The organism is Nocardioides szechwanensis (genome assembly GCF_900103935.1).
GTDB lineage: Bacteria > Actinomycetota > Actinomycetes > Propionibacteriales > Nocardioidaceae > Nocardioides > Nocardioides szechwanensis.
The window spans coordinates 1-55,603 of record NZ_FNIC01000003.1 but is presented as its reverse complement, the minus strand read 5'-3'; the positions used below and the strand labels follow the sequence as shown (position 1 = coordinate 55,603).

Below are 55,603 nucleotides of genomic sequence, written 5' to 3'. Positions count from 1 at the left end.
GTTAGCCTCCTTCGTCCGCCTGCACCAGGGACGCGCGCGAGTGGCCAGCCTCGAGGAGATGCTGCTGCTCGGCGTCTGCGTGGCGAGCTCGGGTGGCTTGGTCGCGACGGTCAACCTCTTCGCGCACTGGGTGCCGCGCACCGTACCGGCGGGCGCGACCCTGCTGGCGCTGGTCGTGATGGCGTATGCCCGCGCCTCGTGGCGGCGGTTCAACGAGTTCGACGACGAGCGTTTTTCTGACGACGGCTCGACCCGCGTGCTGGTGGTGGGGGCAGGCGAAGCCGGCCGCGAGCTGATCAGCTCGATGCTGCGCGACCCCCAGCGTGCGTGGCGGCCCGTCGCGATCCTCGACGACGACCACCGCAAGCGGCACCTGCGCATCCGCCAGATCCCGGTCGTCGGTACCACCGAACGCCTCGCCGAGAAGGCGGTCGAACACCGCGTCGGCACCGTAGTCCTGGCGCTGCCCAGCGCATCTTCGGCGACGATCAACCGGCTCCGCCTCGCGGCGCTCGACGCCAACCTCGCGGTGAAAGTGCTGCCGGCCAGCACCCAGCTGCTCAGCGAACACGTGGGCATCCGCGACCTGCGCGACATCAACCTGACCGACGTCCTCGGTCGCAACCAGCTCGACACCGACATCGGGTCGATCGCGAAGTACCTCACCGGGCGCAGGGTCCTGGTGACGGGCGCCGGCGGCTCGATCGGGTCCGAGCTGTGCCGCCAGATCCACCGCTTCGCGCCGGCGGAGCTGATGATGCTCGACCGCGACGAGTCGGCGCTCCACGCACTTCAGCTGTCGATCCACGGGCGCGCCCTGCTCGACTCCGACGAGGTGATCCTGTGTGACATCCGCGACCGGGCGGCGGTCAACAGCATTTTTGCCGCACGTCGGCCCGACGTGGTCTTCCACGCGGCGGCACTGAAGCACCTGCCGATGCTCGAGCAGTATCCCGCGGAGGCGGTCAAGACCAACATCGTCGGGACCGCCAACGTGCTGGACGCGGCGGACCTGGTCGGCGTCGACCGTTTCGTGAACATCTCCACCGACAAGGCCGCAAATCCGTGCAGCGTCCTGGGATACTCCAAGCGGATCTCGGAGTGCCTGACCGCCACGAAGGCTCAGGATGCGCAAGGTGCATTCCTCTCAGTGCGCTTCGGCAACGTGCTCGGCAGCCGCGGTTCTGTGCTCACGTCGTTCGCGAAGCAGATCGCGGACGGCGGGCCGGTCACGGTCACGGACCCCGACGTGACCCGCTACTTCATGACGATCGAGGAGGCCTGCCAGCTGGTCATCCAGGCGGCGGCCATCGGTGGCCCCGGTGAGGCTCTCGTGCTGGACATGGGCGAGCCCGTCCGCATCGTCGACGTGGCGCACCAGCTGATCGACCAGTCCGGCACGCGCGTAGAGATCGAGTTCACAGGACTTCGCGAGGGCGAGAAGATGCACGAGGAGCTTTTCGGCGACGACGAGCCGCAGGACATCCGGCCGGTGCACCAGCTGGTGTCACACGTGCCTGTGCCCCTCATGTCGCTCGACTGTGTCGCTGCTCTACCCGTGACCGGTTCTGTCGACACGGTTCGAGCCGCGATGGCCCAGCTGTGCCGATCGGCTCAGGTCCCCGGGTCCGCCGCTGGGTTCCAGCCGGCCAAGTAGTCGTCCAGCGCGACCATCGCGTCGACCGACTCGAACCCCGTCGCGCGGATCTTGTCGAGAGACATGGTGCTGCTCGCCGGACGCGGTGAGAGTGACTTGCCCGCGGCGTACTCCGCGGTGGTGATCGGGCGTACGTCGGTCGCGGAACGCCCGGCCAGCTCGAAGACGGCGCCGGCGATCTCCGCCCAGGACATCGCCGGCCCACTGTTGCTGAGGTTGTAGGTGCCGAAGGGTGCGGCGACGTCGAGCAGGTGCCTGGTCGCGCGGGTCAGCTCAGAGGTGAACGTGAGCCGCCCGACCTGGTCGGAGACCACGTCGGGGGACACGCCCTGGTCGGCCAGCCGCTTCATGGTGCGCACGAAGTTGTTGCCCCGGCCGATGACCCAGGACGTGCGCAGCACGTAGTGGCGAGCCGCGGTGCCGACGGCCAGGTCGCCTGCTGCCTTCGACTGTGCGTAGACGCCCAGCGGTGAGACCGGCTCGTCCTCCGTGTGGTCCGGGACGGTCCCGTCGAAGACGTACTCCGACGAGTAGTGCACCAGCGTGAAGCCGTGCTCGTCCGACAGCCGCGCGAGCGTGGCCGGCGCGGTCGCGTTGGCTGCCCACGCAGTACGGCGTCCGTCGGGCGTCTCGGCGGCGTCGACGGCCGTGTAGGCGGCCGCGTTGAGGACGAGGCCGTAGTCCTGCCACGGCCACGCGGCGACCGCGTCGGCGTCGGTCAGGTCGAGCTCGGCGACGTCGACCAGGTCGGCACCGGGGAAGACCGGCTGAAGGGCGCGTCCGAGCTGCCCGAGCGCGCCGATGATCAGGGTCTTCTTCGGCGCCATTGGGGTGACGGCGTCAAGCTTGGGGTTGGCCAGGTCCTTCTCCGAGATCTCGCATTCGTCGAGCGGGATCGGCCACGGGATGCCCAGGGTCTCGTCGCCGAGGTGCAGCGCCGGATAGGCCGTGCCGGGGCGCCAGTGGTCGTTGACGAGGTAGGTGTAGGCGACGCCGTCCTCGAGGGTCTGATAGCTGTTGCCGACGCCGCGGGGCACGAAGACCGCCACGGACGGGTCGATCTCCACGTGGAACGTCGTGCCGAACGACTTGCCTTCGCGCATGTCGACCCAGGCCGCGAAGATCCTGCCGTTGGCGACCGAGACGAACTTGTCCCACGGCTCCGTGTGGATGCCGCGCGTCGCCCCGCGGGCGGCGTTGAAGGAGATGTTGTTCTGCACCGGCCCGAAGTCCGGCAGCCCGAGGGCGACCATCTTCTCGCGTTGCCAGTTCTCCTTGAACCAGCCACGGGCGTCCTCGCGGACGTCGAGGCGGACTACGAGCAGCCCCGGGATCGGGGTCGTCTCGACCGTGAGGTCGCTCACGAGGCCCCCGTGACAGCGTGGCGTGGTTTCGAGGCTCGCTTCGCTCGCACCTCAACCACCGTTGAGAGTGAGTTCGACGGTGGTTGAGGTGCGACGAGCGCTAGCGAGGAGCCTCGAAACCACCCCACGCGGACGCGGTCATCCACAGGCGAGCATCGACGTACTCGCGCGCTGCCGTCGTACGTCGCATCGTTCGGGGCATGCCTCACGCCTACATCGTGCGCTGCAGCGACGGGAGCTACTACGTCGGCAGCACGTGGGACCTCGACACCCGCCTCTGGCAGCACAACAACGACGGGGGAGCGGCGTACACGCGGTGCCGCCAACCGGTCGTGCTGGTGTGGAACGCGGAGTTCGACTCGATCGCGGAGGCGTTCGCTTTCGAGAAGCGGGTGCAGGGATGGAGCCGGGCGAAGAGGGAGGCGCTGATCCGTGGGGACTTCGACGCGTTGCCGGAACTGTCGCGCCGGCCATCGGCGCGTCGAAAGCGCGGTGATCCGTCCTGAGGGTGGTTTCGAGGCTCGCTTCGCTCGCACCTCAACCACCGTTGGGAGAGCTCGCTTCGCTCGCACCTCAACCACCGTTGGGAGAGCTCGCTTCGCTCGCACCTCAACCACCGTCACGCCTGGCCCTTGGCGGCGTACGACGCCTCGGTGGCCTGCTTGTGGGGGCGCCACCAGTCCTCGTGGGCCTGGTACCAGGCGATGGTGCGGGCGAGGCCCGCCTCGAAGTCGGGGTAGGTGGGGCGCCAGCCGAGCTCTTCGCGGAGCTTGGAGGAGTCGATCGCGTAACGCAGGTCGTGGCCGGCGCGGTCGGTGACGAGGTCGTAGTCGTCGGCGGGGCGGCCGAAGTGCTCGAGGATGCGGCCGACCACGTCGAGGTTGTTGCGCTCGCCATCGGCGCCGATCAGGTAGGTCTCGCCGATCCGGCCCTGCTGGAGGATCAGCCAGACCGCCGACGAGTGGTCCTCTGCGTGGATCCAGTCGCGCACATTGGTGCCCGTGCCGTAGACCTTCGGGCGGTCGCCGTCGATCACGTTGGTGATCTGGCGTGGGATGAACTTCTCGACGTGCTGCCACGGGCCGTAGTTGTTGGAGCAGTTGCTGATCGTCGCCACCACGCCGAAGCTGCGCACCCACGCGCGCACCAGGTGGTCGGAGCCGGCCTTGGCGGCGGAGTAGGGGCTGCTCGGGTTGTACGGCGTCGCCTCGGTGAACCGCTGCGGGTCGTCGAGCTCCAGGTCGCCGTAGACCTCGTCGGTGGAGATGTGGTGCAGCCGGGTGCCGTGGCGCCGGGCCGCCTCCAGGATCTGGAACGTGCCGACGATGTTGGTCTGGATGAACGGACCTGGCTCGGTCAGCGAGTTGTCGTTGTGGGACTCCGCCGCGAAGTGCACGACCGCGTCACTCGCCGCTACCAACCCGTCAACCAGCGCGCCGTCTGCGACGTCGCCCACGACCAGCGACACCCGGTCACTGGGGAGACCCTCGAGCGACTCCCGCGACGCGGCGTACGTCAGCTTGTCGAGCACCGTGATCCGCACGGCGGTCTCGCGCACGAGATGATGGACGAAGTTGGAGCCGATGAACCCGGCCCCGCCGGTCACTAGTACATGTTCCACGGCTTCACCCTAGGCTCCGGCCATGCGCGGAATCATCCTGGCCGGCGGCACCGGCTCCCGTCTGCACCCGATCACGCACGCGGTGAGCAAGCAGCTGATGCCGATCTACGACAAGCCGATGATCTACTACCCGCTCTCCACGCTGATGCTCGCCGGCATCCGCGAGGTCCTCGTGATCACCACCCCGCACGAGTCGGAGCAGTTCCGCCGGCTGTTGGGTGACGGGTCCCAGTTCGGGATCGACATCAGCTACGCCGTGCAGCCGTCGCCGGACGGGCTGGCCCAGGCGTTCGTGATCGGCGAGAAGCACATCGGTGGTGAGACCGCCGGCCTGGTGCTGGGCGACAACATCTTCCACGGCGCAGGTCTGGGCACCCGGCTGCGGCGCTTCGCAGACATCGATGGCGCTGCCGTCTTCGGCTACCGCGTCGCCGACCCGACGTCCTACGGCGTGGTGGAGTTCGACGATGAGGGCCGGGCGTTGTCGCTCGAGGAGAAGCCGGAGCGCCCGCGGAGCCACTACGCCGTCCCGGGGCTCTACTTCTATGACAACGGCGTCGTGGAGATGGCGAAGCACCTCGAGCCGTCGGCGCGCGGCGAGCTCGAGATCACCGACCTCAACCGGCTCTACCTCGAGCAGGGACGCCTCCAGGTCGAGGTGCTGCCTCGAGGCTCCGCCTGGCTGGACACCGGGACCTTCGACGACATGAACGACGCCAGCAACTTCGTGCGGGCGATCGAGAAGCGCCAGGACACCAAGATCGGTGCGCCCGAGGAGGTGGCCTGGCGGATGGGCTTCATCGACGACGACGGTCTCGCCGGTCTCGCCGAGGGTTTGGCGAAGAGCGGGTACGGCGCCTACCTGACGCGGCTCCTCGAGGAGTCGCATCAATGACGCACGGCCATCCGCAACCTGATGGTTGACAAAGGGGAGCAACGGTCTTAGCGTTTTCGTCAACCAATCGGTTGAGGAGGATGTGATGGCGGACCAGCTGTCGCGGGTGTTCCAGGCGCTCGGCGACCCGACCCGGCGCGACCTCGTCGCGCGGCTTGCGGTCGCCGACGCCACGGTCGGCGAGCTCGCGGCGCCGTACGACGTCAGCCTGCAGGCGATCTCCAAGCACCTGAAGGTGCTGGAGGAGGCCGGTCTCGTCAGCCGCAGCCGCGACGCGCAACGGCGTCCGGTGCACCTCGAAGCGGAGGTGTTCGACCTGATGACGAAGTGGATCGAGCGATACCGCCAGGAGGCCGAGGAGCGGTTCAGCCGCCTCGACGCGCTGCTGGCCCGAGAGGACGAGTCCGAAGGAGAAGCACCATGAGTGCCACCACCGGCAGCACAACCACCAAGCAGACCACGATCGAGGCCGACCCGGAGGTCCCCACGATCACGATGACCCGCGAGTTCGACGCACCGCCCGAGCGGGTGTTCCAGGCCTGGGTCGACCCGGAGCTGTTCGTGCAGTGGATCGGGCCGCGCAGCATCGACACCCGGATCGAGCACTGGGACGCGCGCACCGGCGGCAGCTGGAGCTACACCGCCGAGCGCGAGGACCTGCACGAGACGTTCTTCGGGTCCTTCCACGAGGTGCGGTCGCCCGAACGCCTCGTGCAGACGTTCACCTGGGGTGGCGAGCCCGACTCGGTCTCGCTCGAGACACTGAGGTTCGAGCCGCTCGAGGGCGGCCGCACCCGGATCGTCGGCGTCAGCGTCGTCGAGTCGATGGAGTTGCGCGACCTGATCCTGTCCAGCGGCATGGAGGTCGGCGTCAACGAGGGTTACGAGAAGCTCGACGAGCTGCTCGCCCGCGGCTGAGGGGGTTTCGAGGCTCGCTGCGCTCGCGCCTCAACCACCGTGGGGGGCGGCCGATATCCTGCCCGGCATGAAGGTTCTCGTCACCGGCGGCGCCGGCTACATCGGTTCGACCACGGCCAAGGCGCTCGAGCAGGCCGGGCACACCCCGATCATCCTCGACTCGCTGCTCAACGGCCCGCTCGTCTTCGTGCGCGACCGGGCGTTCTACGAGGGCGACATCGCTGACCGCGAGCTGCTCCGGCGGATCGTCGCCGAGCACCCCGACCTCGACGCCACCATCCACATGGCTGCACGGATCGTCGTACCGGAGTCGGTGGAGCAGCCCTACATGTATTACCGCGACAACGTCGCGAAGTCGCTGGAGCTCTTCGACGAGCTCGCGGCCCTCGGCAAGAACCGCGTGCTCTTCTCGTCCTCGGCGTCGCTCTACGCGACCAAGGACGACTTCGAGGTGACCGAGCAGGACCCGCTCGACCCCCAGTCGCCCTACGCCCGCACCAAGCGGATGATGGAGCAGGTCCTCGAGGACATGGCGGCCGCCACCGACCTGCGCGCGATCATCCTGCGCTACTTCAACCCGATCGGCTCCGACCCCGACCTCGAGTCCGGCATCTACGCCAAGGAGCCGTCGCACGTGCTCGGCCAGCTGGTCATGGCCGCCCGCGGCCAGAAGGACGCCTTCACGATCACCGGCGTCGAGCACCCCACCCGCGACGGCACCGGCATCCGCGACTACATCCACGTCTGGGACCTCGCCCGCGCCCACGTGCGCGCGATCGAGCAGTTCGACGACGTGATCGCCTCGGTCGGCTCGACCAGCACGGTCATCAACATCGGCACCGGTGAGGGGGTCACCGTCCGTGAGCTGGTCGCGTCCTTCGAGCGGGTCTTCGGCAGCGGCGTCCCGCTCGCCGAGGCGCCGCCACGGCCCGGCGACGCCGTCGGTGCCTTCGCCAACGCCGACAAGTCCGCGCAGCTCCTCGGCTGGAGCACGGAGCTGAGCCTCGACGACGCGATCGCCTCCGCGCTGGCCTGGGGCGAGAAGCGCCAGGAGATCCTGGGCTACGAGTGAGGCCTCGTACGGCGGCCGCGGTGGCCGTGGCCCTCGCGCTGACGCTGCCCGTGGGGGCGGCGGCCGGCGTCGAGGCGCGACCGGACGCCGGTTCCGCGCGGGCGCAGCCGCTCGCGGGACGGGTCGTGGTGATCGACCCGGGTCACCAGCTCGGCAACCACAACTTCCCGCGCCAGATCAACCGGCTGGTGCCCGCGGGCGGGTTCCGCAAGGCCTGCAACACCACGGGCACCGCGACCAACGGAGGCTTCTCCGAGGCCACGTTCGCCTGGCGGGTCGCTCGCCGGCTCCAGGCGCGTCTGGTCTTCCTCGGCGCGAAGGTCGTGCTCACGCGGACCAGCAACCGCCAGGACCGCTGGGGGCCGTGCGTCGACACCCGGGGCCGGGCCGGCAACAAGGTCGACGCCGACCTCAAGCTCAGCATCCACGGCGACGGCACGTACGCCTCCGGGGCTCGTGGCTTCCACGTGATCGCTCCCACCGACCGGCGCCGCTGGACCCACGACATCTTCCGGTCCTCCCGTGCATTGGCTGTGACCGTCCGGCGGGCGCTGCGAGAGGCCGGCTTCCCGGCCGCCAACTACATCGCCGGTGGCGACGGCCTCGACTTCCGTTCCGACCTCGGCACTCTCAACCTCTCCGACGTGCCGACCGTGATGGTCGAGCTCGGCAACATGCGCAGCCGTCGCGACGCGCGCCGGATGACCAGCACCGCCGGCCAGTCCGACTACGCCGACGGCCTCAGGCGGGCCGTGCTGCGCTACCTGACGCGCTGAGGTCGGCGGCCAGCTCTGCCGTCAGCTCGGCCCGATCCAGCCCGAATGCGGCTATCGCCTCGTCGAGGTCGGTGCGTCGCCCGGTGTCGTTGAGCTCGCGGGCGAGTACCAGAGCAGCGCTGGTCACGTCTGCACGCACGCGACGAAGCTCCTCGAAGTGGCCGATCGAGACCACGGCGGCGTCGGTGACAGACATGGTCCGTTCGCTGTGTGTCCCGGCGAAGTCCTTCATGCCCCAAACTGTACGGAAGTCCGCGCGTCGTAGGTTGGCTGAACTCGGCGGCCCGGCGCCGGCTGGCCTTTCCGGGGGATGGTTGGATTCGACTATGCCTCTCGACCCCGCCACCAAAGGCCTCCTCGACTTCATCGCCGGCAGCGGATACCCGCCCATGCATGAGGGAACGCCGGAGTCCGCACGCAAGGCGCTGCGGGCGATGTCGGTGGACCTGGTGCGGCCCGAGGACGTCGTCCCCGTCGGGGCTGTGGAGGCCACCACCGTCGCCGGGATGGATGCGCGCGTCTATCGCCCCGACGGCGACGTGCCGTGGCCCACGATGCTCTACCTGCACGGCGGCGGGTTCGTGATCGGCGACCTCGACACCCACGACCAGATCTGCCGCCGGATCTGCGCGGGCGCGTCGTGCGTGGTCGTATCGGTGGCCTACCGGCTCGCGCCGGAGGCGCCGTTCCCGGCGGCGGTCGAGGACGCGTCGGCCGCGCTGGTGTGGGTCGCCGAGCGGCTCGCTGATCTCGGCGGCAACGACCTCCTCGCGGTGGGCGGCGACAGCGCCGGGGGCAACCTGGCCGCCGTCGTGGCCCAGCAGCACCGCGACCTGGTCGGTGCTCAGGTGCTGATCTATCCCGCGACCCACCCGCTCGGCGACTACGTCTCGCGCGCCGACAACGCCGAGGGCTACCTGCTCGAGGCGGCCACGATGGACTGGTTCTTCACCCACTACGGGCCCACCGACCCCGATGACCCGCGGGTGGCGCCGCTGCTGGGCGACCTCACCGGGCTGGCGCCGGCCGTGGTGGTCACCGCCGAGTTCGACCCGTTGCGCGACGAGGGCGAGGCGTACGCCGACGCGCTGGCCGCCGCGGGGGTCCCGGTCGACCAAACCCGGTACGACGGGCTCATCCACGGCTTCATCGACATGGCCGCGATGAGCCCCGCGGCGGCCGCCGCCCTCGACGACCTGGTCCGTCGGATCGGTGCTCTGGTCCACCCCTGACCCGCAGCGGTTCCGGGCGATCTGGATGTCAGGTGAGTGGATTGACATCCACTTGGCCGAGGAGGACGATCGTAGGCGTGACGAAGCCGCGCGACAGCACGTTCCCGATGCGCTTCAAGCGACCCCAGACGAAGGAGGCGCTGAAGCGACTGGCTGCTGCCCAGGGCACGTCGATGACTGAGGTGGCGGAGCGTGCCATCGAGCACGAGGTCGCCTTGCTGGGGGCGGACATGGAGCGCCGCCTCACCGAAGCGCTGGAGGTCGTTCGCACCTACAACCAGGCGGGTCAGGGCGACGTCGAGGACTGGATCGACGCCGTTGCGGTTGGTGAGGAGTCGGGGCTCGACCCGATGCGTGATGTAGCGAACACCGCAGGAGTCGCTGCCCGCACCCAGGACGAGTCGACGCTGGACGACCCGTTCGGAGTGCTGGCCGCCTTCGCGCGGCGCTGAGGATGCCGGGACCGAGCTGGGGCGAGGACTCGCCCCAGGACGAGACACGGATTGCGTCGAACATCAAGGTCGTCCTGCGGGATGTGGTGACCAACGCGGCGCGGCGAGAATCCCCGACCATCGACCTTGCCAAGCACTGGCACCGGGACATCTATCGAGGGACGTCGTCGCCGCCGAAGCCTTCCTATCTTGGTGCTCTCCGAGGGAGCTCCGACCCGGACCTTCGCGACTACCAGGTTCATCTCGTCAGCACGAGGGGCCGCATCCTGGCCTCCGGAGCCCCGCCCGAGCAGGTCGCTGCCGAGCTCGCGACGTTCGAAAGGTCGATGCAGGCATCCGTGGTCAGCCTCGACGCCGCCATCCCGGTTGGGACCAGCCCGGTCGACACCAGGCAGGTCCTCGGCGTCGTCGAGCTCGCCGCCGTTGCCCACGGTGAATGGGTCCGCATCCACCCCTTCGCCAACGGCAACGGACGGACCGCGCGCACCTGGGCGAACTGGGTCGCTGTCCGATACGGCCTGCCGCCGTTCGTGCGGATCAAGCCACGCCCCGACGGGCTCCTGTACGGGCAGGCAGCGCACCTGAGCATGGGCGCGCCACCGGCAACCGGGCCAGACCACACGCTCACTGTCCAGGTCTTCTTAGATCTCCTTCGACAGCGTCCCTAGCGGTCAAGCGGAGCGAGCCTCGAGACCATCCGCAGTGGACGCCGGGCTAGGGTCGCGACGTGCTCCGCACCGCTCACTGGGACGACTGGTCCCTCGACGACCTGCTCGCCGCCAAGGGCGACACCCGGGTGAGCCTCGTCGTACCGGCCCGCAACGAGGCCGCCACCGTCGGCGACGTGGTGACCCGGGTCCGCGAGGCCCTGGTCGAGACCGTGGCGCTGCTCGACGAGATCGTCGTGATCGACAGCGACTCCACCGACGCGACGTACGCGGTGGCGGTCGACGCCGGGGCCGTGGTGCACCGCTCCGCGGAGATCCGGCCCGACCTCGGCACCCGCCCCGGCAAGGGTGAGGCGATGTGGAAGTCGTTGTTCGTCACGAGCGGCGAGGTGCTGGTGTTCATGGACGCCGACCTCCTCGACTGGGACACGCACTTCGTGCCCGGGCTGCTCGGGCCGCTGCTGACCGACCCGGGAGTCGCGCTGGTGAAGGGCTTCTACGAGCGGCCGATGCTCGACGGCCCGACCTCCGATCGCCAGGGTGGCCCGCTCGACGGCGGTCGCGTGACCGAGCTGGTCGCGCGCCCCGTGATCGCGCTCGACTACCCCGAGCTGGCCGGGCTGGTGCAGCCGCTCGCGGGGGAGTGGGCCGTGCGCCGCTCGCTGTTCGAGACCCTGTCGGTGCCCACGGGGTACGCCGTCGAGCTGGCCGCGCTGATCGACACCCTGGCCGCGCGCGGCCCGGACGCGATCGCGCAGGTCGACCTCGGCCGCCGCTCGCACGCACACCAGGCGCTGCTCGACCTCGGCGCGATGGCGACCCAGATCCTGGCCGCCGTCCACGCCCGCCAGGGTCGGCCGGTGCCTGAGGCGGTCCAGCTGCGTCAGTACCGCTCCGGGGGCGGCTCCATCACTCCTGTCGAGCGATCGGTGCCGCTCGGCGAGCGGCCGCCGGCGGTGAGCGCATGAGCCTGCGTCTCGGGCGGCACGAGTTCGCCGACGACGCGACGCTGATGATGGCGATCGTCAACCGCACCCCCGACTCCTTCTACGACCAGGGCGCGACCTGGGCGGAGGACAAGGCGTTCGAGCGCGTCTCGCTCGTCGTCGCGCAGGGCGCCGAGATGGTCGACATCGGCGGCATCAAGGCCGCGCCCGGCGTGGAGATCGGCGCCGCCGAGGAGAAGGAGCGCGTCGTCGACTTCGTGGCTCGAGTCCGCGAGGCGTTTCCGCAGCTGGTGATCTCCGTCGACACCTGGCGCGCCGAGGTCGGCGGTGCGGTGTGTGAGGCCGGCGCCGACGTGCTCAACGACGCGTGGGGCGGCGCCGACCCCGAGCTGGTCGACGTCGCCGCGCAGCACGGCGCCGCGATTATCTGCACGCACACCGGTGGAGCGACGCCGCGCACGCGGCCCTACCGGGTGGAGTACGACGACGTCGTTCGGTCCGCGATCGACGACACCGTCGCCTACGCCGAGCGCGCCCTGGCCGCCGGGGTCGCGCAGGAGTCGATCGTCATCGACCCCGCCCACGACTTCGGCAAGAACACCTTCCACTCCCTGGAGCTCACGCGCCGGCTCGACGAGATGGTCGCCACCGGCTGGCCGGTGCTGGTGTCGCTGTCCAACAAGGACTTCGTCGGCGAGACCCTCGGGCTGCCCGTCGGCGAGCGGCTGACCGGCACCCTCGCCGCCACTGCCGTCTGCGCGCTGGCCGGTGCGCGCATCTACCGCGTGCACGAGGTCGTCGAGACCCGGCAGACCGTCGACATGGTCTGGACGATCGCCGGGCGCCGCCCGCCGCAGCGCGCGATCCGGGGCCTCCAGTGACCCGGGTCGTGCTCGTGCCAGGCGCGCTCGCGCTGCTGCCGTCGTACGGCGGGCTGGAGGATCCGGTCGCCGACCTGCGGGCCGCGTGCCTCGACGCCGTGCGCTGGCTGGGCGCTGACCCGCGGGTCGTGGCTGGAGCGCAGGGCGCCACGGTGGCGACGTACCTGGCGACCGAGGTTTCGAGGCTCCCTTCGAGGCTCGCAAGCTCGCACCTCAGGACAAGCGCTTCGCTCGCACCTCAACCATCGTCGGACGGCGTGCTCTTCGTGGCCAACGGCAGCGCGAAGCGCACCGAGAAGGCGCCGGGCCACCTGGACGATCGTGCCATGGCCTTCGACGACGCCCTACGCGCTGCCCTGCTGGCCGGCGACCTCGGAGACCTCGACGAGGAGCTCGCACGCGAGCTGTGGGCCGACGTGGACAGCCTGGTCCGGCTCGGCCAGGAGATCGACGTCGACCCGGCCTCGGTGCAGGTGGACTATGACGACGACCCGTACGGCGTGCAGTACTGGGTGATGCGTATGGAAGGCAGGTGGCGATGAGGGTGCTGATCGGTCCCGAGGTCAGCCTCGAGGAGCTCTACGCGCCCCCGCGCACGCCGTGGCTGCGCGTCAACATGATCAGCACGCTCGACGGTGCCGCGAGCGGGTCCTCGGGCAAGAGCGGCTCGATCAACAACGCCGTCGACAAGCGGGTCTTCGACACCCTGCGTGGTCTCGCTGATGCCATCGTGGTGGGCGCCGGCACCGCGCGCACCGAGGGCTACGGGCCGGTCGACAGGCCGATCGTCCTGGTGAGCCGGCGCGCCGACGTGCCGGAGAGGCTGCGGAACGCGCCACCCGGCTCGGTGCTCATGGCGACGACCGCCAGTGCTGAGCACCTCGACGAGGCCCGCGGCCTGCTCGGCGCCGACCAGGTGCTCACGCTCGGCGCCGACGAGGTCGACCTGTGTGCCCTGAAGGAAGAGCTGGCCGGGCGCGGGCTGGTCGACCTGCTCTCCGAGGGCGGCCCGTCGCTGCTGGGCGCCATGCTCGCCCAAGGAGTCGTCGACGAGCTCACCGCGACCGTCGTACCCCGCCTGGTCGGTGGTGACCACCCCCGGATCGTGGCCGGACCGCCGGTCGACGTACCGCTCTCGCTCCAGTCGCTGCTCGAGGAGGACGGGACGCTCCTCGGGCGCTGGTGGGTCCTCCCGGCTGCTCAGGAGAGGGGTCCACGTGGACCCCTCTCCTGAGCAGCCGCGCACCCCCGTACGCTCCGGCGCGTGAACGAGGAGCTGCAAGTACGCCGCACCGACGGCGTCGTCGAGGTCACCTTCAACCGTCCACAGCGGCACAACGCCTTCACCCGTGACATGTACGCCGGGATGCGCGAGCTGTGCGAGGAGCTGCGCGCCGACACCTCGGTCCGGGTCCTGGTGCTGCGCGGCGAGGGTGGCCGGGCGTTCGCGGCCGGCAACGAGATCTCCGACTTCCTCGAGGCCGACGCCGTGGCCTACGAGGACTGGATCCGCGAGCTGCTCGAGATGCTCCACGCCCTGCCCCAGGTCACGGTGGCCGCGGTGTCAGGCGTGTGTGTGGGTGGTGGCCTCGCCGTGGCGACCCACTGCGACCTGCGGATCGCGACCGCCGGGAGCCGGTTCGGCTACCCGATCGCGCGCACGCTCGGCAACGCCCTCGCGGGCTCGATCGTCTACCGCTGCGCCTCCGTCTTCGGGGAGTCGCTGACCCGGGAGATGCTGCTCGCGTCGCGCCTGGTCGACGCCGAGCGCGCGTACGCCGTCGGCGCGGTCATGTCGGTCGTCGCGGACGTCGAGGAGCTCGACACGGAGCTGAACACCCTGGTCGAGGGTCTGCTCGCCCTGTCACCGGTCACCGTCCGAGCCACGAAGCACCAGCTGCTCGACCGCTCCCGCCGCCTCGAGGCGAGCCCCGACAACGACGCCGAGATGCTGCGCGAGGTCTACACCGGACCCGACTTCGCTGAGGGTGTGCGGGCCTTCCTCGCCAAGGAGAAGCCGGCCTTCGGGCGCCCCTGAGGGAATGCCACGGCCCCGGGGCCTGTTGGGGCGAGACATGATCTCGGACGACTCACGACGCGTGTCCGTCCTCCTGGGAGTGCTCTTCGGACTGGCCGGCATGGGCTCCTCGTCGGCGGCGATCGCGCTGCCGCTGCTCGGCTCCGACCTCGGCGTCGGGGTGGGTGACGCGACCTGGACGATCACCCTCTACGTGCTGATGCTCGCCGTCACCACCGCCGTCTACGGCCGGGTGTCCGACCTGGTCGGCGTGCGCCTCCCGCTGCTGGTCGGCATCGGCCTGATGACCGCAGGGGCGCTCGTCGCGGCGTTCGCGCCGACGTTCGAGGTGCTCCTCCTGGGGCGGGTCCTCCAGGGTGCGGGGGCCGCCGCGGTCCCGACGCTGGGCGTCGCCGTCCTCAGCAAGCGGTACGACGGAGAGGTGCGCGGCGTCGCGCTGGGCCGACTGGCCGGCATGGCCGCGGCCATCAGCTGTCTGGGCCCGCTCGCCGGTGGCCTGCTGGAGCACGCGTTCGGCTGGCGGGCGGTGATGGCGCTGCCGATCCTCGGGGTGGCCGTGATCCCGTTCCTGTGGCGCGCGCTGAGCCCCGACGGCTCCGGTGCCAGCCTCGACGTCCTCGGCGCCGTCCTCGTCGCCGCGACCGCCGCCGGCCTGGTCCTGCTGGTGCAGTCGCCGGCCACGGGCCTGGTCATCGCGGTGCTCGGCGGGGCGTTGCTCGTCCTCGGTGTCCCTGCGGTCACCTGGCGCGTGCGCAGCAGGCCCCACGGCTTCCTCCCGCTCTCGGTGGTCCGCGACGGCACGGTGGTCCGCAGCTCGCTCGCGGCCGCGGCCGTCCCGGCGGCGTGGTTCGCGCACCTGGTCGCCGTGCCCGCCGTACTGGTCCACGAGGGCTGGGAGGCCTGGCAGGTCGGGCTCCTGCTGGTGCCGAGCGCCGTGCTGGCGATGGTCATGCCCCGCACCGCCGGCCTGCTCCTCACCCGGATCGGCTCCGCGTCCTCGCTCGGTCTCGCCGGGATCGTCGCCACGCTCGCCCTGCTGCTGGCCGCGCTGGGCACCTGGCTGGTCTCGCCGGCTGTCCTGGTCGTCGCGGTCGCGCTCGTGACGGTCTCGTTCGGTCTCGGCCAGCCGGCCCTGATCGCGACGGTCGGGGAGTCGGTCGCCCTCGACGTGCGCGGTGTGGCCCTCGGCGTGGCCACCCTGCTGTTCCTGGTCGGCGGCTCGGTCGGCTCGGCCGTGGTCGGCGGCCTCGGCGAGGTGATCGGGATCCCGGCGTCCCTCGCCGTCCTGGCCGCGGTACCGGTGCTCGGCCTGGTGGCACTGGTCCCCGAGGTCAGGCGCGTGCCCGAGCCCGTCTGAGCCACCCATCTGCCACAGTGACGCCATGCAGGTGGGAATGACGTTGCCGGTCATGGAGCCGGACCTCTGGCCGTCAGGTTCAGGGGCGCAGGGTGCCGACACGCTCGAGGCGTGGGCCCGCGCCACCGACGACGGCCCGTTCGCGTCGCTGTGCTTCGGCGAGCGGATGGCCTTCGACAACCCGGAGACGCTCACGCTCCTCGGCGCCGTCGCGGCGTGGACGTCGCGGGTCCGCGTCGTGACTACGGTGATCGTGCCGCAGCTCCACGACCCGGTCTGGCTCGCGAAGGCGCTCGCCACCGGCGACCAGCTCACCCGGGGTCGACTGACCGTCGGGTTCGGGGTCGGTGGCCGCGAGGAGGACTACCGCGCGGCCGGCGCCGACCTCGCGACCCAGACCATGCGCGGCATGGCCGAGCGGGTGGGGGTCATGAAGCGGGTCTGGTCGGGTGAGGACGTCACCGGCGCCACCCTCCCGGTCGGGCCGCCGCCGCTCCAGCCCGGTGGCCCGGAGCTCCTCGTCGGCACCATGGGTCCCAAGACGATCCGCAGTGCCTCGGCCTGGGCCGACGGCCTGGCCGGCATCACCCTCGACCTCGACACCGACGCGGTCGCCGGACTCTTCGACCAGGCGCGTACGGCGTGGGCCGACGCCGGCAAGCCCGCGCCGCGGCTCACCACCTCGTTCTGGTTCGCCCTCGACGACGGCGACGGCTCGGCCCGCAGCCAGGTGCACCGCCACCTGCGCCACTACATGAACTGGCTACCGGTCGGCCTGGTCGACGCCATGGCCCCCACCACCGGCTTCGCCGGCACCGAGAGCGACCTCCGCGACACGTTGAAGCGCTTCGAGGACACCGGCGCCGACGAGGTGCACCTCATCCCCACCGGCTCCGACGTCTCCCAGGTCCACCGCGTAGCCGACCTGGTGGAGTGACTTCGTCACTCCATTGGGAGTACTCGCTTCGCTCGTACTCCCGCTACTTGAGGGCTGCGGCCAGGGCGCTGATCTGGTCGAGCGGGGCATCGTACCCGGGGAAGTAGGCGCAGACCCGCTCGGCGACGTCACCGAAGCGACGTTTCATCTCGGCGGCGCACTCCTCCGGCGTGCCGCGTACGGCGAGGGTCTCGAGCATGCGGTCGTCGACCAGGGCCATCATCGAGGCGAAGTCGCCGACCTTGGACAGGGCGTTGAGCTCCGGCTGCACGTCGGCCCAGCCCTCGGCCTCCAGCACGGGCAGGTAGGCCGGAGTGGAGCCGTAGAAGGCCAGCAGCCCGCGCACCCCGAGCGCGGCGGCCTCCTGCTCCTCGGGCGTCCGGCCCATCGCGCAGATGGCCTGGGGGAAGATCTGGAAGTCCGCGCGCGTGCGGCCCGAGCGTGACAGGCCCTCGTCGACGGCCGGCAGCGTGCGCTCGCGGAAGTGCCGGTAGCTGTGGAACGGCATCACCAGCAGCCCGTCGGCCACCTCGGCGGCGGTCCGGGTCATCACCGGGCCGAGAGCGCCGAGCAGCACCGGCGGGAGGCCGTACGGGTTGGGCCCGGGCACGAACGTCGGGGGCATCAGCGTGTGCTGCGTGTGCTCGCCGCGGAAGTCGAGGCGGGTCCCGTCCTGCCACGAGGTCAGGATCGCCTTCACCGCCAGCACGATCTCGCGCATCCGGGCCGCGGGCGGGCTCCAGGTCGCGCCGTACCGCTTCTCGATGTGCGGCTTGATCTGCGAGCCCAGCCCGAGCCGGAAGTGGCCCTTGGACAGTAACTGCAGGTCGTATGCCGCGTTGGCCAGGTGCATGGGGCTGCGTGGCATGGCAATGGCCACGTTCGTCATCAGGTCCAGTGTGATCCGATCCGTCGCGGCCGTTTCGGCCGCCGAGACCAAGGGCAGGAAGACGTCATGCGGACCTTCGAACGTGAACAGGCCGGCGATCCCGGTCGTCGCGAGCGCACGGGCTCGCTCAGACGCCTGGTCGGGGCGGGCATCGAGCTGGATGTCGAGGAGCACGGACCACAACGTAGGGGATCGCGACGCCAACGGCGGCGGGTTCTGGCGGTCGGGATGGTCGCCCTCCTGCTGCCGATGACGGCTCCGCTGAGCCAGGCGTCGCCGGGCGCGCCGGACCCCGACCGGACCGGAGCCCCCGGCCCCACCTCGAGCAGGACGGCCGGTCTCGACGTCAGCACCACCACGCGCCGGGCGGCCGGCTTCGCGATCGACACCTCCAACCGGGCCGCGGTGGCCAAGGCCTTCCGGACCCGGCTGCGGCCCAACCTGTCGGTGCCGTCGGGCTGGACCGGGTCGCTGCGCGGCTGCCGCGCGGGCAAGACGTCCGCCCGGGCCCAGCGCGCGACCATGGAGTCGCTCAACTTCGCGCGGGCCCTGAACGGCCTGTCGCGGGTCTCCTGGTCGGCCAAGCTCTCCGCCCGTGCCCAGTACGCCGCCCTGATCATGGCCGCCAACCGCAACCTGACCCACTACCCGCCCCAGAGGTGGAAGTGCTGGTCCGAGGTGGGCAGCGACGCGGCGGCGCGCTCCAACCTGTCGATCGACTTCCCCCGGCTGACCGCGGGCGGCGCCGTGATGCAGTACCTCGACGACTGGGGCTCGCCCAACACCGTGGTCGGCCACCGGCGCTGGATCCTCTTCCCGTTCGCCGAGTCCTTCGGCAACGCACTGACCAAGACCACCAACGCGATGTTCGTCGTCGGGCCCCTCGACACCGCCAACCCCAACCCCGCGTGGGTGAGGTGGCCGAGCGCCGGCTGGTTCCCCAGCCAGGCGGAGCCCATGGGCCGCTGGTCGCTGAGCTCGGGTGACCCCCACGCCGACTTCCGCTCGGCGAAGATCAGCGTCCGTCGCAACGGCAGTCCGGTGCGGACCAAGAAGTACACCGTCCATGACGGCTACGCCATGCCCACCCTGGTGTGGGAGGTCTACGGCCTCCGGAGGTCCGGCAAGTACGTCGTGACCGTCACCGGCATCAAGGGCGCGGCTGCCCCGAAGGTCCGCTACCCGGTCAAGCTGTTCACGCCCTGACCCCGCGTTCAGGCGCTGGCTCGCCGCACCAAGGTCGGCGGGAAGATGACGCGCATGGCGCGGGCGGTGCGGTCGCCCTCGATCTGCTGGAGCAGCAGCCGGGTGGCCTGCTCGGCCATCTCGGCGATCGGGTTGCGCACGGTGGTGAGCGGCGGGTCGGTGCGCTCGGCGACGCCGAGGTCGTCGTAGCCGACCAGGGCGATGTCGTCGGGCACCTTGCGCCCGGCGGCGGCCAGCACGCGCAGCGCGCCCGCGGCCATCAGGTCGGAGGCGGCCACGATGCCGTCGATGTCGGGGTGACGCTCCAGCAGCGCGTACGCCGCCCGCTCGCCGCCGTCCTCGGTGAAGTCTCCGTGCTCGACAGCGTCGTCGGCGAGCCCGGCGGCCCGGAGCGCGGCGTGCCAGCCGTCGAGACGGTCGGCGCCGGCGCTCATGTCGTCGGGCCCGGCGATGGTGGCGATCCTGCGGCAGCCACGGTCGATGAGGACCTGGGTCGCGTCGCGCCCACCGGCGAAGTTGTCGGTGTCGACGTAGGCCACCTTGTCGGCGCTGGTCCACGGCCGCCCGACGAACGCGCACGGCAGGTCGAGCGCGGCCAGGTGGTCGGCCAGGCTGTCGCTGCGGTGGTGGGAGACGACGAGCGCCCCGTCTATGTGCCGGTTGCGTAGGTAGCGCAGCATCCGCGCCTCTTCCTCGCCCGGACGCGTCAGCAGCAGCACCAGCTGCAGGTCGCGTTCCGCGAGCACCCGGGTCACACCGCGCAGCGTGCGCGCGAAGAAGGGGTCGGAGAACACCCGCTCGTCGGGCTCGGGGACGACCAGCCCCACCGAGTCGGTGCGTCGGGTCACCAGGCTGCGGGCCGCCGGGTTGGGGGAGTAGCCGAGCGTGCGGACAGCCTGGTCGACGGCCGCCTGCGACTGCACGCTGACCCGGTTGCCGCCGTTGATGGCGCGTGAGGCCGTGGCCCGGGACACGCCCGCCAGGCGCGCCACCTCGTCCAGGGTCGGTGAGCCACCCGGTCCTGTGATGCCGCGCCCTCCGTCCATCCGGCTCACGCTAGTGGCCTATCCCTCTGGATCGCGAAGACGCCCGGAGGCCGCGACCTCGGCGTAGTAGAGAGCACTCGACTTCGACGTCCGCACCTGCGTGTCGTAGTCAACGTGCACGATGCCGAAGCGCTTGTCGTAGCCGTAGGCCCACTCGTAGTTGTCGAGCAGCGACCACTGGAAGAACCCACGTACGTCGACCCCGTCGGCGATGGCTGCGTGCACGGCCCGCAGGTGGTCGGCGATGTAGGTGCGCCGTTCGGGGTCGTGCACCGACCCGTCCTCCTCGACGCGGTCGTCGTAGGCCGCGCCGTTCTCCGTCACGTACATCGGGGGCACGTCGTAGTCGGCGTCGAGGCGGGTGAGCAGGCGGGTGAGTCCCTCGGGCTGCACCTCCCAGCCCATGGCGGTCAGGGGCAGCCCGCGACTCGGGAACGTGACGTCCTCGCAGCCCACGAACGGCGTGCTGGTCGCGCGCTCGGCGTGGCTGCCGTCGACGCCGGTGGTCACCGGCTGCGGGTGTCCGGACACCGCGTCGCCCTTGTAGTAGTTGACGCCCAGCACGTCGATGGGCGTGCTGATGAGCGCCAGGTCGCCGTCGTGCACGACGCTGGGCCAGGGCTTGCCCTGCCAGGTCAGGTCGGCGGTGTCCGCCACCAGGTCGGCGGGGTAGCTGCCCTTGAAGAGCGGGTCCAGGAAGACCCGGTTGTGCAGCGCGTCGATCCGCCGGGCGGCATCGCGGTCGACCTCGTCGTCCGGGTCGTGGGCGTCGGCGACGGTGAGGTTCAGGGTGATGCCGAGGTCGGCGGTGGCGCCACGGCGGCGGAGCTCGTCGATCACCAGGCCGTGCCCGAGCAACAGGTGGTGCGCGGCGACCAGCCCGGCCACGCCCTCCTGCCGGCCCGGCGCGTGCTGCCCCCCGGTGTAGCCGAGGAACGCGGAGCACCACGGCTCGTTGAGCGTGGTCACGACCGGGACGCGGTCACCGATGGCGTCGTGGAGCGACAGGGCGTACTCCGCGAAGCGGTAGGCGGTGTCGCGGTTGGTCCAGCCACCGGCGTCCTCGAGCGTCTGCGGGAGGTCCCAGTGGTAGAGCGTCAGCCACGGCCGGATGTCGTGGGCGAGCAGCTCGTCGACCAGCCGGGAGTAGAAGTCGACGCCCTGGGCGTTGACCGGCCCGGCGTCCGGGCGGACCCGTGGCCACGACGCCGAGAAGCGGTAGCTGCGCAGGTTGAGGGACTTCATCAGCGCGACGTCCTGCGGCATCCGGTGGTAGTGGTCGCAGGCCACGTCGCCGGTGTCGCCGTTGACGACCGCGCCGGGCACTCGGGCGAAGGTGTCCCAGATGGAGGGGGTGCGGCCGTCCTCGCCGGCGGCGCCCTCGATCTGGTACGACGCAGTGGCCGCCCCCCACAGGAAGTCGGGCGGGAACCGGAGCTCGTCGGCGGAGGTCCCGAGCGGGCGGGTGTCGAGTTGGTGCGTCATCCCTTGACTGCTCCTTGCATGATGCCGGCGACCAGCTGTCGGCCGGTGAGGACGAACAGGATCAGCAGCGGGATGGTGGACAGGACCGCGGCGCAGAGCACCAGGGCGTAGTCCACGTAGTAGCCGCTCTGGAGCTGTTGGAGTGCGATCTGCACGGTGGGGTTGGTGGACGGCATCACGATCATCGGCCAGAAGAAGTCGGTCCAGACGGTCATGAAGGTGAAGAGCCAGAGGATGGCCGCGGCCGGCCGGGCGGCGGGGATGGCGACGTTGCGGAAGATCCCGAACATCGTGCAGCCGTCGACGCGGGCCGCCTCGATGAGCTCGTCGGGGATCGCGTCGACGAGGTACTGGCGCATGAAGAACACACCGAAGGCCGTGACCAGGGTGGGCACGATGATCGCCCACACCGTCCCGGTCCAGCCGAGCTTGGCCATCTGGATGAACAGGGGGATGACACCGAGCTGGGTGGGGATGGCGAGCGTGGCGACCACGAAGACCATCAGCGCGTTGCTGCCACGGAAGCGCAGCTTGGCGAAGGCGTAGCCGGCCAGGGTGCAGAAGAACACCACGGACGTCGCGCACACCGTGGACACCAGCAGGCTGTTGCCCAGTGCCTTCCAGAACTCGACGGTGTCGAAGACCCGTTGCGCGTTGCTGAAGAACTCGCCCCCGGGGATGAAGGGCGGGACCCGCTGGGTCACGACGGACTTGTCGTGGGAGCCGACGATCAGCGACCAGTAGAGCGGGGCCGCGGAGCCGAGCACGAAGGCCGTGAGCAGGCCGTAGACCAGGAAGCCCGGGCGCCGGTTCATGACTTCCCACCTCCGCCGATCCGTCGGCTGAGCAACAGGTTGACCAACGCGAACATCACGATGAAGAGGAACAGCAGCCAGGCCACGGCCGAGGCCATGCCGAGGTTGCGCAGGCGCCAGCCGAGCTCCCACAGGTAGAGGGTCACGGTCTGCCACTGCCGGTCGGAGCCGCCGAGGCCGACGTTGTCGAAGAGGCGGGCCTCGGTGAAGATCTGCAGGCCGCCGATGGTCGAGGTGATGATCACGAAGATGACGGTGGGCCGGATCATCGGGATGGTGATCGAGCGGAACTGGCGTACCTTGCCGGCGCCGTCGAGGGCGGCCGACTCGTAGAGGTCGCGAGGCACGGCCTGCATGGCGGCGAGCAGGATCAGCGCGTTGTAGCCGGTCCAGCGCCAGTTGACCATCGACGCGATCGCGATGTGGCTGGCCAGCGTGTCGACGTGCCATGCGACGGGGTCGATGCCGATCACGCCGATCGCGGAGTTGATGAGGCCGTAGCGGTCACCGAACAGGTTGCCGAAGATCAGGGTCACGGCGGCGGGGGCGACCACGAACGGGACCAGGATGCTCATCCGCCAGAACGTGCGCGCGCGCAGCTGGGTGTCGAGCAGTCCGGCGATGATCAGGGCCAGGATCACCTGGGGCACCGAGGACAGCAGGAAGATGCTGACCGTGTTGCGCAGTGCCCGCCAGAAGTAGCGGTCCTCGAAGACCGCGCGGTAGTTGTCGAGGCCGACGAACTCCCCCTTGCCGCCGATCAGACTCCACTCGTGCACCGAGACGTAGCCGGTGTAGATGAGCGGGAACATGCCGATGACGAGGAAGAGCAGGAAGAACGGCGAGATGTAGAGGTACGGCGAGAACCGTACGTCGATCCGAGAGAGCCGCTGCCGCCAGGTCAGTCCCGGTGGAACCGGGGTGGTGGCCTGGGGCAGCGGCTCTTCCGACCGCGCCGGCCCGGCCGGAGAGGTCGAGGAGGGGACCTCTCCGGCGGGCGCGGTCGGCGGGTGCGAGCTCATCGGCGTTGGTCAGCCGATCCGCTCGACATCAGCGGTGAAGGAGTCCCACGCCTCGTCCGGCGTCTCCTGGCCCTCGTCGACCCGGAGGATCGCCGCCTGGAACGCCGCGATGATGTCGGCGTACTTGGGACCCTTGTAGGGCTGCACGGTCACAGCCTGGGCCCGGTTGGAGAGGATCTCACCGGTGGGTGCGTCGTTGAAGAAGGCATTCGTCGCCTCCAGCAGCGCGGGGTCGCTGAGCGCCTCGACCTGGCTCGGGAAGGTGTTCTTGGCCTCGAACGCCTTGATCTGCTGCTCGGGAGCCGTCAGCCAGTTGGCGAGCGCCTTGGCCTCGTCGGGGTGCTCCGACTGCGCCGGAACGGTCAGGAACGAGCCGCCCCAGTTGCCGCCACCGCCGGGGAACGCGTCCGCGATGTCCCAGCCGGTGACTCCGGCCGCGTTGCCCTCGATGATGCCGAGCATCCAGCCGGGGCACGCCATCGTGGCGAAGCCGTCGTTCTGGAAGGCGGCGACCCAGTCGTTGGACCACTGGTCGAGGTTGGTGGCCAGACCGGCGGCCTGCATGGAGGTCACCGTGTCGAACACCTCCTTGACCTCGGGGTTGGTCGTGGCGACCACCTCGTTGTCAGCCGTCTCGAACGGGAACTCGAGCTGGTTGATCATGGCCTGGCTGGTGCCCTTGGACGAGTCGTACCACGCCGTGTCCGGGAGCTTCTTGATGAACTCCTGGCCGGTGGCGAAGTAGGTGTCCCAGTCGGCGAACAGCGGCGCGACCTCGGCCCGGTCGGTCGGGAGACCGGCCTTCTCGAACAGGTCGGCGCGGTAGCAGATGCCCTCCGGGCCGATGTCTGTGCCGTAGCCGATCAGCTTGCCGTCGGCACTGGTGCCGGCGGCCTGCTTCCAGTCCAGCCAGCGGCCGTCGACCTCGGAGTCGCTGAGGTCGGTGAACGCGTCGGCCTCTTCGAGGATGGCCGGCATGCCGTCACCCTCGATCGCCTCGATGTCGGAGAGGCCCGAACCCGCGGCGAGCTTGGTGTAGAGGTTGTCGCGGTGCTCCTCCCAGGTGCCGAGCTTCTTCTGGACGACCTTGATGTCGGGGTTGAGGTCCATGTACTCCTCGAGGAGGTCCTCGTACCCGAACTCGTTGAAAGTGGCGACCGTCAAGGTGATCTTGCCGTCCTCGGAGCCTTCGTCGTCCCCGCCGCACGCGGCGAGGCCGAGGCTGAGGACTACGGCGCCGGTCGCGGCGAGGGCGATGCCCTTGCGCCGCGAGGCACCGCTCATGAGCCGATGAAGGACCCTGCTTCGGGGCCCGCTGGGTGAAGTTTGCACGAGTAACGCTCCTGCCGTTGTGCTGGGACTGACGGGTCGGGGTGACCCAAGACGTGGGTGCGCCCCTCCGTGACTTGCCATGAGAGCGCTTCCACAGGTCGTACGGCTTCAACTTGGCACCTGTCACACAGTGTGGCAACAATCTGCCTGGACCCTGCCTAATTAATGAGGGCATTTCAGTGAGAGCGCTTCCACTAGACGCCTGTCAGAGCACAGGATTAGGGTGTGCCCACACCCGGTCGGCGAGAGGGATAGAACCATGGCCTCGGTCAGCTACGTCCACGCGGAACGACTTTTCCCCGGCGCCGCCACCCCAGCCGTCGACGACTTCAGCCTCGACATCGACGACGGCGAGCTGATGGTGCTCGTCGGCCCCTCGGGCTGCGGCAAGTCCACCTCGCTGCGGATGCTGGCGGGCCTCGAGGAGGTCACCGCCGGGACGATCAAGATCGGCGAGCGCGACGTCAGCCGGATCCCGCCCAAGGACCGCGACATCGCCATGGTCTTCCAGAACTACGCGCTCTACCCCCACATGAACGTCGGCGACAACATGGCCTTCGCCCTGAAGATGGCCGGCGTCGACAAGGCCGAGCGCAAGCGCCGGGTCCGCGAGGCGGCCAAGCTGCTGGACCTCGAGGACTACCTCGAGCGCAAGCCCAAGGCCCTCTCCGGCGGGCAGCGCCAGCGGGTGGCGATGGGCCGCGCGATCGTGCGCCAGCCGCAGGTCTTCTGCATGGACGAGCCGCTGTCCAACCTCGACGCCAAGCTGCGGGTCTCGACCCGCACCCAGATCTCGGCGCTCCAGCAGCGCCTGGGCATCACCACCGTCTACGTCACCCACGACCAGGTCGAGGCCATGACCATGGGCGACCGGGTGGCCGTCATGAAGGACGGCATCCTCCAGCAGGTCGACACCCCGCTGGCGCTCTACGACAAGCCCGCCAACGTGTTCGTCGCCGGCTTCATCGGCTCACCGGCCATGAACCTGCTAGATGCGACGATCTCCGCCGACGGCTCGGCGGTCGTCGACGGCTTCAGCCTCCCGATCGACCGTGCGGTCGCCGCCCAGGCGACCGACGGGATCACGCTCGGGGTGCGCCCGGAGTCGTGGCACCTGGCCGGCGAGGGCGAGGACGGCTACCCGATCAAGGTGGCCGTGGTCGAGGAGCTCGGCGCCGACGCCTTCCTCTACGGCACGCCCGCCACCGACGTCCCGGCCGACCTGCTGCGCCAGATCGTCGTACGGGTCGACGCGCGGCTCAACCTCACCAAGGGGTCGGTGGTCCGGTTGACCACCTCGCCCGACAAGGTGCACATCTTCGACAAGGCCACCGGGGCCAGGCTCTCCGCCTAGGTGCCACTTCCACGGTGGTTGGTGCGAGTCAAGCGAGCCGCGAGACCCCTGTGACCTGGGGGTGGTTTCGAGGCTCCTCGCTGGCGCTCGTCGCGCCTCAACCACCGTTGCGGGGGCGGGCTACTGCTTGGGCTTACGCGCTCGGCTCGCGATCGCCGCGACTTCGTCGCGGGAATCTCTCGCCTCGCAGAAGCCGAACCAATAGGCCGCCCCTCTGTCAGAGGTAGCGGACTCGTTCCGGCGGGCGGCCTACTGCTTCGGCTTACGCGCTCGGCTCGCGATCTTCGCGCGCTCGTGCGCGTCGAGGATCAGCTTGCGGATGCGCACCGAGTCGGGGGTGACCTCGACGCACTCGTCCTCGCGGCAGAACTCCAGGCACTGCTCGAGCGAGAGCTTGCGCGGCGGGATCAGCTTCTCGAAGTTGTCGGAGGTCGCGGACCGGATGTTGGTCTGCTGCTTCTCCTTGGTGATGTTGACGTCCATGTCGTCGGCGCGGGAGTTCTCGCCGATGATCATGCCCTCGTAGACCTCGGTGGTGGGCTCGACGAACATCACGCCGCGCTCCTGCAGCGACGTCATGGCGTACGCCGTGGCGGCACCCTTGCGGTCGGCGACGAGCGAGCCGTTGTTGCGCGAGCGGATCTCGCCGGCCCACGGCTCGTACTTCTCGAAGATGTGGTGCGCGATGCCGGTGCCGCGGGTGTCGGTCAGGAACTCGGTGCGGAAGCCGATCAGGCCGCGCGCCGGGACCAGGAACTCCATGCGGACCCAGCCGGTGCCGTGGTTGGTCATCGACTCCATGCGGCCCTTGCGGGTGGCGAGCAGCTCGGTGATCGTGCCGAGGTACTCCTCGGGGGCGTCGATGGTCAGGCGCTCGACGGGCTCGTGCACCTTGCCGTCGATGTCGCGGGTGACCACCTGCGGCTTGCCGACAGTCAGCTCGAAGCCCTCGCGGCGCATCTGTTCGACAAGGATCGCCAGCGCCAGCTCGCCGCGGCCCTGGACCTCCCACGCGTCGGGGCGCTCGGTCGGGAGGATCTTGAGCGACACGTTGCCGACCAGCTCCTGGTCGAGGCGGTCCTTGACCAGGCGGGCCGTGACCTTGCCGCCCTTGGTGCGACCCACCAGGGGGGAGGTGTTGGTGCCGATCGTCATCGAGATCGCGGGCTCGTCGACGTGGATCAGCGGCAGGGCGACGGGGTTCTCGGGGTCGGCGAGGGTCTCGCCGATGGTGATCTCCGGGATGCCGGCGATGGCGACGATGTCGCCGGGGCCGGCCTCGGGGCCGGGCTTGCGCTCGAGGCCCTCGGTGACGAGGAGCTCGGTGATCTTGACGGTCTTGACGTCGCCGTTGCGGCGCATCCAGGCGACGTTCTGGCCCTTCTTGAGGTGACCCTCGTGGATGCGGACCAGGGCGAGACGGCCCAGGAAGGGCGAGGCGTCGAGGTTGGTAACGTGGGCCTGAAGCGGCGCGCCCTCGGTGTACTGCGGCGCGGGGATCGTGTCGATGATGGTCTTGAACAGCGGCTCGAGGTCCTTGCCTTCGGGCATGGTGCCGTTCTCGGGACGCGCGAGCGCAGCGATGCCGACCTTGCCCGAGGCGTAGACCACCGGGAAGTCGAGCGCGTCCTGGCTGTGGGTGTCGTCGAGCAGGTCCATGAACAGCTCGTAGGTCTCGTCGACGACCTCGTCGATGCGGGCGTCGGGGCGGTCGACCTTGTTGACGACCAGGACGACCGGCATGTTGGCGTTGAGCGCCTTGCGCAGCACGAACCGGGTCTGCGGCAGCGGGCCCTCCGAGGCGTCGACCAGGAGCACGATGCCGTCGACCATCGACAGACCGCGCTCGACCTCGCCACCGAAGTCGGCGTGGCCGGGGGTGTCGATGATGTTGATCGTCATGCCGTCGGGGGCGGACGCGCCGGTGTAGTGGATCGCGGTGTTCTTCGCGAGGATCGTGATGCCCTTCTCGCGCTCCAGGTCGCCGGAGTCCATGACCCGGTCGGCCACGCTCTCGGCCTGGTGCTCCGTGAAAGCCCCGGCCTGGCGCAGCATCGCGTCGACGAGCGTGGTCTTGCCGTGGTCGACGTGCGCGACAATCGCGACGTTGCGCAGGTTGGCGGTCTTCTTCTCAGACATGGGGCTAGACGACTCTTCCAGTGGAGGTTCAAGGGGCCCGATGGGCCTCGTGGAGTCTACGCGGGACTAGACACTTCCCACGATTCCAGCGCAGGCCAGCGGACCTGTCGTAGCCTGCGCCCGTGGGGGGAACCACAGCACGTCTGCTCTGCCTTGCCCTGGCGGCCGCCGGGTTCTCCGTCATGCCCGGACCCGCCGAGCCCGCCGTCGCGGCGAGCGTCCAGCGGACCGCCGCCACGCAGCCGATCGCGATCGGCGTCAACTCCTACGGCATGTCGTACGTCGGGTTCGCTACGGGCGGCGCGCTGGCCCGCTTCAACGCCGAGGGCAAGAAGCTCTCACCGCTGGTGCTCGACCAGCAGGGACCGGTGACCGCGATCTCGGTCGCGCCCGACGACCGGGTCTGGGTCTACTACGGGACCAGCGTGAGTGCCTTCGAGCCCGGTGGCCGGCTGCACCGCCACTTCGACGTCGCCGAGCCCGGCAGCTGCGCCGGGAACGCCCACGACCCGAGCCGCTACGGCGGCCTGGTGGTCACCGCGACCACCGTCTACGTCGCCAGCCGCTGCGACAACACCCTCGAGGCCTACTCCAAGTTCGGCCTCCGGCGGGCCCGGGTCGCCCTGCCCAGCGGCGGCTACCCGCGCGGCGTCGCCTGGATGCCGCCGCAGGGCAACCCGAAGCTCCCCGCGCGGCTGTTCGTCGCCATGCCCAAGCGCGGTGAGCTGCTCACCTACAACGCCGAGACGCTGCGCGCCGCCTCCCGCCCGTCGGCCCGGCACCAGGTCGAGCGTCCCGACCGGGGCTCCAAGCCGGAGCCGAGCGGCGTGACCGCCGACAGGTACGGCATCGTCGCGATCACCGACGCCGCCAACCACGCCGTCAACATCTACAACGCCAACTCCGGCATGTCCCGCTTCCGGGTCCTGGGCCACCCGCCGCGGGCGGGCAAGTTCGCCGGCGCCCTGGACCGCGCCACCGCCATGGCCCAGCACGAGCAGGACGGCGGCGGTCTGTCGGGCAACCTGTTCATCGCCGATACCGGCAACGGCCGGGCCCAGCGCTGGGACATCGGTGGCGGCTACACCTACTGGGCGGAGTCGGTCTCGGCCCCCCGGCCCCGTGACTCCGACAACCCCGGCGATCCGGGGGACCCGGGCGATCCGGGTGACCCGGGCGATCCGGGTGACCCGGGCGATCCGGGTGACCCGGACGACCCGGGCGACCCCGGTGACCCGGGCGGGCCGGGGAGCCCGTGGGATCCGGACCCCGACGACCCCGGTGACCCGGGCGGCCCGGGCGGTCCCGGCGACCCGGGCGATCCTGACGAGGACGCGGCGCCGGTCAACACGACCCGGCCCACGGTCGACGGGGTGGCCGCGAGCGGGCGGACGGTCTCCTGCGCCACCGGCACCTGGCAGGGCGAGCCGAGCGGCTACGCCTTCCGCTGGCTGCGCGACGGCGTACCGATCCCGGGCACCACCGCCTCGACGTACGTCGTCACCGCCGCCGACCTCGGCACCGAGCTGTCCTGCCGGGTGACGGCCAGCAACGCCATCGGCGCCACGGCCGCGACCAGCGACCCGGTCTTCGTCGGCGACCCGGTGGCGCCGGTCAACGTCACCCCACCGGTCATCTCCGGAGTGCTCCAGGTCGGCCGGACCCTGACCTGCAGCTCCGGCACCTGGTCGGGCGCCCCGACGTACTCCTACCTCTGGCTGCGCGGTGGCGTCGTGGTCGGCAGCTCCCCGACGTACGCCACGGTGTCGGGCGACTCGGGACGCACCCTCACCTGCACCGTGATCGCGTCGACCGCCGCCGGCTCGCAGTTCGCGACCAGCGCGCCCGTGCGCATCGCCTGACGGCCTGGGTCGGACCCGGGTGTCCGGCTGTCATCGCGTGACTGCGATCGACTTTCGCCCCCCTTGATCCGGTGACCTTCGCCTCCTGTGCCGGAGGGTCGCGCGGCCTAGCGTGAGGTGGTTCGCACGGGAGGTGGCGTGATGCCGCAGTTCATGATCAACAGTGACGCGTTCGCCTGGCAGATGGAGGCCGACGCCGCGCTCAGGTCCACGGTGGTCAGCATCGTCATGCTCGACCGGTCGCCGGACTGGGACGTGCTGGTCGAGAGGTTCGAGCGCATCTGCGTGGAGGTCCCGATGTTCCGGCAGCGGGTGGTGGAGACACTGCCGCCTGCGCCACCCCACTGGGAGCGGGACCCCGACTTCGACCTCGGCTACCACCTCCGTCGGGTGACCGCACCGGCACCGGGGACCTTCGCGACCGTCCTGGAGATGGCGCGGCTCGCGGAGATGGGGGAGTTCGACCGGGCGCGGCCGCTGTGGGAGACCACCCTGGTGGACGGTCTCGCCGACGGCGCAGCCGCGCTGGTCTGCAAGCTGCACCACTCGCTGAGCGACGGGATCGGCGCCGTCCAGGTCTCGATGATCCTCTTCGACCTCGCGCGTGAGCCGGGCGACGGAGAGCCGCAGACCGGCACGTCCGACGACGCGGAGCCGGATGCCCGGGGGAGGCTCGACCCGTTCAAGCTGTCGGCGCGCTACGACGTGGGTCTCGTCGGCAAGGCGGCTCAGCTCGCGGTCCGCACGGCGCCGGCGGCCCTGCTGAAGGCGGTACGACGCCCCGTGGCAAGCACCAGGACGGCTGCGGGGATGGCGGCCTCGGTCTACCGGATGGTCCGCCCGATCAACCAGTGCGGCTCCCCGATCATGACGGAGCGTCGGCTGATCCGGCACCTGGACACGCACGAGGTGTCCTTGCCGGCGCTGAAGGCAGCCGGTCGGCTGGCGGGTGGCACGCTCAACGACGCGTTCCTGGCTGGCGTCGCCGCCGGGCTCCGCAGGTACCACAGCCACCACGGTGTGGAGGTGGGCGACCTGCACATGACCATGCCCATGAGCATCCGGCGCGAGGACGACCCGGTCGGTGGCAACCGGCTGACGCTGATGCGCTTCGACCTCCCCGTGGGCCTCGTCGACCCAGCCGAGCGGATCGCCCAGATCCACGAGCTGGTCGCCGCCGTGCGCTCGGAGCCGTCCCTGCCCTACACCCAGGCCATCGCAGGTGGGCTCATCCGGCTGCCCCGGTGGTACCTCGCGAGCGTGCTCCGGCATGTGGACTTCCTGGCCAGCGACGTCCCCGGGATCCCGGTGCCGGTCTACCTCGGCGGGGCCCGCGTCACGATGCAGTACCCCTTCGGACCGACCATCGGCGCCGGGGTCAACGTCACCCTCATGTCGTACGTCGACACGTGTGCGCTGGGCATCAATGTCGATGTCGGCGCGATCCCCGACTACGACGTGTTCCACGACTGCCTGGTCGCCGGCTTCGAGGAGGTCCTGGCGCTGGCCGAGGCCGGCTGACCGGGTCAGGCGAGCGCGCGGTCCAGGGCGGCGGCGACGTGGAGGGTGGTGCAGGGGAAGAGCGGCAGGTCGGAGTCGGCCTGGTGGACCAGCAGCTCGAGCTCGGTGCAGCCCAGGACCAGTCCGGCGGCGCCGGCGTCCCAGAGCTCGTCGATCAGCGCGACGACGGTGCGCCGTGAGCTGTCGAGCACCTTCCCGTGCACGAGCTCGTCGTAGATGATCCGGTTGACCTCCGCGTGGTGGCGGGCGTCAGGCACGTGTACGTCGAGGCCGTGGCCCGAGAGCCGGTCGGTGAAGAAGCTGCGCGACATCGCGAAGGTCGTACCGATGAAGCCGACCGAGCTGACCTGCTGCGCCCGGCACGCCTCGGCGACGACGTCGGCGAGGTGGAGCAGCGGGATGTCGACGGCCCCCTCGACCTGGTCGGCGACGCGGTGGAACGTCGTGGTGCACAGCATCAGGAAGTCGGCGCCCGCGCGCTCGATGCCGCGGGCCGCGTCGACGAGGATCGTGGCGACGTCGTCCCAGCGTTCCTGCTCCTGGAGGGCGGTGACCTCCGCGAAGTCGACGGAGGTCAGCACCGTCCGCGCCGAGCTCAGCCCGCCGAGGCGCGCCTCGACGCCGAGGTTGAGGCCTTCGTAGTAGGCGGCGCTGCTCTCCCAGCTCATACCGCCGATGAGTCCGATGGTCTGCACCCGCGCAGTCTGCCACCGGCGACGGGCCGGAGAACAGAAGGACCCGCTCGGAGCGCGTCCCCCGGGGCGCCGAGCGGGTCAACTTCTTACGGGCTGGTCCCGCAATCCCCCCAGATTTGCGGTGTCCTGCCGATGTCCACAACGTTACGAGCAGGGCACCCACGGGCGGGGTACGCGACAGCCACCGCTCGCCCAGGGTTGGGTAACAGGTCTGGTACGCCCGGTCACAGACAGCTCTCAGTCGTGGACGCGGTGCACCTTGTGCTGGGCCGCCTGGGCGCGCGGCCGGATCACCAGCTCGTCGATGTTGACGTGGACGGGCCGGGTGACCATCCAGCCGATGGCGTCGGCGACGTCCTCGGCGGTGAGCGGCTCGGCGACGCCGGCGTAGACGGCCTCCGCGCGCTCCTGGTCGCCCTCGAAGCGCACCAACGCGAACTCGTCGGTGCGAACCATCCCGGGCGCGATCTCGCAGACCCGCACCGGCTGGTCCCACAGCTCGAGCCGCAGGGTCTCGGTGACCACCTTGGTGCCGTGCTTGGCCGCCGTGTAGCCGGCACCGCCCTCGTAGGCGGTCCTCCCGGCGGTCGACCCGACGTTGAGGATCACCCCCGCCCCCGAGGCGACCAGGGCGGGCAGCAGCGCGCGGGTGACCTGCATCAGCCCGATCACGTTGACCTCGTACATCCGCCGCCAGTCGTCGGCGTCTCCCTGCGCCACCGGCGCCGCTCCGAAGGCGCCACCCGCGTTGTTGACGAGTACGTCGAGCCGGTCGCCCACCGTCTCGGCCAGCGCGGCCACCGACTCCTTCGAGGTGACGTCGCACACGACCGCCGTACCCCCGATCTCGGAGGCGAGCGCCTCGATCCGGTCGGTGCGGCGGGCCGCGCAGTAGACGTGGAACCCCTGGGCGGCGAGGGTGCGGGCGGTCGCGGCACCGATGCCGCTGCTGGCGCCGGTGACGACGGCGGTTCGAGGACTGCTCATCGGACCATTCTGGCCGCCCCCTTCCGCCGGTGGCAGACTCGCCCCGTGCTCCTGACTCTCGTGCCCCGTCTCGCTGGGGTGCTCGGCGGGCTGCTCCTCGTGATCCGCCACCTGGGCGGGGTCGACCAGCTGCGCTGGCCCGGCCTGGTCCTGCTGACCGTCGCGCTGGCCGGGGGAGGCGCCGCACTGGTCAGCAGCAGCGCCGGTTGGCTCCGGGTGATCGTGGCCGTGGCGTTCCCGGCGCTGGTCTGGTCGGTGGTCGAGGTGCTCCACGACTCCGGCGGCGACTCCCTGGTGGACGCGCTCGTCGGCGCGGTCGTGGCGCTCGCCTGCGTGGTCGCCCTGGTGCGCCCGGGCCGCGCCCGACACCACGCCGGCTCGCACGCTGCCTAGACGTGGGGGACCGGCGGGAATCAGCGGGGCCGTGAGGTGGTTCGGTTGACGGGGAGCCCTGTTCCCGGGAACCGAAGAGACGTGAGGAGCGAGATGCAGCCGATCCGGCGCCTGGCCATGGTCAGCCTGCACACCTCGCCTCTGGACCAGCCCGGTACCGGCGACGCGGGCGGGATGAACGTCTACGTCATCGAGCTCGCGAAGCGGCTCGCCCAGCGGGGCATCGAGGTCGACATCTTCACCCGCGCCACCGACTCGACGCTGGCGCCGCTGGTCGAGGCCACCGACGGCGTGAGCGTGCGGCACATCCACGCCGGCCCGTTCGAGGGACTGACCAAGGAGGAGCTGCCCGGCCAGCTCTGCGTCTTCGCCCGCGAGGTCCTGCGTGCCGAGGCCGCCCAGCCGCTAGGCCACTACGACGCCGTGCACTCCCACTACTGGCTCTCCGGCCAGGTCGGTGCGCTCGCGCGCGACCGCTGGGGCGTCCCCCTGGTGCACTCGATGCACACGATGGCGAAGGTCAAGAACGACGCTCTCGCGGCCGGCGACAAGCCCGAGCCGGTCGCCCGGATCATCGGCGAGGAGCAGGTCGTCGAGGCCGCCGACATGCTGATCGCCAACACCGACCTCGAGGCCAAGCAGCTGATCAACCTGTACGACGCCGAGCCCGGCCGGGTCGAGGTGGTCCACCCCGGTGTCGACCTGTCCGTCTTCCGGCCGGTCGACCGCGCGGTGGCCCGTGCCGAGCTGGGCCTGCCCCTGGACGCACACGTGCTCCTCTTCGCGGGCCGGATCCAGCCGCTCAAGGCGCCCGACGTGCTGCTGCGCGCGGTCGACGTCCTGCTGCGGCGCGACCCCTCGCTGCGCTCGCGGCTGGTCGTCCCGATCGTCGGAGGCCCGTCCGGGAGCGGTCTCGACCGGCCCGAGTCGCTGGCCGCCCTGGCCCACGAGCTCGGCATCGCCGACGTGGTGCGCTTCGTCCCGCCGGTCTCCCAGGCCACGCTCGCCCGCTGGTACGCCGCGGCCACGCTGGTCGCCGTCCCGTCCTACAACGAGTCGTTCGGGCTGGTCGCCGCCGAGGCGCAGGCGACCGCCACGCCCGTGGTCGCCGCCGCGGTGGGCGGTCTGACCACCATCGTGCGCGACGGCCACAGCGGCTTCCTCGTCGACGGGCACCAGCCCGAGGCCTGGGCGCACACGCTCGGGCGGGTCATCGCCGACCCCGCCCTGCTCACCCGGCTCCAGTCCGGGGCCCTCGAGCAGGCCCGGCAGTTCTCGTGGGAGGCGACCGCCGCGCAGACGCTGGCCGTCTACCAGCGCGCGCGCAGCCTCATGCGAGAGTCGGTGGCGTGACCGCCTCGCCTGCTGACGTCGTACGCCACTACCTGGGCGACAACGACGTGGAGTTCACCGAGCCCTCCGAGGGCGTCTTCTCGCTCTCCCTGCCCGGTGAGAAGAAGCTCCAGACCGCGGTGCGTCTCGACGTCGGACCGCACGCCCTCGGCATCCACGCGTTCGTGTGCCGCAGGCCCGACGAGAACTTCGAGCGGGTCTACCGCTGGCTGCTCGAGCGCAACCTGAAGATGTACGCCGTGGCGTTCGCCGTCGACCGGCTCGGCGACATCTACCTCGACGCGCGGCTGCCGCTCTCGGCGGTGTCGCCCGCCGAGCTCGACCGGCTGCTCGGCTCGGTGCTGTCCTACGCGGACGAGTCGTTCAACCAGATCCTGGAGCTCGGCTTCGCCACCTCGATCCGCAAGGAGTGGGAGTGGCGCAAGCTGCGCGGCGAGCCCACCCACAACCTCGACGCGTTCCGCGGGTGGCTCGAGGCGGAGGACTCAGCCCGCGACGAGGACGGCGCCGAGCGCGAGTAGCGCCGGCACCGCCTGCACGAACAGGATCCGGCTGCTGACCGTCGCCGCGCCGTAGACACCGGCGACGACGACGCAGGCGAGGAAGAACACCTTCACGTCGGTCTGCTCGCTGACCAGGCCCCAGACCAGGCCGGCGACCAGGAAGCCGTTGTAGAGCCCCTGGTTGGCGGCGAGGACCTTGGTCGTCTCGGCGAGCTCCGCGGAGTTGCCGAACGTCTTGCGACCCAGCGGCTTGGTCCAGAGGAACATCTCGAGCACCAGGAACCACAGGTGCAGCGCGGCCACGAGACCGACCAGGATGTTGGCGACGACGTCCATCCCGGCAGCATGGCACCCCTCAGGCCGGAGCGGGAGCCTCCACGGCGCGCGTGCGTGGTTTGCGTCGGGCCACGGCCACCCCGACCAGGGCCAGGGCGCCGCCGACGTAGGCCAGGCCGGGCGGCACCTCGTCGAGGAATACCAGGCCCATCACGATCGTGATCGGCGGCACGAGATAGGTGGTGATGCCCAGGCTGCTCGCGGTCATGTGCTGCAGCGCGTAGGCGTAGGTGGTGAACGCGATCGCGGTCGGGAAGATCCCGAGGTAGAGCACCCAGAGCAGCGACGAGGTCGGTGCGTCGGCGGCCTCGCTCACCAGCGCCGGCGCGAACGGCAGGCAGACCACGGCCCCGATCGTGCATGCCAGCCAGGTGACGTGGAGGGCGGAGAGCCGCGCCACGAGCGGCTTCTGCAGGACCAGGCTCACCGAGTAGACGATGGCCGAGACCAGGCACAGCCCGACGCCGAGCAGGTCGCGGTCACCCCCGGGGGAGGTGCTGAGGCCGATGACTGCGACGCCGCCGAACGCCAGCGCGAGACCGAGGCCGAGGTAGACGGTGAAGCGCTCCGAGAGGAACACCGCCGCCAGCAGGGCGATCAGCACCGGCGAGACCTGGATCAGCATCGCGGCGGTGCCGGCGTCGACGCGCTGCTCGCCCTCGTTGAGCGCCACGTTGTAGACGCCGAACCACAGCACCCCGATCGTCACCAGCGAGACCCACTCGCGACCGCTGGGGCGGGGGAACCCGCGGCTGAGCGCGAACGCCCCCAGCGCCAGTGCCCCCACCAGCAGCCGCCCGAGGGACAGCGGGCCGGCGGAGAAGTCGTGGCCGAGGTGGCGGATCGCGACGAACGCCGAGGCCCACAGCACCAGCGTGGTCGCGACCGCGGCGACCGGCAGCCACGACGCCGTAGGCGTGGCCGGCGCAGTCGGCGGGGGCGTCGTCGTACTCGTCACGCGCTGAGCCTAGGGGCGCGCACCGACACCCGACACGCGGGATTCGGACGTCGATGCGCGAGATGCGGACAGTCGCCTACAAGTCGAGCTTGTAGCCCAGTCCGCGCACGGTCACGAGGTACTTCGGCTCGCTGGGCTCGGGCTCGAGCTTGGCGCGCAGCCGCTTCACGTGGACGTCGAGGGTCTTGGTGTCGCCGACGTAGTCGGAGCCCCAGACGCGGTCGATGAGCTGGCCGCGGGTGAGCACCCGGCCGGGGTTGCGCAGGAACATCTCGAGCAGCTCGAACTCCTTGAGCGGCAGCCGCTGCTCGGTGCCGTCGACGGTCACGACGTGGCGCTCGACGTCCATGCGGACCGGGCCGGCCTCGAGGGTGTCGGGCGCCAGGTCCGGGTCGAGGCCGCGACGCAGTACGGCGCGGATGCGGGCGACCAGCTCACGCGGCGAGTAGGGCTTGGTGACGTAGTCGTCGGCGCCGAGCTCGAGCCCGACCACCTTGTCGACCTCGTCGTCCTTGGCGCTGACCATGATCACCGGGACGTTGGACGTCTGGCGGATGGTGCGGCACACCTCGGTCCCGGGGATGCCCGGCAGCATCAGGTCCAGCAGCACGATGTCGGCGCCGTTGCGGTCGAACTCGGTCAGCGCCGCGTGTCCGTCGGCGGCGATGGCCACCTCGAAGCCCTCCTTGCGGAGCATGTAGGCGAGCGCGTCGCTGTAGCTCTCTTCGTCCTCGACGACGAGTACACGCGTCACTGGCTCTCCTCCTGGTAGGTCCTGCCGGCGATGCCGTTGAATGAATGGTGGGGCAGCGTGAGGGTGAACGTCGAGCCTTGGCCCTCCGCCGACCACACCCGGATGTCCCCGCCGTGCGTGGCGGCGACGTGCTTGACGATCGAGAGACCCAGGCCGGTGCCGCCGGTCGAGCGGTGGCGGGCGGGGTCGACGCGGTAGAAGCGCTCGAAGATCCGGTCGATCTCCCGGTTGGGGATGCCGATGCCCTGGTCGACGACCGAGATCTCCACGACGCCGTCGGTCTGCTTGGTCGCGACCAGGACCGTCGAGTCGGGCTCGGAGTAGGCGACGGCGTTGGCCACGAGGTTGGCGACCGCGGCGGTGATCTGTTCGTCGCTGCCCAGCACCTGCAGCCCGCGGGTGCCGCTGCTGACGATCGAGATCCTCTTGGAGGCCGCGTCGATCGCGCTGGTGTCGATCGCGACCTCGATCACGTGGTCGAGCGGGACCGGCGCGGGGGAGTCGGGCGGGTCGTCGCCCTGGAGCCGGGATAGCTCGATGACCTGCTGCACCAGGCGCGACAGCCGGTCGCTCTCGGTGAGCATCCGGTTGGCGAAGCGCTTGACCGCTTCCGGGTCGTCCGCGGCCTCGTGCACCGCCTCGGACAGCAGCCGGATCGCGCCCACCGGGGTCTTGAGCTCGTGACTGACGTTGGCCACGAAGTCGCGACGTACGGCCTCGACGCGGCGCTCGCGGGTCCGGTCCTCGACCAGTGCCAGCACCAGCCGGGAGCCGAGCGGCGCCACCCGGGCGGTCACGTGGCGCGCCGGGCCGACCGCGCGCACCATCACCAGCTCGGTCTCGCGGATCTGGCCGTCGCGGCGAACCTGGCTGACCAGGTCGGCCAGCTCGCGGGAGACCAGCTGCGTGCCGCGGACCAGCCCGAAGGCGTACGCCGGCGCGGAGGCCTTGAGCACGACGTCGGCGTCGTCGACCACGACCGCGCTGCTGCGCAGGACGGAGAGCACGGCAGCGACCCCCGGCGGTACGACCGGCTCGTCGGTCTCGGGGAGGTCGTGCTGCTGCCGGTCGCTGATGGCCCAGGCGAGCACGGCGCCGCCGGCGACGACCGCACCCATGAGCGCGGCGAGAAACGCCTGCGTCGTCGGGTCCACACTTGAAGCGTACGGCCGAGTTCATCGCGATTTCGCCAGCCGGACCCCGCCTTCCGAGTGTTCACCGCTCGTTCACGGATCGACCCCCACTGGTCACCTCGCCCTCTTAGGCTCTCCACATGCGTGAGCACTTCCATGAACAGCTCGACAGCGTCTTCGCCGACCTCGCCGAGATCTGCCACCAGGTGGAGAAGGCGGTGACCCTGGCCACCGAGGCCCTGATGACCGGGGACGCCGCCATCGCCGAGCAGGTCATCAGCGGTGACATCGAGATCGACCGGGCCCGCGAGCGCGTGGAGGAGACGGCGTTCTCGCTGCTCTCCCTCCAGCAGCCCGTGGCCGGGGACCTGCGTACCGTCGTCTCGGCGCTGCGGATGGTCTCCGAGCTCGAGCGGATGGGCGACCTCTCGGTCCACGTCGCCAAGATCGCCCGGCTCCGGGTGCCCCAGGTCGCCGTACCCGTCGAGATCCAGCCGACCATCGCCCGGATGGCCGAGGTCGCCGAGGACATGGTGCGCCGGGTCGCCCAGATCATCCTCGGCCGCGACGTCGAGGCGGCCATCTCCCTCGGCCGCGACGACGAGGTCATGGACCAGCTGCGCCGCAAGAGCTTCACCCAGCTGCTCTCGGAGGACTGGCCGCACGGCGTCGAAGCCGCGGTCGACATCGCCCTGCTCGGTCGCTACTACGAGCGGATCGCCGACCACGCCGTCTCCGTCGCCAACCGCGTCGTCTTCGTTGTCACCGGCCACAACCCCAGCGCCGTACGTGCTGAGTGACCACCCACCCGCTGACCCTCTGCGCGGGATAGTCCCCAACATCAGAGCGACTGAGAGGGCTCTTAGTGGCTCTGATGTTAGGGACTATCCCGACGGAGCGGTCAATCGGGGGTGCGTTGCGTGAAGGTCAGCGACCCTGGTTGGCCACGGCGGCGGCAGCGGCGGCCGCGGCCTCGGGGTCGAGGTAGGTGCCGCCGACCTTGAGCGGGGCGAACGAGTCGTCGAGCTCGTAGACCAGGGGCATCCCGGTGGGGATGTTGAGGCCGGCGATGTCGGCGTCACTGATGTCGTCGAGGTGCTTGACGATGCCGCGCAGGCTGTTGCCGTGGGCGGCCACCAGGACCGTCTTGCCGGCGGTGAGGTCGGTGGTGATGTCGGACTCCCAGTAGGGGAGCATCCGCTCGATGACGTCCTTGAGGCACTCGGTGCGGGGCATCTCGTCACCGAGGTCGGCGTACTGAGGAAGGCCGGCCTGCGACCACTCGTCGTCGTCGGCGATCGGGGGCGGAGGCGTGTCGAAGCTGCGGCGCCAGAGCATGAACTGCTCCTCGCCGTACTCCTCCAGCGTCTCCTTCTTGTTCTTGCCCTGCAGCGCGCCGTAGTGACGCTCGTTGAGGCGCCAGGAGCGCTTCACCGGGATCCAGTGGCGGTCGGCCGCGTCGAGGGAGAGGTAGGCGGTGTTGATCGCGCGCCGCTGGAGCGAGGTGTGTACGACGTCGGGCAGGACGCCGGCCTCGCGCATCAGCTGGCCTCCGCGCACGGCCTCGGCGCGGCCCTTCTCGGTCAGCGCGACGTCGACCCAGCCGGTGAAGAGGTTCTTGGCGTTCCACTCGCTCTCGCCGTGGCGGAGCAGGATCAGGGTGTGGCTCACGGCTCAGTGACCGCCTTCGTCGTGGGACTCGCAGGAGTAGGCCTCGGCCTCGGTCTCCCCGGACTCGCCCGTCTCGCTCTCGACGGGCGGCGCCTGCTCGACGTCGGCGTAGATGTCGCAGGCCTTGACGACGGGTACGTCGAGCGTCACCTGGTCGCCGTTGGAGAACGTCATCGTCAGCGGCACGACCTCACCGGCCACGTAGTCGCCGTCGACCCGGATGCCCTCGCCCAGGTCGGCGACCGCCAGCGCGCGTCCGGAGGCGATCTCGGTCGGCTCGATGCTGCTGACGCTCAGCGTGGCCTCGGCGCCCGCGATCTCGGTGAGCTCCGTGGGCCCGTCGGAGTTGTTGACCAGGCGCGCACTGAGCGTGCCCGTCCCGGGCTGCTCGGCGATGATCACCGCCGCCAGCACGTCGACCGCCTTGTCGCGGTTGGTGGCGCCGTGCTGAGTGGTGTTGACCCGGTCGGTGGCCAGGTTGAAGCCACAGGAGCTGAGGGCGGGGGTGGCGAGCAGAAGAGCTCCCACGGCGAGCACGAGAGTGCGGCGATGATGCATCGTCAGGGCCTTCGGGATCGATCGGGCGCCGGGGCGGCGATGAGCACGGTCAGCCTAGCGCCCGCGCCGGGCCCCTACTGGGCCAGGCCGGAGTAGGTGGCGGCGAAGACGATGAGGAGCAGGACGACCGCCGTGTAGACCCCGGAGAGGATCAGCAGCCGGGTCGCGCCGAGGCGTAGCCCCAGCTTGAGCGGGAGGTAGGTCCACCCGTCCTCGTTGTCGGGCACCAGGCCCCACAGTGCGCGCAGGAAGTGCACGCCGACGCCCAGCGCCGCGAAGAGCGCGGTCATGAGGATCCGGGGCGGGTCGCCCTCGAACTCGCCGCCCCAGCCGCCGTACGACAAGAAGGCGGGGATCAGCCCGTAGGACAACGCCCAGGGCAGCCAGGAGAAGAAGCCCTTGCGGAGCACGACGTTGCCCAGCAGACCCACGACCAGTGAGAGCAGGTAGGCACTGCCGGCGGTCACGCCCGACGTGATCGAGAGGGGTACGACGAGCAGCACCGCGCAGGTCAGCGCGAACCACGCCGTACCGGGGTCGAGGCGCTCGTCGGCCAGGGGCTTGCCGGGGGTCTCGTGACGGGCGTCGCGGCGCCGGTCGACGAGGTCGTTGTGCCAGCCGAGGATCACCTGGCCGACCAGGACGGTCGCGAAGACGACGGCCACCTCACGCGTGGGGCGCCCGGACACGGCCGCGGCGGCACCCACGAAGAGCCCGGTCAGCAGCGCCTGCCGCGGGTGCGCGGCCTGGAGCAGCAGCACGGGCGCGCGGTCCCGCAGCCTCAGTCGGCCCGCGGCTCGCCGCTGCGGCTCGGGACTCGGGCTCACCGGGGGCGACAGGGCATCGGAGTCCAACGTGGCCTCGGTCAGGGTGTCCCCGTCGAGGGGACCCTGGTCCGCGGTGCCGTCGGCCGTCTTGGCCGTCGCCTCACCGGTGGAGCCGCGTCGCTTCCAGCGCTGCGTCTTCACCATCCGAGCAGTATCGACCACGCGGCGCCCGGGGAAGCCCATTCGAACCGGATAGTCGCCAGATCGGGGCCGTCCGGCCGGAAGTGGGACCAGGGTCCACCACATGAACCCGGAATCTGTCAAGCCTGGATAGGGCCTCTGACCTGCACAAACGCGGGAAGAGCCGCTTCGGGGACGTGTTAGAATGGTCACCTAGGAAGGGGTTCATTACATATGACTTTCACCGTCGGCGAAACGGTCGTTTACCCAAATCACGGGGCTGCCATCATCGAGGACATCGAGATGCGGACCATCAAGGGGGAGGACCGGGAGTACCTCGTCCTTCGGATCGTCGCCCAGCAGGATCTCGTCGTGCGCGTCCCCGCGTGCAACCTGGACCTCGTCGGAGTCCGCGACGTCGTCGACAAGGAAGGCCTCGAGCGCGTGTTCGACGTCCTCCGTGCCGCCCACGTCGAGGAGCCGACCAACTGGTCGCGTCGTTACAAGGCCAACCTGGAGAAGCTGCACAGCGGCGACGTCATGAAGGTCGCCGAGGTCGTGCGTGACCTGTGGCGCCGCGAGCGTGACCGTGGCCTCTCCGCTGGTGAGAAGCGGATGCTGGCGAAGGCTCGCCAGATCCTCGTCTCCGAGCTGGCCCTGGCCGAGCACACCAACGAGGACAAGGCCGAGGCGATCCTCGACGAGGTCCTCGCCTCCTGATCGACCGTTCGTACGACGAAGGCCCCCGGCGCTGCGCCGGGGGCCTTCGTCGTAGGTTGGGCGGACCATGACGACCACGCCGTACGACGACGACGACGAGCTGCTGGCGCTCGGCGTCGTGCTCGAGGAGGAGCGCGGGTCGCTGCCCTTCGCGCTGCTCCACGGCGAGGCGCTGGTGACCTGTGCCGCGTGGGCGCTGGGCGACTCCGGCGTGACGCCGGTCGACCTCGGCACGGAGTGGGCCGGACTCGTCGACGGCGGCGAGCCGTTCGTCGTCCACGACAGCCTGTGCCCGATGACGCCCGCGACCTTCATCGCTGCCTGCCTGATGCGCTCGGTCGCCACCGGTGCCGTGGTCGTGGCGGTCCGCCCGGTCACCGACACCGTCAAGGCCGTGGCCGACGGCTTCGTCGGCGAGACCGTCGACCGGGAAGGCCTGTGGTCGGTCTGCTCGCCGATCGTGCTGCCCGCGGCCGTCGTCGCCGCCCTCGACGGGCTGCCGAGCCTCGACTTCGTCGAGCTCGCCCGGGCGCTGGCGGCGCGGTTCCCGGTGGAGTACGTCGAGGCCCCGCCCGAGGGCCGCCGGGTCGCCGACCTGGCCGACGTCGAGCTGCTGGCTGCGCTCACTGCTCCTGCGTGACCGCCTGGGAGACCGCGTCGGCGAGCGCGACGTCCTCGGGGAACGTGATCTTGAGGTTGTGCGACGTGCCGGCGACGGCGGCGACCCGCGCGCTGCCGTAGCGCGCCACGCAGCCGGCCGTGTCGGTGCCCTCGAACCCGTCGCCCGCCGCCTGCTCGTAGGCCGCCAGCAGCTCGCCCGCGCGGAACGCCTGCGGTGTCTGCACCCCGGCCAGCCGCCCGGGCGGGAGCGGCCCGCCGTCACGGCGGACCAGGCCCGCGAGCGGCGCGACCGGGATCGCACCCCCGTGGGCGCGGGCGGCGTCGATCACCGCGGTGAAGAGGGCCGTCCCCGCGAGCGGTCGGGCCGCGTCGTGGATCGCGACGACGTCGACGTCACCGGCGCGGATGTCGGCCGCCAGCATCTGCAGGGCCGCCCACTCCGAGGCGTGCCGGGTGTCGCCACCGACGACCAGGGCGACCTCGTGGTCACCCACGTACGGCGCGAGCGCCGCCGCGACCTCGTCCTGCTCGCCGTCGCGGACCACCAGCACCACCCGCCGTACGTCGGGCAGTGCGAGCGCGTCGCGCAGCGACCAGGCCAGCACGGGACGGTCGCCGAGCGGCAGCAGGACCTTGTTGATGGCCGCGCCGACGCGGGTCCCGGAACCGGCGGCGAGGACGACGACAGCGGTGGGCACGGGCGGAGTCTACGAAGCGCGGCCGCAGGCATTCGTTTTCACGGCTGTTACACGGCGAAACAGCGCCCACACACACGCGACCTAGGTTCCAGAGCACGGAAAGGAGGTCGCGATGACACCTCGCTCCCCATACGCAGAGGAGTGGCAGCCGGTCTGCCAGGTGGCCGAGCTCGAGGTCGAGCGCGGTGTGACCGCGCTGGTCCACGGCCAGGCGATCGCGATCTTCCGGACGCAGGACGACCACGTCTACGCCCTCGGCAACCACGACCCGTTCGCCAAGGCGTCGGTGATCGCACGCGGGATCGTGGGCACCCGGGGCGACGTACCGTTCGTGGCCTCACCCGCCCACAAGCACGCCTTCGACCTGCGCAGCGGCAAGTGCCTCGACGACGCCCACGTCTCCGTTCCGGCCTACGACGTCAAGGTGGTCGAGGGCGTCGTGCTCGTCGGGCACCGCAAGGTCGACGCGGCCTGAGCGCGGCCCGGCGTCACCGGCGGTCGGGGCGGCGCACGGTCCGGGCCGGGTCGAACGGCGGAGGCGGCTCGTCGGACGGTTCGTCCTCGACCAGCTCGTCGGCGCGGGGGACCAGCTGGCGCCCGAGCATCCAGGCCGCGACGGGGATGCCGATGTAGAAGAACGCCGCGGCCGCGTCGGAGTCAGTGCTCGAGCCGTGGGAGGTGACGTTCCAGTGCAGGATCGTGACCGAGAACAGCAGGTAGCCGACGAACAGGAGCACGCGGGAGTCCTGCGGCAGGCGCCGGGAGCTGGCCGCGGCGAAGGTGGAGTCGCTGGCGACGACGTAGGCGATGCCGAAGACCGTGACGAGTACGGCGGGCAGGCCGAGGATGGCGCCGAGCCAGACGAGGTAGTCGCCGCGGCTCATCACCAGCCAGGCGAAGACGGTGACGGCTGCGACCGACACCAGCCCGGGCCCCTCCCAGCGCCGCCACCACACGAGCAGCAGGACCAGCAGCACCAGGGTGATCGTCACGTCGAAGAGCTGCTCGCTGAAGCCCCACGGCACCGCGAGCAGGTTGAGCACCAGCGCCGGCAGGCTCCACGCGCCGACCACGACGAGGCCCGAGCCGAGCTCGGAGCCCTTGGTCGACCGGTGCCGGCGCAGCAGCCAGATCCCGGCCACGATCGCCAGGACCGCCGTGCTGACCGTGCCGTAGTCGACGAACCAGTCGCTCGAGGTCCAGTCGGTGAAGGGCGGCGTCTTCTCGGTGTGGAAGATCGTCAGGGCCGCGATGGTCGCGCAGGTGGCCGCCACCGACACCATGAAGGTCAGCCCCAGCGCCACGCTGCTGCCGTAGATCAGCCGCTCGCGGGCCGCGGCGAACTCGGTGGTCGTCGCGAACCGCGTGACCGCCCAGACCAGCAGTGCCAGCAGCACCAGCGAGACCACGGTGCGGATGGTCGTCGGCGCCCGGTCCACGACGTAGTCGGTCCAGAAGCCCCACTTGGAGACCAGCACGAACCACAGCTTGGCCAGGATCAGCGCGAGCACCAGCCACCGGACCACCCGCACGCTGAGCTCGCCCAGCCCGGTGGCCAGGCTGGTGGACACGTCGAGCCCGAAGCGCACCACGGCGACCGCGGCGGCGTAGACGAGGGGGAGCAGGAACGCGTCGATCTGGTCGATGGCCCCACCGACCAGCGACTGGACCGTGCTGTCGAAGCCCTGGTCGACGTAGGCCACGTGGATCCACAGGCTGGTCAGGAAGAACGCCGCCATCGCCGCCAGCGTCACGAGCCGCAGGACGTGCACCGCCCAGCGGTTGACGCGAGGCAGCCAGTGCAGCGCGACGGACAACGTGAGCGCGCCGAGGATCGTGTAGTAGCCGACCTTCACGGCGAGCGGCCCGTGGTCGAGGATCCACGACCCCGAGGTGTTGATCGACGTCGGCGCGAGGAAGACGGTGCCGGTCAGCCCGAACATCAGGCCGACGAAGACCTTCACCAGCGGCGAGGCGGACAGCGCCCCCCAGACCAGCAGCGCCCAGGCGAGGGTCAGCGTCACCAGGGTCACCGGCATCAGCCCGCGGGGGACGAAGGTCGGGGTGAGCTCGAAGTAGAGGTGCAGCAGCTCGCCGCGGCGCCAGACGTCGCTGAAGAGCACCGACACCAGCAGTACGCCGACCGCGACCAGCCCGGCCTTGGCGAGCTGGCGCTGCGTCCCGGTCATGCCGTCCAGGCGCAGGTGCCCGTCGCGGATGGGGTCGCGCAGCGTGGTCTCCCACAACGGGCGGACCACGACCCGGGTCCGGCCGGCGATCGCCGAGCGCCGCGACGCGGTGGGCGCCGGCACGACGTACGGAGGGGGCGGGAGCGGGAGCGGGAGCGGTGGCGGGGCCGGGGGAGGCGGCGGCGGGACGGGACGGTCGGTCATGAGGCCGGCTCCATCACCAGGAGGGCGCCGAAGTCGGTGCCGTTGGGCACGAGCACGGTCCCGGCGGGGCCCAGGCCCAGCACGGGGACGCTGAGGAACGGCGTGGTGGCCGGCTCGTACGCCGCCAGGAACCGTCCCGTGCGGAGGTCGTGCACGCTCAGGCGCAGGTCGCGCGAGAAGAGGTCCTCGGTGCGTCCCAGCTCCATGAGGTAGACCCGTCCGTCGAGGATGACCGCCGAGCCGCCGGGGGTGCTCGTGGACGGCACGCTCCAGAGCTCGGTGCCGTCGCGGGCGTCGAAGGCCCGGGCCAGGCCGGCGCCGTCGACGTCGACGACCACACCGTCGGCCGCGGCGGGACCGCCGCCGAACAGCTGCTCGGGCACTGGCACCGACCACAGCTGCCGGCCGTCGCCGGCGTCGTACGCCGCCAGCTCGGAGGCCCCGCTCTGGCGCAGCACGCCGGCGTAGACCACGCCGTCGTCGTACGTCGGGAAGCCCGGCAGCAGCGCACTCGGGTCGCTCCACACGGTGGCGCCCGTGGCCGCGTCGAAGCGGGTGAGTCCGGCGGCGCCGTAGACGACGTCACCGCCGGGCAGCACCACCGGGCCGGTCGGCGCGATCGCACCGGTCAGCGGCTTGTTCCACAGCGGGGTGCCGTCGAGGGCGACCGCGCTGAGCCCGACCTGGTACTGCGGGAGGAAGACCGCGTCCTCGCCGATCGCGGGGCGGACGCCTGGCGACGACGCGACCGCCGGGAAGGTCCAGAGCGGGTCGCCGCCCCCGACCGGGTAGGCGACGTACTCCTCGTCGAGCTGGGCCACGACGAGGCCCTGCCCGACCGCCGGCGACGGCTGGAACTGGGTGCTGCTGTGGATCTTCTCGGGGTCGGACCCGCCGACCGTGCCCCGGTAGAGCGTGGAGTCGAGGCCCGAGACGTAGAGGTTCTCGCCGTCGACAGCGGGCACGCCGGACGGGGAGGTGCCGAGCGCGACGACGTCCTCGACCCGTAGGTAGACGCCGCGGGTCCTCCCGGCAGCGGAGAGCGGGTAGGCGTAGAGCGCCGCGGTGTTCTCCGTGGCGCTCACCGCGGCCCCGAACACCAGGGCGTCGCCGACGACGGCCGGCTCGATGTCGCTGTCGACCTTGGCGTCGTCGGCCACCAGGGGAAGGCGCCACCGGTCGGTGACGGATCCCGACGCCAGGTCGCGGACCACCACGCCGCCGGTCGAGGCGACGGCCACCACCTGGTCGCCGACGATGACCGGCGCGCTGCGCAGGTCGTCCTCGGTCGTGCTCCACAGCAGGTCGCCGTCGGCGGTGTCGAAGGCCTCCACGCGGCGGGCGTCCTGCACCACCACGAGCACGCCGTCGGACGCGGCGAAGGCCTCGCCCGGGTAGTCCCGCGGCTGCGCCTGCCAGGCCACCTCGCCGTCGTCGGCGTCGAAGGCGTAGATGGTCCCGCCGTCGTCGGCCACCACCACCACGCCGTCGGTGACCGTCGGGCCGACGGCCAGCGCGTCCTCGAGCCCCACCGACCAGACGTCCTCACCGTCCTCCGTGTACGCCGTGAGCGCCCCGGTGCGGTCGGCGACGTACCACCGGTCGTCGGCGCGGGCGGGCGCGGAGCGCACGGGGCCGGTGCGGTCATCGGTCCACCGGGTCTCACCGTCGGCCAGGTCCAGCGCCGTCACTCTCCCGTCGTCGGTCGGCACGAGCAGCGACGAGCCGAGCGCCGTCGGAGCCGCGGAGACGACGTCGTCGAAGTGGTGCAGCCACCGGGTCACGCCCGTCGTGGTGTCGACGGCGACGAGGTTCTTGGCGGAGTCGGACAGCAGGGCCAGGTCGCCCACGATCACCGGCGGTGCCACGATCGGGCCCGGGAGGGCCAGCCGCCAGCGTACGGCCCCGGTGCTCACCTCGGTGGCGGAGACGTCGCCGACGATGTCGCCCACGACCATCACCTCGCCGTCGGAGGCCGGGCCGAACGAGAGCCGCTGGTCCCGGGCGTCGCTCCACGCCAGCTCGGAGGAGATCTCGCCGTCGGGCACGGTGTTGGTGCGCTCGGGGGTCAGACCCACCGTCGTCCCCAGAGGTACGTCGGTCGGCTCGGCGAGGTCGTCGGCGGGCGCGGCCCGCCAGTGGGTGTCGACGCCGTGGAACTCGATCAGCTCCTCGGTGACGTCGGTGCCCTGCGCCTCGATGACCGAGCGGCTCCGCACGGGACCGAAGCCGGGGCAGGTCCACTCCTCGTTGACCTCGTGGTCGCCCTGCGTGCCGTCATCGAACACGAGGTCGAACTCATTGACGTAGTGGGCGCAGTCGGCGAAGGTGCGCCCGGCCACCTCGACGTCGCCGATGTCCTCGAGGGTCACCTCGAAGGAGATCGTGGTGCTGCCGGCGAGCAGGCCCTCGTAGCTCCAGGACGCGCCCTCCTCGACCGGCAGCCGGTAGGCCGGCGCGGGTGGCTCCAGCTTCTGGTCGGTGACCCCGGTGCGCAGGGAGTACTGAAGGATCGAGTCGCCGCGGTAGCCCAGGTAGCTCACCGAGGACTGCGCGCCCGTGCCCGGGTAGTCGCTGTAGTCGCTCGAGACCTGGACCGCCTCGACCAGCCCGTTCTCGTCGATCAGCCCCGAGTCACCGAGCACCTGCCGGGTGCGCGTGCCCGAGGGCTGGTCGTGGTCGGACACGGCGTAGACCCACGTGGTGCCGACCTCGAGCGGGTGCAGGCGGACCAGGTCGGGGAACTCCTCCTCCGGTTCGGACACGACGTACGCCCCGGCCAGGGCGAGCGGCACGACGACCAGGGCCGGGACCCAGGACGCCAGGTAGCGCCAGCGGGAGCTCATGCCCGGTGCTAGAGACCCGAGGGAAGCGTGGCGGTGAAGATGTCGTTGCTGCCGTAGACCGCGTCCTGCCAGACCAGGCGGCCCTCGGACAACGCCGGGTAGCCCTGCTGCCCAGTCTCCTCCAACAGGTTGTAGGTCGTGCCGGTCTCGAAGGAGTACAGGTAGAGGTCGGTGTCGGGCCAGGAGCTGCCCTCGGCCACCTTGTCCGGCAGGGGTCCGACCGCCTCCGGCCAGATCGCGTAGCCGTCGTTCATGGCCGCCCCGAAGGGCGCGGCGTTCGCAGAGAGCTGCGTGGCCCCGGAGCCGTCGAACAGCGTCGCGGCGTAGCTGTTGTCGGTGACCAGCACGCGACCGCCGTTGGTCGCCACCGCGGTCACCTGCGCGTCCACCGTGCCGAGGAGCGTCGCCTCCGAGCCCGGCGTCCACGTCCACACCTCGCCGTCGAAGTTGCCGAAGACGACCTGTCCCGCGTCCGTGGCCAGCGCCGTCACCGGCACCCCGCCGGGCACCGGGGTGCTTACGGCGGTGCCGGTGGGGTCGACGAAGACCACCTCGGCGTCCGTCGCCCAGGCCGCGCCCAGCGGCGACCCGGCCGTCCCGGCCCCGCGCGTCGCGTCCGTGGTCTCGGCGAGGTCGGTGCTGGTGCCGTCGGCCGCGTAGAACGTCACGGTCCGCTCGTTCACGACCAGCATGCCGTCCCCGGCGAAGGCCATGTCGGAGGCGTCCGCCGCCGTGCCCAGCGGGGCCGCCTCGCCGCCCACGTCGGCGGCCATCGGCGTGCCGACCAGGAAGAAGGCCTCCGCCTGACCCGGCTCGATCCAGGCGATGCGGTCGCCCGAGACGATGGGGGAGAACTCGCCGCTCGAGGTGGTGGCCACGCGCTGTCCCAGCACCGGGCCCAGGTCGACGCAGCCCTCGCACAGCAGGTTGAGGTCGAAGACCTCGCGGACGACGCGGAGGACCTCCGGGTCCGCCCCCGAGTCCCGGGTGACCTGCTCGATCGCCGAGCGCGCGTCGAGGAAGCCCGACGTCGGGCTGAGCTGCGTGGTCAGCGTGTAGTAGATGATCCGGTCGAAGGCCGTGGCGAGCTCGGACTCGTTGCCCGGGACGCCGTCGATCAGGACGAGCCGCTTGCGGATCGACCACAGCGCGTTGTTCCAGATGGCCGAGTTGAGGTGCACGCCTGCGTTGTCCTGGGGGTCCAGGCCGTTGATGTAGGACGCGTAGTCAGGCTGGAGCAGCCGCAGGTAGTCGGCGTACGTCGCGCCGTTGGGCAGGAACCGCGCCGAGACCGAGCCGTCGGGGTTCTGGTGACAGGTCCTCGTCTCCGGGGTGATGCCGACGCAGCGGTGCTCGGAGTAGGCGTCGCTGTCGTCTCCCGTGTAGCGGTTTCCGATCACGTTGCCGAGGTAGTCGGCGAAGCTCTCGTTCATCGCCCCGGACTCGCCGGAGTAGATCAGGTTGGCGGTGCTGTCGATCACCCCGTGCGTGATCTCGTGGCCCGCGGTGTCGATGGAGAAGCCGGCCGCCGCCTGTGGCTGGCCGTCGACGGTGCAGGTGTTGCCGTAGGTCATCTGGGCGATGGCCGAGGAGAAGAAGGCGTTGCAGAAGTCCGGCGGGCCGAAGTTGACCGAGCTGCGCAGCGTGGCACCGGCGCCGTCCCACGACCGCCGGCCGAGGCCGGCGTAGAAGTCGTAGACGAAGCGGGCGTAGGCGTGGGCGGCGATGGCGTCCTCGTCGGCCACCTGGGTGCCGTCGGCGATGACCGGCTGGCCGGGCAGGTCGCCCTCGCCGGCCCCGCTCGCGTCGAACGTCTCGATGCCCCCCTCCCCGGTCGTGGGGTCGTACGTCGGCACCGTGGTGTCGACGAGCTCGACCCCGTTGGGGGTCTGCCTGCCGACCGCGGTCAGCGGTCCGGTCAGGGGGTTGGTGCCGTGGACCTCCACGGCGTCGCCCTCGGCGTTGGTCGGCGCGGTGCGTACCGGGGTGATCCGCATCCCGGCCGGCGCCCCGGCCAGGCGGGCCAGCTCAGCGTGTCCCGACGCCGGCAGGACCGACACGACGCTGCCGGTCGTTGCGTCGATCAGGTAGATGGCGTCGGCCAGACCGCTGCCCTCGGGGCCGGACGCGATGCCGAGTGCGGTCGCCTTCCAGACGAGGGTGCCGCCTGCGTCGGGCACGATCGCCAGCGTCGTCGTCCCGGCGACGCTCCCGCCGGACTGGCGACGTACGACGCGTTCCGCGCGCGCCTTGGAGACGCGCGGCTCGGTGGTCACGCTGAGGTCGGGAAAGACCCGGCCCCGCACCGCGTTGAGACGGGATCCGGTGGTGTCCGTGGTGAAGGACAGCACCAGCTGCGCATCCAGCACGTCCACGCCGTCGATCGCCTGCTGGGCGCGCACCGAGGACAGGTCGGTCCCGGGCAGCGTCTCCTCCTCGCCGAGGGTGAGCTCCGCGGAGCCGATGCCGAACAGCTGCTGCCCGTGCGACCCGAAGAAGCCGGTGACGACCTCGGGCAGGTCGGCGCCGTCCTGGGGGGCGTACCGGCCACCCGAGAGGTCGGTGAGGTAGCCCGTGACGTCGTCCTGGCGGGCGGTCCAGCCCGAGCCGGTCTCACCGCGCAGCTCGTCCATGGCGGACTGGAGGTCGGCCAGCCGTCCCTGGGCGTCGTCCGGGTTGCCCCGCGTCCACGTCTCCGAGGCGGTGAGGCTGGACGCGCCGGCGTCATCGCCGCCGACGGCAGCGGGCTCGTCGCAGGCCGACATCGTGGTGGCGAGCACCACCAGCGCGACGGGCAGGAGGAGGCGGGAGGCTCGGCGGTGGGAGCCGCGCTCGGTGGTCGACATGGCCGTCCTTCGGGTGCACGAGAGTGCGTGCAATGTAGGTGACCGAGAGTCCGCCCTAGCCCGGATTGCGGGTAAAGGGCCCGGCGATCGCCGCGTGGTCTATACCGGGGTCGGCAATTGGATCGTGTTACCCCGCGTAGCGGGCGAACCGCTGTCATCATGCCTGCGAGTGGACGCCCTGAGCGTCCCGACTCTGTCTCTACCGGGAGGTAGCCGTCGTGTCGTGCCCCACCTGTCAGTCCGAGAACCCGGACGTTGCGGCGTTCTGTCACCGCTGCGGGACCTCGCAACGCGCCTCGTCCCGCAGCACCCGGACCTATGCGGTGCAGTCCTCCGAGGGCGTCAACCAGTTCGCGGTGATCTCCACGATCATGCCGCACAGCAACCGGGAGACGGCCGACAACTACCGCTGGGCGATGATCATCAGCGCCGTGCTGATCATCGGCGCGACGGCCCTGGGCCTGCTGCCGATCGCGATCGCCGCAGCCGCGTTCCTGGTGCCGATCTCCTACCTCGTCTACATCTACGACGTGAACCTCTGGGAGGACGCGCCCGCCCCCGTGGTGGCCGGCCTCTTCCTGGTGACCGGCGTCCTCTCGGTCCTGGTCTCGCTGTTCTTCTTCGACTGGGTCTTCGCCGACCAGTTCCGTGAGTTCGCGGCGTCGTCGCGGATGGGCATGGACTCGTTCCCGCTCGTCCCGCTGCTGATCTTCGCGGTGCTGCTGCCGGTGGTGGCGGAGCTGGTGAAGAACCTGCCCGGAGTCCTGCTGGCGCGGATGCCCCAGTTCGACGACATGATCGACGGGCTCACCTTCGGCGTCGCCGCCGGCACGGCGTACGCCGCCTTCGAGACGATCGTCCTCTACCGGTCGGTCTTCACCAGTGGCGACATCCGCACCGACCAGGGCCTGGCCACCTGGGTCGTCGTGATCATCAACCTGATGGTCATCAAGTCCCTGATCTACGGCACGGCGAGCGGGATCGCGGTCGCGGCCTTCTCCGGCAAGGGCGAGGGCTACGACGGGTTCACCGGCTACTACGTCAAGAACCTCGGCTTCGCGATGGTCATGAACGTCCTGTACTGGGTGGGTGTGCGGCTCGCGGCGAACCTGCCCTACGGCCAGCTGATCGGGCTCCTGTGGGGCTTCGTGATCCTCGTGGTCCTGGTCATCCGGATCCGCGTGATGATGCAGGCGGCGCTGCTCGAGGCGGCCGTCGAGGCGGCGGCCAAGTCCGACCCGTCGAAGCGCGAGACGTTCGTCGAGAGCTTCTGCCCCGAGTGCGAGAACATGCTGCTCGCCGGCTCCCACTTCTGCATCGTGTGCGGCACGTCGGTCCGGTCGTCGTCGCACCAGGCCCGTCGCGGCATGGGATCGCCCGGCGACGCCCCGGTCGGGGTGGCGGACCCCGGCTCCGATACCGGCACCGGCACGACGGGGGGTGCTCCGTGACCGAGCCCCAGCAGCCTCAGCAGCCGACCTCCCCGGAGACCCAGATGGCGCCCCAGCAGCCGGTGCCCCAGCCGGGCCAGCCGGTCCAGCCGGTCCAGCCGGGTTACGCCGCGCCCCAGCAGCCCTACCCGCCGCAGTACGCCGCACCGCAGCAGCCCTACCCGCCGCAGCAGGGCTATGCCGCTGCGCCGGTCCAGCCGGGCTACCCGCCGCAGTTCCCGGGCCTGCCGCCCGGCTCCGCGGTGCCGACCCCTCCGGGCGGCTCGAACTTCAGCTCCGGCAAGGGCAAGACCATCGGGCTCATCGTGGCCGGCGTGGTCGCGGTGGGTGCACTCGGTGGCATCGGTGCGCTGGTCTTCGGAGGCGGGGACGACGAGGACAAGCCCTCCGCCGGCAGTGACCAGAACTCCGGGATCCTCGACCCCAAGCCGGTCGGTTCCGCCTCGCCGGCGCCGACCGAGCCCGCCGAGCCGACCGACCCCGCCGAGCCGACGGAGCCGGCCGAGCCGACCCCGACGCCCGAGCCCGAGCCCGAGCCCGAGCCGCCCGTGGACCCGCCCGCCGGTGGTGGCGGTCTCGTCACCCTGCCCGGCAACGGTCTCCAGGTCTACGTGCCTCCCGGCTGGGAGGCCGGCGATCCCGGACAGTTCGCGGTCCAGATGATCGACGGCGAGGGCGCCTACGCGTTCGTCCTCACCGGCCAGGGCGACCCCTCGCTGGAGTCCGGTTCGCTGATCCAGCAGAACCTCGACGCGATGCTGCCGCCCTCGTCGTACACCTATGAGCTGAGCAACCCACAGCCCGCGAACCCGTCCGGTTCGATCGTGTCCGTGGCCTCGGTGGACTACGACGGCACCTACGTCGACTCGCAGAGCTCGCTGCCGGTGACCGGTCGCATCTTCGGCGCCGTCCGCTCGGACGGGGCCGGGATGCTGATCCTGATCGAGCACGGGTCGATCGAGGACTACAACGCCTCCGGCGAGGCCTTCAACGCGCTGCTCAACGAGACGTTCGCTCTCTTCGGGGGCTCGTAGTCGGGCTCGCTCTCCGCTTGTCACGTGCCCCTCGGACCGTGGCCCGGCTGCTAGATCACGATGTTGAGGAGCAGGACGAAGATCAGGCCGGTGACGGACAGGATCGTCTCCATGGCCGACCACGTCTTGATGGTCTGACCGACGGAGATCCCGAAGTACTCCTTCACCAGCCAGAAGCCGGCGTCGTTGACGTGGGAGAAGAAGACCGAGCCGGCGCCGACGGCGAGGACGACGAGTGACGTCTCGCCCTGGCTGAGGCCCTCGGCGAGGCCGACGACCAGTGCGGAGGCGGTGATCGTCGCGACCGTGGCCGAGCCGGTGGCCAGGCGGATCAGTACGGCGAGCACCCAGGTGACGATGGGTCTGGTGGCGTCACGCCGTCGGGTCGGGGTGACCGTGCAGCCGCGCGCCGACTGGCACGTCTTCGACCCGCTGCTGATCCGCTGGCGCCTCGACAGCTCGGAGCGCAGCGCGCAGCTGCTCTCGCTGTCCGAGCTCCGGCGCGGCTTCGAGCCGGTCGCGGCGAGCCTGGCCGCCGAGCGCGCGACCGCGGAGCAGTGCGCCGCCCTCGCCTCCGCCGCCAGCGACCTGGTGGTCCATGGGCGCTCCGGCGACCTGGAGGCCTACCTCGAGGCGGACGTCGTGTTCCACCGCACGCTGCTGGCCGCGTCCGGCAACGAGATGCTGCGCTCGTTGGCGGGGGTCGTCTCCGAGATCCTGGCCGGCCGCACCCACCACGGCCTGATGCCCAGCAGCCCCAACCCCCAGGCGATCGCGCTGCACGACGCCGTCGCCCGCACCGTGCGCGACCGTGATCCCGCCGCGGCCGAGGCCGCCATGCGGGAGATCATCGACGAGGCGGCCGCAGCGATGCGCGCGGAACTCGACGGCTAGGGCGTGTCTCCTAAAGACAGCGGGGTCGGTCCGGGATTGTTGACTCATGTCGCGTTCTGCTGTGCTGACTGACGCTCAATGGGCTCGGGTCGAGCCTCTGATGCCCTCCTCTGACGGGCAGCGGGGACGGCCGTTCCGCGATCACCGGCAGGTGATCGAAGGCATCGTCTACCGGCTCCGGACCGGGGTGGCGTGGCGGGACCTGCCGGAGTCCTTCGGGCCGTGGCAGACGATCTGGAAGCGTCACAAGCGGTTCAGCACGGACGGAACCTGGGACAAGATCCACGCTCGTCTGGTCGCTGAAGCCGACGCTGCTGGCGCCGTGG

Annotated in this window: 55 protein-coding genes and 1 pseudogene (1 of these 56 cut by a window edge); 32 read left to right on the top strand and 24 right to left on the bottom strand. The window is 70.9% G+C overall.

Features of this window, described 5'->3' with window-relative positions:
* On the top strand, positions 1 to 1,657 hold the 3' portion of the coding sequence (locus BLR90_RS08805; RefSeq protein ID WP_091024663.1) for a polysaccharide biosynthesis protein. The gene continues 182 nt to the left of window position 1, outside the view; only the last 1,657 of its 1,839 coding nucleotides appear in the window; its start codon lies off the left edge, out of view; it ends in the stop codon at positions 1,655 to 1,657.
* On the opposite strand, the gene BLR90_RS08800 is transcribed toward BLR90_RS08805, so the two are convergent.
* Entirely contained in the window at positions 1,615 to 3,021 is a 1,407-nt protein-coding gene (locus BLR90_RS08800) for a sugar nucleotide-binding protein (protein ID WP_091024661.1), read from the bottom strand. The two genes, BLR90_RS08805 and BLR90_RS08800, sit on opposite strands and share 43 nt — an antisense overlap.
* Before the next feature lie 200 nt (positions 3,022 to 3,221).
* On the opposite strand from BLR90_RS08800, the gene BLR90_RS08795 reads away from it, so the two are divergent.
* Positions 3,222 to 3,527, top strand: coding sequence for a GIY-YIG nuclease family protein (locus BLR90_RS08795; RefSeq protein WP_091024659.1), 306 nt, complete (start codon positions 3,222 to 3,224; stop codon positions 3,525 to 3,527).
* A gap of 113 nt (positions 3,528 to 3,640) precedes the next feature.
* Here the strand turns inward: BLR90_RS08795 and rfbB are convergent, their stop codons facing one another.
* Positions 3,641 to 4,642: a dTDP-glucose 4,6-dehydratase gene (rfbB, locus tag BLR90_RS08790; RefSeq protein WP_091024657.1), complete on the bottom strand. Its 1,002-nt coding sequence runs from the start codon at positions 4,640 to 4,642 to the stop codon at positions 3,641 to 3,643.
* 22 nt (positions 4,643 to 4,664) lie between these two features.
* On the opposite strand from rfbB, the gene rfbA reads away from it, so the two are divergent.
* The 5 genes from rfbA to BLR90_RS08765 all read left to right on the top strand — a co-directional run bounded on the left by rfbA (position 4,665) and on the right by BLR90_RS08765 (position 8,303).
* A complete protein-coding gene (rfbA, locus tag BLR90_RS08785) occupies positions 4,665 to 5,537 on the top strand; it encodes a glucose-1-phosphate thymidylyltransferase RfbA (protein WP_091024655.1) in 873 nt (290 codons plus the stop codon).
* 85 nt (positions 5,538 to 5,622) lie between these two features.
* Entirely contained in the window at positions 5,623 to 5,961 is a 339-nt protein-coding gene (locus BLR90_RS08780; protein WP_091024653.1) for an ArsR/SmtB family transcription factor, read from the top strand.
* A complete protein-coding gene (locus BLR90_RS08775) occupies positions 5,958 to 6,455 on the top strand; it encodes an SRPBCC family protein (protein ID WP_091024650.1) in 498 nt (165 codons plus the stop codon). The genes BLR90_RS08780 and BLR90_RS08775 overlap by 4 nt, the downstream gene beginning before the upstream one ends.
* Before the next feature lie 67 nt (positions 6,456 to 6,522).
* A complete protein-coding gene (gene galE / locus BLR90_RS08770; RefSeq protein ID WP_091024648.1) occupies positions 6,523 to 7,527 on the top strand; it encodes a UDP-glucose 4-epimerase GalE in 1,005 nt (334 codons plus the stop codon).
* Positions 7,524 to 8,303, top strand: a complete 780-nt coding sequence (locus BLR90_RS08765) for an N-acetylmuramoyl-L-alanine amidase family protein (RefSeq protein WP_091024646.1) — start codon at positions 7,524 to 7,526, stop codon at positions 8,301 to 8,303. Before galE ends, BLR90_RS08765 begins: the two co-directional genes overlap by 4 nt.
* Here the strand turns inward: BLR90_RS08765 and BLR90_RS08760 are convergent.
* Positions 8,269 to 8,535 carry a hypothetical protein gene (locus BLR90_RS08760; protein WP_218029498.1) on the bottom strand — a complete coding sequence of 89 codons (267 nt, stop codon included), beginning with the start codon at positions 8,533 to 8,535 and terminating at the stop codon, positions 8,269 to 8,271. The two genes, BLR90_RS08765 and BLR90_RS08760, sit on opposite strands and share 35 nt — an antisense overlap.
* A 94-nt stretch (positions 8,536 to 8,629) precedes the next feature.
* Here BLR90_RS08760 and BLR90_RS08755 point away from each other — a divergent pair, with 94 nt between their 5' ends.
* From BLR90_RS08755 to BLR90_RS08710, 10 genes are all read left to right on the top strand, one after another.
* A complete protein-coding gene (locus BLR90_RS08755) occupies positions 8,630 to 9,535 on the top strand; it encodes an alpha/beta hydrolase (protein ID WP_091024644.1) in 906 nt (301 codons plus the stop codon).
* A 77-nt stretch (positions 9,536 to 9,612) separates the two neighbouring features.
* Positions 9,613 to 9,987 carry a ribbon-helix-helix protein, CopG family gene (locus BLR90_RS08750; protein ID WP_091024642.1) on the top strand — a complete coding sequence of 125 codons (375 nt, stop codon included), beginning with the start codon at positions 9,613 to 9,615 and terminating at the stop codon, positions 9,985 to 9,987.
* A 2-nt stretch (positions 9,988 to 9,989) separates the two neighbouring features.
* Entirely contained in the window at positions 9,990 to 10,655 is a 666-nt protein-coding gene (locus tag BLR90_RS08745; protein ID WP_091024639.1) for a Fic family protein, read from the top strand.
* A 59-nt stretch (positions 10,656 to 10,714) separates the two neighbouring features.
* The gene (locus tag BLR90_RS08740; RefSeq protein WP_091024638.1) at positions 10,715 to 11,623 is read left to right on the top strand and encodes a glucosyl-3-phosphoglycerate synthase; all 909 of its coding nucleotides are present in this window, start codon (positions 10,715 to 10,717) and stop codon (positions 11,621 to 11,623) included.
* Complete coding sequence (folP, locus tag BLR90_RS08735; RefSeq protein WP_091024636.1) at positions 11,620 to 12,483, top strand: dihydropteroate synthase; 864 nt, start codon at positions 11,620 to 11,622, stop codon at positions 12,481 to 12,483. The genes BLR90_RS08740 and folP overlap by 4 nt, the downstream gene beginning before the upstream one ends.
* Positions 12,480 to 13,025 (top strand): class III extradiol ring-cleavage dioxygenase family protein, encoded by a 546-nt coding sequence (locus BLR90_RS08730; RefSeq protein ID WP_091024634.1) that lies wholly within the window; start codon positions 12,480 to 12,482, stop codon positions 13,023 to 13,025. The genes folP and BLR90_RS08730 overlap by 4 nt, the downstream gene beginning before the upstream one ends.
* The gene (locus BLR90_RS08725; protein WP_091025164.1) at positions 13,022 to 13,717 is read left to right on the top strand and encodes a dihydrofolate reductase family protein; all 696 of its coding nucleotides are present in this window, start codon (positions 13,022 to 13,024) and stop codon (positions 13,715 to 13,717) included. Before BLR90_RS08730 ends, BLR90_RS08725 begins: the two co-directional genes overlap by 4 nt.
* Before the next feature lie 30 nt (positions 13,718 to 13,747).
* Positions 13,748 to 14,521 (top strand): enoyl-CoA hydratase-related protein, encoded by a 774-nt coding sequence (locus BLR90_RS08720; protein ID WP_091024632.1) that lies wholly within the window; start codon positions 13,748 to 13,750, stop codon positions 14,519 to 14,521.
* 37 nt (positions 14,522 to 14,558) lie between these two features.
* Complete coding sequence (locus tag BLR90_RS08715; protein ID WP_170254415.1) at positions 14,559 to 15,878, top strand: MFS transporter; 1,320 nt, start codon at positions 14,559 to 14,561, stop codon at positions 15,876 to 15,878.
* 25 nt (positions 15,879 to 15,903) lie between these two features.
* Positions 15,904 to 16,815: an LLM class flavin-dependent oxidoreductase gene (locus BLR90_RS08710; protein WP_218029497.1), complete on the top strand. Its 912-nt coding sequence runs from the start codon at positions 15,904 to 15,906 to the stop codon at positions 16,813 to 16,815.
* A 43-nt stretch (positions 16,816 to 16,858) separates the two neighbouring features.
* Here the strand turns inward: BLR90_RS08710 and BLR90_RS08705 are convergent, their stop codons facing one another.
* Positions 16,859 to 17,878: a TIGR03617 family F420-dependent LLM class oxidoreductase gene (locus BLR90_RS08705; RefSeq protein ID WP_091024627.1), complete on the bottom strand. Its 1,020-nt coding sequence runs from the start codon at positions 17,876 to 17,878 to the stop codon at positions 16,859 to 16,861.
* A gap of 54 nt (positions 17,879 to 17,932) precedes the next feature.
* Between BLR90_RS08705 and BLR90_RS08700 the strand changes: the two genes are divergently transcribed.
* Positions 17,933 to 18,910 (top strand): CAP domain-containing protein, encoded by a 978-nt coding sequence (locus tag BLR90_RS08700; protein ID WP_170254414.1) that lies wholly within the window; start codon positions 17,933 to 17,935, stop codon positions 18,908 to 18,910.
* Positions 18,911 to 18,918: 8 nt separating this feature from the next.
* On the opposite strand, the gene BLR90_RS08695 is transcribed toward BLR90_RS08700, so the two are convergent.
* Genes BLR90_RS08695 through BLR90_RS08675 form a run of 5 tightly spaced genes read right to left on the bottom strand, consistent with a single transcriptional unit; the run spans position 18,919 to position 24,562 of the window.
* Positions 18,919 to 19,956 (bottom strand): LacI family DNA-binding transcriptional regulator, encoded by a 1,038-nt coding sequence (locus BLR90_RS08695; protein ID WP_091024623.1) that lies wholly within the window; start codon positions 19,954 to 19,956, stop codon positions 18,919 to 18,921.
* A gap of 18 nt (positions 19,957 to 19,974) precedes the next feature.
* On the bottom strand, positions 19,975 to 21,441 hold the full coding sequence (locus BLR90_RS08690; RefSeq protein WP_091024621.1) for a GH1 family beta-glucosidase: 1,467 nt from the start codon (positions 21,439 to 21,441) through the stop codon (positions 19,975 to 19,977).
* Positions 21,438 to 22,256 (bottom strand): carbohydrate ABC transporter permease, encoded by an 819-nt coding sequence (locus tag BLR90_RS08685; protein ID WP_091024619.1) that lies wholly within the window; start codon positions 22,254 to 22,256, stop codon positions 21,438 to 21,440. The genes BLR90_RS08690 and BLR90_RS08685 overlap by 4 nt, the downstream gene beginning before the upstream one ends.
* Positions 22,253 to 23,278: a carbohydrate ABC transporter permease gene (locus BLR90_RS08680; RefSeq protein ID WP_091024618.1), complete on the bottom strand. Its 1,026-nt coding sequence runs from the start codon at positions 23,276 to 23,278 to the stop codon at positions 22,253 to 22,255. Before BLR90_RS08680 ends, BLR90_RS08685 begins: the two co-directional genes overlap by 4 nt.
* 9 nt (positions 23,279 to 23,287) lie before the next feature.
* Entirely contained in the window at positions 23,288 to 24,562 is a 1,275-nt protein-coding gene (locus BLR90_RS08675) for an ABC transporter substrate-binding protein (protein WP_091024616.1), read from the bottom strand.
* A 307-nt stretch (positions 24,563 to 24,869) separates the two neighbouring features.
* Between BLR90_RS08675 and BLR90_RS08670 the strand changes: the two genes are divergently transcribed.
* Entirely contained in the window at positions 24,870 to 25,964 is a 1,095-nt protein-coding gene (locus tag BLR90_RS08670; protein WP_091024614.1) for an ABC transporter ATP-binding protein, read from the top strand.
* A gap of 249 nt (positions 25,965 to 26,213) precedes the next feature.
* On the opposite strand, the gene typA is transcribed toward BLR90_RS08670, so the two are convergent.
* Positions 26,214 to 28,103, bottom strand: coding sequence for a translational GTPase TypA (gene typA / locus BLR90_RS08665; RefSeq protein ID WP_091024612.1), 1,890 nt, complete (start codon positions 28,101 to 28,103; stop codon positions 26,214 to 26,216).
* 122 nt (positions 28,104 to 28,225) lie between these two features.
* On the opposite strand from typA, the gene BLR90_RS21260 reads away from it, so the two are divergent.
* Both BLR90_RS21260 and BLR90_RS08655 read left to right on the top strand, forming a co-directional pair.
* Positions 28,226 to 29,965, top strand: coding sequence for a hypothetical protein (locus BLR90_RS21260; RefSeq protein WP_218029496.1), 1,740 nt, complete (start codon positions 28,226 to 28,228; stop codon positions 29,963 to 29,965).
* 141 nt (positions 29,966 to 30,106) lie between these two features.
* Positions 30,107 to 31,486, top strand: a complete 1,380-nt coding sequence (locus BLR90_RS08655) for a wax ester/triacylglycerol synthase domain-containing protein (protein WP_091024610.1) — start codon at positions 30,107 to 30,109, stop codon at positions 31,484 to 31,486.
* Between the two features lie 5 nt (positions 31,487 to 31,491).
* Here BLR90_RS08655 and BLR90_RS08650 read toward each other — a convergent pair whose 3' ends face one another.
* Together BLR90_RS08650 and BLR90_RS08645 are read right to left on the bottom strand one after the other, a co-directional pair.
* On the bottom strand, positions 31,492 to 32,181 hold the full coding sequence (locus BLR90_RS08650) for an aspartate/glutamate racemase family protein (RefSeq protein ID WP_091024608.1): 690 nt from the start codon (positions 32,179 to 32,181) through the stop codon (positions 31,492 to 31,494).
* A 237-nt stretch (positions 32,182 to 32,418) separates the two neighbouring features.
* The gene (locus BLR90_RS08645) at positions 32,419 to 33,168 is read right to left on the bottom strand and encodes an SDR family oxidoreductase (RefSeq protein ID WP_091024606.1); all 750 of its coding nucleotides are present in this window, start codon (positions 33,166 to 33,168) and stop codon (positions 32,419 to 32,421) included.
* Between the two features lie 45 nt (positions 33,169 to 33,213).
* Between BLR90_RS08645 and BLR90_RS08640 the strand changes: the two genes are divergently transcribed.
* From BLR90_RS08640 to BLR90_RS08630, 3 genes are all read left to right on the top strand, one after another.
* Positions 33,214 to 33,561 (top strand): hypothetical protein, encoded by a 348-nt coding sequence (locus BLR90_RS08640; protein ID WP_143016162.1) that lies wholly within the window; start codon positions 33,214 to 33,216, stop codon positions 33,559 to 33,561.
* Positions 33,562 to 33,654: 93 nt separating this feature from the next.
* Entirely contained in the window at positions 33,655 to 34,914 is a 1,260-nt protein-coding gene (gene mshA / locus BLR90_RS08635) for a D-inositol-3-phosphate glycosyltransferase (protein ID WP_091024602.1), read from the top strand.
* A complete protein-coding gene (locus BLR90_RS08630) occupies positions 34,911 to 35,435 on the top strand; it encodes a type III secretion system chaperone family protein (protein WP_091024600.1) in 525 nt (174 codons plus the stop codon). The genes mshA and BLR90_RS08630 overlap by 4 nt, the downstream gene beginning before the upstream one ends.
* On the opposite strand, the gene BLR90_RS08625 is transcribed toward BLR90_RS08630, so the two are convergent.
* From BLR90_RS08625 to BLR90_RS08610, 4 genes are all read right to left on the bottom strand, one after another.
* Positions 35,400 to 35,753, bottom strand: coding sequence for a DUF1304 domain-containing protein (locus BLR90_RS08625; RefSeq protein WP_091024598.1), 354 nt, complete (start codon positions 35,751 to 35,753; stop codon positions 35,400 to 35,402). The genes BLR90_RS08630 and BLR90_RS08625 overlap by 36 nt on opposite strands.
* A gap of 19 nt (positions 35,754 to 35,772) precedes the next feature.
* Entirely contained in the window at positions 35,773 to 36,711 is a 939-nt protein-coding gene (locus tag BLR90_RS08620; RefSeq protein ID WP_091024596.1) for a DMT family transporter, read from the bottom strand.
* 76 nt (positions 36,712 to 36,787) lie between these two features.
* Positions 36,788 to 37,465, bottom strand: coding sequence for a response regulator transcription factor (locus BLR90_RS08615; protein ID WP_091024594.1), 678 nt, complete (start codon positions 37,463 to 37,465; stop codon positions 36,788 to 36,790).
* Positions 37,462 to 38,619 (bottom strand): sensor histidine kinase, encoded by a 1,158-nt coding sequence (locus BLR90_RS08610; protein ID WP_091024592.1) that lies wholly within the window; start codon positions 38,617 to 38,619, stop codon positions 37,462 to 37,464. Before BLR90_RS08610 ends, BLR90_RS08615 begins: the two co-directional genes overlap by 4 nt.
* Positions 38,620 to 38,738: 119 nt before the next feature.
* On the opposite strand from BLR90_RS08610, the gene phoU reads away from it, so the two are divergent.
* Positions 38,739 to 39,398 (top strand): phosphate signaling complex protein PhoU, encoded by a 660-nt coding sequence (gene phoU / locus BLR90_RS08605; protein WP_091024591.1) that lies wholly within the window; start codon positions 38,739 to 38,741, stop codon positions 39,396 to 39,398.
* Positions 39,399 to 39,525: 127 nt separating this feature from the next.
* On the opposite strand, the gene BLR90_RS08600 is transcribed toward phoU, so the two are convergent.
* From BLR90_RS08600 to BLR90_RS08590, 3 genes are all read right to left on the bottom strand, one after another.
* A complete protein-coding gene (locus BLR90_RS08600; protein ID WP_091024589.1) occupies positions 39,526 to 40,269 on the bottom strand; it encodes a phosphoglyceromutase in 744 nt (247 codons plus the stop codon).
* Positions 40,270 to 40,272: 3 nt separating this feature from the next.
* Positions 40,273 to 40,827, bottom strand: a complete 555-nt coding sequence (locus BLR90_RS08595) for a hypothetical protein (protein WP_143016161.1) — start codon at positions 40,825 to 40,827, stop codon at positions 40,273 to 40,275.
* Positions 40,828 to 40,901: 74 nt separating this feature from the next.
* Positions 40,902 to 41,798, bottom strand: coding sequence for a UbiA family prenyltransferase (locus tag BLR90_RS08590; RefSeq protein ID WP_091024585.1), 897 nt, complete (start codon positions 41,796 to 41,798; stop codon positions 40,902 to 40,904).
* 210 nt (positions 41,799 to 42,008) lie between these two features.
* Between BLR90_RS08590 and BLR90_RS08585 the strand changes: the two genes are divergently transcribed.
* Positions 42,009 to 42,494, top strand: coding sequence for a CarD family transcriptional regulator (locus BLR90_RS08585; protein ID WP_091024583.1), 486 nt, complete (start codon positions 42,009 to 42,011; stop codon positions 42,492 to 42,494).
* 67 nt (positions 42,495 to 42,561) lie between these two features.
* Positions 42,562 to 43,134, top strand: coding sequence for a 2-C-methyl-D-erythritol 4-phosphate cytidylyltransferase (locus BLR90_RS08580; RefSeq protein ID WP_091024580.1), 573 nt, complete (start codon positions 42,562 to 42,564; stop codon positions 43,132 to 43,134).
* Here BLR90_RS08580 and BLR90_RS08575 read toward each other — a convergent pair.
* Positions 43,118 to 43,813, bottom strand: a complete 696-nt coding sequence (locus tag BLR90_RS08575; RefSeq protein ID WP_091024579.1) for an IspD/TarI family cytidylyltransferase — start codon at positions 43,811 to 43,813, stop codon at positions 43,118 to 43,120. The two genes, BLR90_RS08580 and BLR90_RS08575, sit on opposite strands and share 17 nt — an antisense overlap.
* Before the next feature lie 112 nt (positions 43,814 to 43,925).
* Between BLR90_RS08575 and nirD the strand changes: the two genes are divergently transcribed.
* Positions 43,926 to 44,288 (top strand): nitrite reductase small subunit NirD, encoded by a 363-nt coding sequence (nirD, locus tag BLR90_RS08570; RefSeq protein WP_091024577.1) that lies wholly within the window; start codon positions 43,926 to 43,928, stop codon positions 44,286 to 44,288.
* Between the two features lie 13 nt (positions 44,289 to 44,301).
* On the opposite strand, the gene BLR90_RS08565 is transcribed toward nirD, so the two are convergent.
* Genes BLR90_RS08565 through BLR90_RS08555 form a run of 3 tightly spaced genes read right to left on the bottom strand, consistent with a single transcriptional unit; the run spans position 44,302 to position 51,898 of the window.
* Complete coding sequence (locus BLR90_RS08565; RefSeq protein WP_091024575.1) at positions 44,302 to 46,206, bottom strand: hypothetical protein; 1,905 nt, start codon at positions 46,204 to 46,206, stop codon at positions 44,302 to 44,304.
* Positions 46,203 to 49,052: an outer membrane protein assembly factor BamB family protein gene (locus BLR90_RS08560; RefSeq protein WP_091024573.1), complete on the bottom strand. Its 2,850-nt coding sequence runs from the start codon at positions 49,050 to 49,052 to the stop codon at positions 46,203 to 46,205. The genes BLR90_RS08565 and BLR90_RS08560 overlap by 4 nt, the downstream gene beginning before the upstream one ends.
* A gap of 8 nt (positions 49,053 to 49,060) precedes the next feature.
* Entirely contained in the window at positions 49,061 to 51,898 is a 2,838-nt protein-coding gene (locus tag BLR90_RS08555) for a M4 family metallopeptidase (RefSeq protein ID WP_091024571.1), read from the bottom strand.
* A gap of 323 nt (positions 51,899 to 52,221) precedes the next feature.
* On the opposite strand from BLR90_RS08555, the gene BLR90_RS08550 reads away from it, so the two are divergent.
* Together BLR90_RS08550 and BLR90_RS21640 are read left to right on the top strand one after the other, a co-directional pair.
* A complete protein-coding gene (locus tag BLR90_RS08550; RefSeq protein ID WP_091024569.1) occupies positions 52,222 to 53,349 on the top strand; it encodes a PrsW family glutamic-type intramembrane protease in 1,128 nt (375 codons plus the stop codon).
* Positions 53,346 to 54,383, top strand: coding sequence for a hypothetical protein (locus BLR90_RS21640; protein WP_091024567.1), 1,038 nt, complete (start codon positions 53,346 to 53,348; stop codon positions 54,381 to 54,383). The genes BLR90_RS08550 and BLR90_RS21640 overlap by 4 nt, the downstream gene beginning before the upstream one ends.
* 50 nt (positions 54,384 to 54,433) lie before the next feature.
* Here BLR90_RS21640 and BLR90_RS21440 read toward each other — a convergent pair.
* Positions 54,434 to 54,742: pseudogene (locus BLR90_RS21440) on the bottom strand (GntT/GntP/DsdX family permease); the annotation flags it as partial.
* Between the two features lie 7 nt (positions 54,743 to 54,749).
* Between BLR90_RS21440 and BLR90_RS21435 the strand changes: the two are divergent.
* Together BLR90_RS21435 and BLR90_RS20680 are read left to right on the top strand one after the other, a co-directional pair.
* Positions 54,750 to 55,277: a FadR/GntR family transcriptional regulator gene (locus BLR90_RS21435; protein WP_245715219.1), complete on the top strand. Its 528-nt coding sequence runs from the start codon at positions 54,750 to 54,752 to the stop codon at positions 55,275 to 55,277.
* A 100-nt stretch (positions 55,278 to 55,377) separates the two neighbouring features.
* A partial coding sequence (locus BLR90_RS20680; protein ID WP_176943976.1) for a transposase occupies positions 55,378 to 55,603 on the top strand: 226 nt, incomplete at its 3' end.

Bases quoted from the DNA above. Each gene is read 5' to 3' on its own strand.
- BLR90_RS08795 (WP_091024659.1), top strand. From the start codon at position 3,222: ATGCCTCACGCCTACATCGTGCGCTGCAGCGACGGGAGCTACTACGTC.
- rfbA (WP_091024655.1), top strand. From the start codon at position 4,665: ATGCGCGGAATCATCCTGGCCGGCGGCACCGGCTCCCGTCTGCACCCG.
- BLR90_RS08780 (WP_091024653.1), top strand. From the start codon at position 5,623: ATGGCGGACCAGCTGTCGCGGGTGTTCCAGGCGCTCGGCGACCCGACC.
- BLR90_RS08775 (WP_091024650.1), top strand. From the start codon at position 5,958: ATGAGTGCCACCACCGGCAGCACAACCACCAAGCAGACCACGATCGAG.
- galE (WP_091024648.1), top strand. From the start codon at position 6,523: ATGAAGGTTCTCGTCACCGGCGGCGCCGGCTACATCGGTTCGACCACG.
- BLR90_RS08760 (WP_218029498.1), bottom strand. From the start codon at position 8,535: ATGAAGGACTTCGCCGGGACACACAGCGAACGGACCATGTCTGTCACC.
- BLR90_RS08755 (WP_091024644.1), top strand. From the start codon at position 8,630: ATGCCTCTCGACCCCGCCACCAAAGGCCTCCTCGACTTCATCGCCGGC.
- BLR90_RS08745 (WP_091024639.1), top strand. From the start codon at position 9,990: ATGCCGGGACCGAGCTGGGGCGAGGACTCGCCCCAGGACGAGACACGG.
- folP (WP_091024636.1), top strand. From the start codon at position 11,620: ATGAGCCTGCGTCTCGGGCGGCACGAGTTCGCCGACGACGCGACGCTG.
- BLR90_RS08725 (WP_091025164.1), top strand. From the start codon at position 13,022: ATGAGGGTGCTGATCGGTCCCGAGGTCAGCCTCGAGGAGCTCTACGCG.
- BLR90_RS08715 (WP_170254415.1), top strand. From the start codon at position 14,559: ATGATCTCGGACGACTCACGACGCGTGTCCGTCCTCCTGGGAGTGCTC.
- BLR90_RS08710 (WP_218029497.1), top strand. From the start codon at position 15,904: ATGCAGGTGGGAATGACGTTGCCGGTCATGGAGCCGGACCTCTGGCCG.
- BLR90_RS08700 (WP_170254414.1), top strand. From the start codon at position 17,933: ATGGTCGCCCTCCTGCTGCCGATGACGGCTCCGCTGAGCCAGGCGTCG.
- BLR90_RS08695 (WP_091024623.1), bottom strand. From the start codon at position 19,956: ATGGACGGAGGGCGCGGCATCACAGGACCGGGTGGCTCACCGACCCTG.
- BLR90_RS08690 (WP_091024621.1), bottom strand. From the start codon at position 21,441: ATGACGCACCAACTCGACACCCGCCCGCTCGGGACCTCCGCCGACGAG.
- BLR90_RS08685 (WP_091024619.1), bottom strand. From the start codon at position 22,256: ATGAACCGGCGCCCGGGCTTCCTGGTCTACGGCCTGCTCACGGCCTTC.
- BLR90_RS08680 (WP_091024618.1), bottom strand. From the start codon at position 23,278: ATGAGCTCGCACCCGCCGACCGCGCCCGCCGGAGAGGTCCCCTCCTCG.
- BLR90_RS08675 (WP_091024616.1), bottom strand. From the start codon at position 24,562: ATGAGCGGTGCCTCGCGGCGCAAGGGCATCGCCCTCGCCGCGACCGGC.
- BLR90_RS08670 (WP_091024614.1), top strand. From the start codon at position 24,870: ATGGCCTCGGTCAGCTACGTCCACGCGGAACGACTTTTCCCCGGCGCC.
- typA (WP_091024612.1), bottom strand. From the start codon at position 28,103: ATGTCTGAGAAGAAGACCGCCAACCTGCGCAACGTCGCGATTGTCGCG.
- BLR90_RS08655 (WP_091024610.1), top strand. From the start codon at position 30,107: ATGCCGCAGTTCATGATCAACAGTGACGCGTTCGCCTGGCAGATGGAG.
- BLR90_RS08645 (WP_091024606.1), bottom strand. From the start codon at position 33,168: ATGAGCAGTCCTCGAACCGCCGTCGTCACCGGCGCCAGCAGCGGCATC.
- mshA (WP_091024602.1), top strand. From the start codon at position 33,655: ATGCAGCCGATCCGGCGCCTGGCCATGGTCAGCCTGCACACCTCGCCT.
- BLR90_RS08625 (WP_091024598.1), bottom strand. From the start codon at position 35,753: ATGGACGTCGTCGCCAACATCCTGGTCGGTCTCGTGGCCGCGCTGCAC.
- phoU (WP_091024591.1), top strand. From the start codon at position 38,739: ATGCGTGAGCACTTCCATGAACAGCTCGACAGCGTCTTCGCCGACCTC.
- BLR90_RS08595 (WP_143016161.1), bottom strand. From the start codon at position 40,827: ATGCATCATCGCCGCACTCTCGTGCTCGCCGTGGGAGCTCTTCTGCTC.
- BLR90_RS08590 (WP_091024585.1), bottom strand. From the start codon at position 41,798: ATGGTGAAGACGCAGCGCTGGAAGCGACGCGGCTCCACCGGTGAGGCG.
- BLR90_RS08585 (WP_091024583.1), top strand. From the start codon at position 42,009: ATGACTTTCACCGTCGGCGAAACGGTCGTTTACCCAAATCACGGGGCT.
- BLR90_RS08580 (WP_091024580.1), top strand. From the start codon at position 42,562: ATGACGACCACGCCGTACGACGACGACGACGAGCTGCTGGCGCTCGGC.
- nirD (WP_091024577.1), top strand. From the start codon at position 43,926: ATGACACCTCGCTCCCCATACGCAGAGGAGTGGCAGCCGGTCTGCCAG.
- BLR90_RS08565 (WP_091024575.1), bottom strand. From the start codon at position 46,206: ATGACCGACCGTCCCGTCCCGCCGCCGCCTCCCCCGGCCCCGCCACCG.
- BLR90_RS08560 (WP_091024573.1), bottom strand. From the start codon at position 49,052: ATGAGCTCCCGCTGGCGCTACCTGGCGTCCTGGGTCCCGGCCCTGGTC.
- BLR90_RS08555 (WP_091024571.1), bottom strand. From the start codon at position 51,898: ATGTCGACCACCGAGCGCGGCTCCCACCGCCGAGCCTCCCGCCTCCTC.